The organism is Acinetobacter sp. ANC 3781 (assembly GCF_004331285.1).
GTDB lineage: Bacteria > Pseudomonadota > Gammaproteobacteria > Pseudomonadales > Moraxellaceae > Acinetobacter.
Window position 1 is genome coordinate 168,849 of record NZ_SJOH01000003.1, and the last position, 48,015, is coordinate 216,863.

At 40.1% G+C, this 48,015-nt stretch carries 39 protein-coding genes and 2 pseudogenes (1 of these 41 cut by a window edge); 23 read left to right on the plus strand and 18 right to left on the minus strand.

The features are described 5' to 3' along the window. From fabZ to rimO, 11 genes are all read right to left on the minus strand, one after another. Nucleotides 1–210 carry the 5' portion of a 3-hydroxyacyl-ACP dehydratase FabZ gene (fabZ, locus tag E0H89_RS03800; RefSeq protein WP_171459127.1) on the minus strand. Its footprint begins 276 nt before the window's first position, so 210 of the gene's 486 nt are visible here — the first part of the coding sequence; it begins with the start codon at nucleotides 208–210; its stop codon lies off the left edge, out of view. Nucleotides 211–216: 6 nt separating this feature from the next. Then, nucleotides 217–1,284, minus strand: a complete 1,068-nt coding sequence (gene lpxD / locus E0H89_RS03805; RefSeq protein WP_131214582.1) for a UDP-3-O-(3-hydroxymyristoyl)glucosamine N-acyltransferase — start codon at nucleotides 1,282–1,284, stop codon at nucleotides 217–219. A 3-nt stretch (nucleotides 1,285–1,287) separates the two neighbouring features. Then, nucleotides 1,288–1,785, minus strand: coding sequence for an OmpH/Skp family outer membrane protein (locus E0H89_RS03810; protein ID WP_131214584.1), 498 nt, complete (start codon nucleotides 1,783–1,785; stop codon nucleotides 1,288–1,290). Between the two features lie 78 nt (nucleotides 1,786–1,863). Continuing rightward, the gene (bamA, locus tag E0H89_RS03815; RefSeq protein ID WP_131214586.1) at nucleotides 1,864–4,377 is read right to left on the minus strand and encodes an outer membrane protein assembly factor BamA; all 2,514 of its coding nucleotides are present in this window, start codon (nucleotides 4,375–4,377) and stop codon (nucleotides 1,864–1,866) included. Between the two features lie 41 nt (nucleotides 4,378–4,418). Further along, complete coding sequence (gene rseP / locus E0H89_RS03820; RefSeq protein WP_131214588.1) at nucleotides 4,419–5,774, minus strand: RIP metalloprotease RseP; 1,356 nt, start codon at nucleotides 5,772–5,774, stop codon at nucleotides 4,419–4,421. 3 nt (nucleotides 5,775–5,777) lie between these two features. Beyond that, nucleotides 5,778–6,974 carry a 1-deoxy-D-xylulose-5-phosphate reductoisomerase gene (ispC, locus tag E0H89_RS03825; RefSeq protein ID WP_131214590.1) on the minus strand — a complete coding sequence of 399 codons (1,197 nt, stop codon included), beginning with the start codon at nucleotides 6,972–6,974 and terminating at the stop codon, nucleotides 5,778–5,780. Next, a complete protein-coding gene (locus E0H89_RS03830) occupies nucleotides 6,975–7,799 on the minus strand; it encodes a phosphatidate cytidylyltransferase (protein ID WP_131214592.1) in 825 nt (274 codons plus the stop codon). Nucleotides 7,800–7,802: 3 nt separating this feature from the next. Continuing rightward, nucleotides 7,803–8,555 (minus strand): polyprenyl diphosphate synthase, encoded by a 753-nt coding sequence (uppS, locus tag E0H89_RS03835; protein WP_131214594.1) that lies wholly within the window; start codon nucleotides 8,553–8,555, stop codon nucleotides 7,803–7,805. Nucleotides 8,556–8,561: 6 nt separating this feature from the next. Continuing rightward, nucleotides 8,562–9,116 carry a ribosome recycling factor gene (gene frr / locus E0H89_RS03840; RefSeq protein ID WP_131214596.1) on the minus strand — a complete coding sequence of 185 codons (555 nt, stop codon included), beginning with the start codon at nucleotides 9,114–9,116 and terminating at the stop codon, nucleotides 8,562–8,564. Nucleotides 9,117–9,193: 77 nt separating this feature from the next. Continuing rightward, complete coding sequence (gene pyrH, locus E0H89_RS03845; RefSeq protein WP_131214598.1) at nucleotides 9,194–9,922, minus strand: UMP kinase; 729 nt, start codon at nucleotides 9,920–9,922, stop codon at nucleotides 9,194–9,196. Between the two features lie 57 nt (nucleotides 9,923–9,979). Next, nucleotides 9,980–11,323: a 30S ribosomal protein S12 methylthiotransferase RimO gene (rimO, locus tag E0H89_RS03850; protein ID WP_131214600.1), complete on the minus strand. Its 1,344-nt coding sequence runs from the start codon at nucleotides 11,321–11,323 to the stop codon at nucleotides 9,980–9,982. 360 nt (nucleotides 11,324–11,683) lie between these two features. Between rimO and glnL the strand changes: the two genes are divergently transcribed. Next, nucleotides 11,684–12,793 carry a nitrogen regulation protein NR(II) gene (glnL, locus tag E0H89_RS03855; RefSeq protein ID WP_131214602.1) on the plus strand — a complete coding sequence of 370 codons (1,110 nt, stop codon included), beginning with the start codon at nucleotides 11,684–11,686 and terminating at the stop codon, nucleotides 12,791–12,793. Then, nucleotides 12,780–14,261 (plus strand): nitrogen regulation protein NR(I), encoded by a 1,482-nt coding sequence (gene glnG, locus E0H89_RS03860; RefSeq protein WP_131214604.1) that lies wholly within the window; start codon nucleotides 12,780–12,782, stop codon nucleotides 14,259–14,261. The genes glnL and glnG overlap by 14 nt, the downstream gene beginning before the upstream one ends. Nucleotides 14,262–14,645: 384 nt before the next feature. Here glnG and E0H89_RS03865 read toward each other — a convergent pair whose 3' ends face one another. From E0H89_RS03865 to mnmG, 3 genes are all read right to left on the minus strand, one after another. Then, nucleotides 14,646–14,972 (minus strand): hypothetical protein, encoded by a 327-nt coding sequence (locus E0H89_RS03865; RefSeq protein WP_131214606.1) that lies wholly within the window; start codon nucleotides 14,970–14,972, stop codon nucleotides 14,646–14,648. 137 nt (nucleotides 14,973–15,109) lie between these two features. Further along, nucleotides 15,110–16,315 (minus strand): 3-(3-hydroxy-phenyl)propionate transporter MhpT, encoded by a 1,206-nt coding sequence (gene mhpT / locus E0H89_RS03870; RefSeq protein WP_131214608.1) that lies wholly within the window; start codon nucleotides 16,313–16,315, stop codon nucleotides 15,110–15,112. Nucleotides 16,316–16,626: 311 nt separating this feature from the next. Next, nucleotides 16,627–18,507 carry a tRNA uridine-5-carboxymethylaminomethyl(34) synthesis enzyme MnmG gene (mnmG, locus tag E0H89_RS03875; RefSeq protein WP_131214610.1) on the minus strand — a complete coding sequence of 627 codons (1,881 nt, stop codon included), beginning with the start codon at nucleotides 18,505–18,507 and terminating at the stop codon, nucleotides 16,627–16,629. A gap of 257 nt (nucleotides 18,508–18,764) precedes the next feature. On the opposite strand from mnmG, the pseudogene E0H89_RS03880 reads away from it, so the two are divergent. The 8 genes and pseudogenes from E0H89_RS03880 to purD form a co-directional block, all read left to right on the plus strand. After that, nucleotides 18,765–19,112: pseudogene (locus tag E0H89_RS03880) on the plus strand (hypothetical protein); the annotation flags it as partial. A gap of 297 nt (nucleotides 19,113–19,409) precedes the next feature. After that, a complete protein-coding gene (locus tag E0H89_RS03885; protein ID WP_131214614.1) occupies nucleotides 19,410–20,300 on the plus strand; it encodes a bile acid:sodium symporter family protein in 891 nt (296 codons plus the stop codon). Nucleotides 20,301–20,553: 253 nt separating this feature from the next. Next, complete coding sequence (locus E0H89_RS03890; RefSeq protein WP_131214616.1) at nucleotides 20,554–21,429, plus strand: bile acid:sodium symporter family protein; 876 nt, start codon at nucleotides 20,554–20,556, stop codon at nucleotides 21,427–21,429. Nucleotides 21,430–21,562: 133 nt separating this feature from the next. Then, nucleotides 21,563–22,468 (plus strand): 50S ribosomal protein L11 methyltransferase, encoded by a 906-nt coding sequence (prmA, locus tag E0H89_RS03895; protein WP_131214618.1) that lies wholly within the window; start codon nucleotides 21,563–21,565, stop codon nucleotides 22,466–22,468. A 15-nt stretch (nucleotides 22,469–22,483) separates the two neighbouring features. After that, nucleotides 22,484–23,356 (plus strand): DUF3426 domain-containing protein, encoded by an 873-nt coding sequence (locus tag E0H89_RS03900; RefSeq protein WP_131214620.1) that lies wholly within the window; start codon nucleotides 22,484–22,486, stop codon nucleotides 23,354–23,356. A gap of 390 nt (nucleotides 23,357–23,746) precedes the next feature. After that, nucleotides 23,747–24,016 carry a DNA-binding transcriptional regulator Fis gene (fis, locus tag E0H89_RS03905; protein ID WP_001086304.1) on the plus strand — a complete coding sequence of 90 codons (270 nt, stop codon included), beginning with the start codon at nucleotides 23,747–23,749 and terminating at the stop codon, nucleotides 24,014–24,016. A 94-nt stretch (nucleotides 24,017–24,110) separates the two neighbouring features. Then, entirely contained in the window at nucleotides 24,111–25,685 is a 1,575-nt protein-coding gene (gene purH, locus E0H89_RS03910) for a bifunctional phosphoribosylaminoimidazolecarboxamide formyltransferase/IMP cyclohydrolase (RefSeq protein WP_131214622.1), read from the plus strand. A 131-nt stretch (nucleotides 25,686–25,816) separates the two neighbouring features. Next, entirely contained in the window at nucleotides 25,817–27,100 is a 1,284-nt protein-coding gene (purD, locus tag E0H89_RS03915; RefSeq protein WP_131214624.1) for a phosphoribosylamine--glycine ligase, read from the plus strand. Nucleotides 27,101–27,511: 411 nt separating this feature from the next. Here purD and E0H89_RS16650 read toward each other — a convergent pair whose 3' ends face one another. Further along, nucleotides 27,512–27,856, minus strand: coding sequence for a hypothetical protein (locus tag E0H89_RS16650; protein WP_250697828.1), 345 nt, complete (start codon nucleotides 27,854–27,856; stop codon nucleotides 27,512–27,514). A 34-nt stretch (nucleotides 27,857–27,890) separates the two neighbouring features. Between E0H89_RS16650 and E0H89_RS16655 the strand changes: the two are divergent. The 13 genes and pseudogenes from E0H89_RS16655 to E0H89_RS03985 all read left to right on the plus strand — a co-directional run. Then, nucleotides 27,891–28,028 (plus strand): annotated as a pseudogene (locus E0H89_RS16655) (GNAT family N-acetyltransferase); the annotation flags it as partial. Nucleotides 28,029–28,512: 484 nt separating this feature from the next. Then, nucleotides 28,513–29,382 (plus strand): MetQ/NlpA family ABC transporter substrate-binding protein, encoded by an 870-nt coding sequence (locus E0H89_RS03930; RefSeq protein WP_131214626.1) that lies wholly within the window; start codon nucleotides 28,513–28,515, stop codon nucleotides 29,380–29,382. A gap of 73 nt (nucleotides 29,383–29,455) precedes the next feature. Then, nucleotides 29,456–30,481: a methionine ABC transporter ATP-binding protein gene (locus E0H89_RS03935; RefSeq protein ID WP_131214628.1), complete on the plus strand. Its 1,026-nt coding sequence runs from the start codon at nucleotides 29,456–29,458 to the stop codon at nucleotides 30,479–30,481. Then, nucleotides 30,478–31,173: a methionine ABC transporter permease gene (locus tag E0H89_RS03940; protein WP_131214630.1), complete on the plus strand. Its 696-nt coding sequence runs from the start codon at nucleotides 30,478–30,480 to the stop codon at nucleotides 31,171–31,173. The genes E0H89_RS03935 and E0H89_RS03940 overlap by 4 nt, the downstream gene beginning before the upstream one ends. Before the next feature lie 228 nt (nucleotides 31,174–31,401). After that, entirely contained in the window at nucleotides 31,402–34,965 is a 3,564-nt protein-coding gene (dnaE, locus tag E0H89_RS03945) for a DNA polymerase III subunit alpha (RefSeq protein WP_131214632.1), read from the plus strand. A 33-nt stretch (nucleotides 34,966–34,998) separates the two neighbouring features. Further along, nucleotides 34,999–35,856 (plus strand): RNA methyltransferase, encoded by an 858-nt coding sequence (locus tag E0H89_RS03950; RefSeq protein ID WP_131214635.1) that lies wholly within the window; start codon nucleotides 34,999–35,001, stop codon nucleotides 35,854–35,856. After that, nucleotides 35,849–36,655 (plus strand): serine O-acetyltransferase, encoded by an 807-nt coding sequence (cysE, locus tag E0H89_RS03955; protein ID WP_131214637.1) that lies wholly within the window; start codon nucleotides 35,849–35,851, stop codon nucleotides 36,653–36,655. Before E0H89_RS03950 ends, cysE begins: the two co-directional genes overlap by 8 nt. Nucleotides 36,656–36,886: 231 nt before the next feature. Continuing rightward, nucleotides 36,887–37,801, plus strand: coding sequence for an ABUW_2363 family tetratricopeptide repeat lipoprotein (locus tag E0H89_RS03960; RefSeq protein WP_131214639.1), 915 nt, complete (start codon nucleotides 36,887–36,889; stop codon nucleotides 37,799–37,801). 124 nt (nucleotides 37,802–37,925) lie between these two features. Beyond that, the gene (locus E0H89_RS03965) at nucleotides 37,926–39,935 is read left to right on the plus strand and encodes an esterase/lipase family protein (RefSeq protein WP_131214641.1); all 2,010 of its coding nucleotides are present in this window, start codon (nucleotides 37,926–37,928) and stop codon (nucleotides 39,933–39,935) included. Nucleotides 39,936–40,370: 435 nt separating this feature from the next. Further along, nucleotides 40,371–43,022 carry a DNA mismatch repair protein MutS gene (mutS, locus tag E0H89_RS03970; protein WP_131214643.1) on the plus strand — a complete coding sequence of 884 codons (2,652 nt, stop codon included), beginning with the start codon at nucleotides 40,371–40,373 and terminating at the stop codon, nucleotides 43,020–43,022. Nucleotides 43,023–43,228: 206 nt separating this feature from the next. Beyond that, a complete protein-coding gene (gene fdxA / locus E0H89_RS03975; RefSeq protein WP_053580096.1) occupies nucleotides 43,229–43,552 on the plus strand; it encodes a ferredoxin FdxA in 324 nt (107 codons plus the stop codon). Nucleotides 43,553–43,696: 144 nt separating this feature from the next. Next, nucleotides 43,697–44,419, plus strand: a complete 723-nt coding sequence (locus E0H89_RS03980; RefSeq protein WP_131214645.1) for a D-Ala-D-Ala carboxypeptidase family metallohydrolase — start codon at nucleotides 43,697–43,699, stop codon at nucleotides 44,417–44,419. Between the two features lie 132 nt (nucleotides 44,420–44,551). Further along, nucleotides 44,552–45,217, plus strand: coding sequence for an O-methyltransferase (locus E0H89_RS03985; protein WP_131214647.1), 666 nt, complete (start codon nucleotides 44,552–44,554; stop codon nucleotides 45,215–45,217). Between the two features lie 143 nt (nucleotides 45,218–45,360). On the opposite strand, the gene E0H89_RS03990 is transcribed toward E0H89_RS03985, so the two are convergent. From E0H89_RS03990 to E0H89_RS04000, 3 genes are all read right to left on the minus strand, one after another. After that, nucleotides 45,361–46,203, minus strand: a complete 843-nt coding sequence (locus tag E0H89_RS03990; protein WP_131214649.1) for a universal stress protein — start codon at nucleotides 46,201–46,203, stop codon at nucleotides 45,361–45,363. Between the two features lie 141 nt (nucleotides 46,204–46,344). After that, nucleotides 46,345–46,962, minus strand: a complete 618-nt coding sequence (locus E0H89_RS03995; protein ID WP_131214651.1) for a DapH/DapD/GlmU-related protein — start codon at nucleotides 46,960–46,962, stop codon at nucleotides 46,345–46,347. Further along, the gene (locus E0H89_RS04000; protein WP_131214654.1) at nucleotides 46,955–47,554 is read right to left on the minus strand and encodes an IMPACT family protein; all 600 of its coding nucleotides are present in this window, start codon (nucleotides 47,552–47,554) and stop codon (nucleotides 46,955–46,957) included. The genes E0H89_RS03995 and E0H89_RS04000 overlap by 8 nt, the downstream gene beginning before the upstream one ends. Nucleotides 47,555–48,015: the final 461 nt, after the last annotated feature.

The following is a 48,015-nucleotide window of genomic DNA, read 5'->3' on the forward strand; positions in this document are numbered from 1 at the left end:
ACCTGGCATAATTGGGTAGCCCGGGAAGTGTCCTTGTAAAAACTCTTCGTTAATTGAAACATTTTTATAACCAACGATACCATTATCAGTCACATCTACAATTCGATCGACCAATAAAAATGGATAGCGGTGAGGTAAATATTCACGAATTTGTTGAATGTGCATTGGCAATTCAGGCTTCGTAAATGCAGGATTATTCGACTCAGTCATCATATTCTATTTACGCTTAAAAGTTGATTCAAGGGACTCGATTTGAGCCTGTATATGATCAAGCCGTTTCACTAATTGGGTCAATGGCACATCTGCTAATTGTTTAAAGCGTACAGCCGCACGTTTCCAGTGTAAACTTTCTAACATAGGTGTCCCTGAAGAATAACTTCCTGCCTCAGAAATACTTTTTGTGACCATTGACATGCCAGTAATTGTCACATTATCCGTAATATTAATATGACCAACTACTCCTACTGCACCCGCAAATACACAGTTTTTGCCAATTTTGGTACTACCTGCAATACCACATTTTGCTGCAAGCGCTGTATTGGCACCAATCTTGACATTATGGGCAATTTGCACAAGGTTATCAATAATCACACCATCTTCTAAAATTGTGTCATCCAATGCACCACGGTCAATACTGCAATTTGATCCAATACGTACATCATTCCCAATTTTAACTGAGCCTAACTGTGCAATACGATGCCATTTACCTTGATAAGGTGCAAAGCCAAAGCCTTCTCCACCAATCACACTGTTGGCATGAATACGTACTCGATTACCTACTTTGGTTTCACCGGTTAAAGTGACGTGTGAATCAATAAAACATTGTTTTCCGATTTCTACATCATCATCGATTTTAACGTGGGATTGAATGATGGTTTCATCCCCCACGACACAATGTTCACCGATCACCACATAATGTCCAATATAGGCACTATCAGATACGATGGCAGAAGGATGGATTTGAGCGGTGCTTTCTATCCCTTGTTGAGTATGTTTTTTCTCAAAAACATGGGTCAGGATGGCAAAAGCCAGATAAGGATTATCAACGATGATAAAATTATTATGCGTATCTAATTGTGATTTTAAAGCTGAGGTAACAATAAGTGCACCCGCTGCTGAAGCACGTGCATGATCTAAATATTTTTCAGCATTAACAAACGCAATATGTTTGGCTTGAGCGACATCTAAGCTTGCCAACCCTTCTAACAGTAAATCAGATTGACCGACATACTCGCCTTGTACCAGGCGAGCAAGATCTTCTAAGCGAAATTGTCTAGGATTCATTGATTACTTAATAATATTGACCTTTTGAATCATTTTATCAGTTAAATCATATTTAGGGTCATAGGCAAGTGCTGAATTTTTATTTAAAACAATATCCAGGTTATTTTCTTTACGCAATTGTTCAGCAGCTTGCTTCACACGCGCATCAAAAACAGTGCGAATTTGCTGAATCGAGCTTTGCACACTACCTTGAACGGATTGTTGTAATTGATTCAACTCTTGAAATTTGGCCTGATACTGTGCTGAAAGCTTTTGCTTTTCAGCATCTGTAAATTTGGTGTTGGACTGTGCCCGTTGCTGTAATGTTTCAAGCTCTTTAGACAACTGTTCAATTTTAGTAGTCTGCGGCTGAATTTTTTGCTGTACAGCTGTATTTTGCTGTTTTAAATAGCTACTATTTTCTACCAGACGCTCTAAATCAATCACCCCATAACCTGCAGCCTGCGTCAAAGACGCGATGCTTGCCAAGGCGATGCCTATCGCCATCGTCATTTTTTTCATTATTTTCTCTTTAAGCTTGTGGTTGTGCCAATTCACCCGAGAATGTATTAACACAACCTGAATTATTCTTACGTTATCTTAGAAAGTACGACCGATTTCAAACTGGATATTTTTAGTATTGTCACCCGTCTTATCATTTAATGGATATGCATAACTGAGTGAAAGTGGCCCAATCATGGTAATCCAAGTAAAGCCAGCGCCTACGCTATAACGCATGTTATTTGCATCAAACCCAAAATTGTCTTCACAATATTGTTTAGCACTTACACCTGGATCAGTTACAGTACCATTTAAATACAAGTTTCCGCTAGGAACCTTACATTGGGTATCAAATACCTGTGCTCCTTCAGCAAAAATAACTGGTCGAACCTGACGCGTCCAATCCCCTTTGAACGGTAATGGTAATGCCAGTTCTGCTCCAAACTGTACCAGCGCATTACCCCCTACTTCTTCTGGATCATAGTCTTTAGTTCGCGACTCATTATAGGTTACGCCCGGGTATTTCGGACCCAAGGTACTGTTGTCATAACCACGTACCGAACCAAAACCACCTGCATAGAAGTTTTTATAGAATGGTAGATCATTACCGTATCCTAATTTACCATAGCCACGAAGTACAAAGTCATATGGCAACGGCAAGAATGCTTGCGCATCATAGGTCAGTTTTTGATATTCAACATCACTGCCTGGTAATGCAATTTCACCATTCACACGATGTGACATCCCTGACGTCGGGAAAACAGGACGGTTTAAAGTATTATAAGACCAACCTAAATTTAAATTATAGGTTAAAAAATCACCATTAAATTCATTATCAAATGGAACTTCTGCTCCCGCTGGGCAAGTAGGTATACCTGTTGTTGGATCTGGAACTAGAGTAACACCACACCTTGTACCTGAACCCGTAGCTTTACCACCATTCGCTAATAAATAATCTCGAACATAAGTTGAAACATATGGACCTGTGGTGACGTCAGTTTGGTCAATATTTAGACCTGCACTGATGCTTTGGTTCTCATCAATTGGATATCCAAAACTGATACCACCACCAAAACTGTCCGTCACATAGTTGTTGACGTTATAGTCGTCATTCAACTTGGTTTTACGGTAGTACATGTTATAACCGCGACGCACACCATCAATGGTGAAGTACGGATCAGTTACACTTAAATTATAATAATCTTGTGTTTCTGAACGGGACAAATCAATCGAAACACTATTACCAGTACCCAAGAAATTCGTTTGACTTAGACCTGCCTGGAAGGTCACACCCCCACTTTGCGAGAAACCGACTGCCAAAGTACTTGTTCCAGAATGTTGCTCTTCCACATTAATATTTAAATCAACTTGATCTGGCACATTAGGAATACGGGCAGGTTTAATATCTACCGTTTTGAAGAAACCAGTACGTTCCAAACGGACTTTAGACAAGTCAATTTTTTCATTGCTTGCTAATGCGCCTTCCATTTGACGCATTTCACGACGCAATACTTCATCTGCAGTTTTAGTATTACCGGTGAAGTTGATACGACGTACCGTTACCTGTTGACCTGGATTAATATAGTAATTCAAGTTAACCAGTTTGGTTTCTTCATTAATTTCAGGAACCATGTTCACTTCGGCATAGTAATAACCTGCATTACCATACTTACGAAGTAGAAGCTGTTTAACCGCATTTACTTTTTCTTGAGAGTAAGTTTCGCCATCTTTGTAAATTTGTAGAGCTTTCAATTCTTCTGGTTTATAAAGTGCATCACCCAAGAACTTGGTTTCACCAAATTTAAATTGCTCACCTTCCTCCACAGAGACTTCAACAAAGATATTCTTTTTATCTTCACTCAAGTTCAAACTTGAATTGGTAATATTAAAATTGATATAACCTTTGTTTAAATACAATGCACGTAAAGCTTCCAGACTTGCTGCCATTTTCTCACGTGCATAGCGATCGTTACGCGTAACAATCGAACTCCAACTACTTTCTTTGACTGCAAAAGCTTGCTTGATTTCACTTTCTTTAAACACAGTATTGCCAATAATATTGATATCAACAACTTTAGCTGCTTTACCTTCGACAAAATCAATCGTTAAATCAACACGGTTATTCGGTCTAGCCACCGTTTTAACACTTACATCTGCGTCATAACGACCTTGCTGCATATATTGTTGTTCAAGCTCGGTTTCAATGGTTTGCAGTGCAGATTTTTTTAAAACCTCACCTTCTGCAATACCCATTTTTTTTAGCCCTTCTTCAAGTGCTTCTTTAGGAATAAGCTTATTTCCTTTAAACTCAACCTTAGAAATCAATGGACGTTCAACCACTGTAAAAATCAGCGTATCAGCTTCTTTTGAGGCTTTGATATCATCAAACAAGCCAGTGGCATACAAAGCACGAATTGAATTTGCAATAGTCGTATTATCAACACGATCGCCAGCATTGACAGGTAACATCCCATAGACATTTGTTGGCGTTAAACGAACAAGCCCGTCAATTTTGATATCGCGGACAATGAATTCATCTGCTGCATATACTTGTTGTACTGCTGCCATTGCACTAATGAGCGCCAAAGGCATAAATAAATGTGTGTGCTGCATGCCAGTCTTTTCCGATGTTAATTTATTTCGAATCTACGTTGTTATAAACGCATGAAGTCATTGAATAATGCAAGGAGCATCATGCTACCGAGCAGTACCATACCAATTTTTAAACCAACCAATTGTATTTGTTCAGAAACAGGTTTACCACGAATCAGCTCAATAAAATAGTAAACTAAATGTCCACCATCCAGCATCGGAATCGGTAATAAATTTAAAATACCTAAGCTTACACTCATTAAAGCCATAAAAGAGATAAAGGTCTGCCAACCCATTTCCGCACTTTGTCCTGCCACTTTAGCAATGGTAATTGGACCAGATAAATTATCCAGACCAATTAAACCACGAAACATTTTGATGATTGAGTTCAAAATCATACCTGAAATTTGACCCGTTTTATCAACTGCCATTATAAATGCTTCAGTCGGACTATATTGAATCATTTGTTTATAGTCTGCAGGAATATTTATTTTCCCGGGGATATTCTGTACGCCAAGCACACCTGAAACATTACCCATGTTGTCACGTTTGCCTTGTGGCATCACTTCTAAATGTATCAAATGATTTTGACGTAAAATATCTATTTTTAACAATTTTTCTGGTGAAGCCTGAACAACTTGAACCACATCGAACCAGTCATTCATTTTTACCCCATCAATTGCAATAATTTTATCGCCTTCTTTCATCCCTTGGCGGATCGCTGCACCATCTTCACTCAGCTTACTCACAACAGGTGCGATATAGGGACGATAGGGTAAAAAGCCCAAACTATCTAAAGCAGATTGATTCTGATTTTTTAAGAAATCTTGAATGGGTAACTGGAAGGTTTTAACTTGCCCGTCACGATCAGCCTGAATCTGGATTGAACCTGTTTCACCGACCCGATCAACCAAGGCAAAATTTAGCTTTTCCCAAGTAGTAGTTTGCGTACCGTCTACTGTAGTAATTTTGTCACCAACTTGCATTTGAACAGTTGCAGCCGGTGTATTCGGCAACACTTTACCTACGCGAGTATTGAGCTGTTCTTGTGACGGGATAAATAAAATCCAGAATAAAACCACGGCAAAGGCTAAATTAATCAGTGGACCTGCAGCAACAATCGCAATCCGCTTCCAGGGATGCTGACGGTTAAATGCTCGGGGTAAATCCTGTTCAGCAACATTGCCTTCACGCTCATCCAACATTTTTACATAGCCACCTAATGGCAATGCAGAAAGCTGATATTGAATACCAGACTTCTTAGACGTCCATTTCAGCAATGTTGGTCCAAAACCAATCGAATAAACTAAAACTTTTACACCGAGTTTACGTGCGACAATATAATGCCCAAACTCATGAATCGCAATAAGCGGTCCAAGTAAAAGAATGGCTGCCACGACAATAAACAAGGCACTCATGATTTAGTTTCCTTTATTGATGACAATTTGCTGTGCTACAGAACGAGCAACTTGGTCAGCTTGTAAAATAAGGTCAATAGATTCTGCAATCCCGCTTTCAACTTGATTCAAAGTCTGCTCAACCACTTGAGGAATTTCAGTAAAGCCAATTTTATTTTTCAAAAAGGCAGCTACGGCAATCTCATTGGCAGCATTTAAAATTGCGGGTGCCAAACCGCCACTTTGCATTGCTTGTCGCGCTAGTTTCAATGCTGGAAACCGAGTGGTATCAGGTTCTTGAAAATCCAAATGTTGATTCATAAACAGATCAAGTGCAGGTACATGGGTTTGAATACGATCTGGCCATGCCAGCGCATGTGCAATTGGCGTACACATATCCGGATTGCCCATTTGTGCCAAAGTCGAACCATCCACATACTGAACCATAGAATGGATAATACTCTGCGGATGAACCACCACTGTTACAAACTGTTCTGAAATTGCAAACAGATGGCAAGCTTCAATAAGTTCCAGGCCTTTATTCATTAAGGTTGCAGAATCTACAGAGATTTTTTGCCCCATCGACCAATTTGGATGCTTACACGCTTGTGCAGGGGTCACCCTTTGTAATTGTTCAAAACTATGGTTTAAAAATGGACCACCAGAGGCAGTGAGCAAAATACGTGACACACCTTGTTTGGGTTGTCCATTTCGTTCTGTTTGGAAATAATTCTGAGGCAGGCACTGGAAAATGGCATTATGTTCAGAATCGACAGGAAGCAATTCTGCGTGATAATCATGTGCAGCTTGCATCATGAGTTCACCCGACATCACTAGCGCTTCTTTATTGGCCAACAAAACACGCTTACCGGCTTTCACTGCAGCCAGTGTAGGCAACAAACCTGCAGCACCAACAATCGCTGCCATCACTACATCGACATCTGTATGTTCAGCAACGGCAATTAACCCAGCTTCACCGGACAAAATTTCAATGTTCTTTAGATTTTGATTTTGAAAATACTGTTTGAGTTCATCTACTTTATTGGATGGAACAACCACGATCTTTGGTCGATATTGTTTGCATATTTCCACAAGTTCCAAAATTCGACTATGCGCCGTAACTGCAAATACAGAATACTTTTCAGAATGCTGTTGCAGAATCTTTAAGGTACTTTGACCAATGGAACCCGTTACACCTAATATACAAACAGATTGTGACATCTATAAATCTACACCAATAAGTTTTAAAACATACATGCCTGCAGCAAAAATTGGAGCAGCAGCAAGCAATGAATCAATACGATCAAGCACCCCACCATGACCTGGCAAAATACGACCCGAGTCTTTAATTCCTGCACGACGTTTGATCATAGACTCGAACAAATCGCCCAATACAGAACTAAATACAGTTATTATAGATAAAATTAAAAATAAAATATGCTGAGCTAAGGTTAAATCCAAATAAACGACTTCGACCATCACCACAATAATCATTGCAGTGAAAATACCGCCATATAACCCTTCAACCGATTTATTTGGACTGACATCAGGTGCCAGTTTTTTCTTACCCAACTTACGTCCGACAAAATAAGCTCCACTATCTGCGCCCCATACCAGTAAAAACAGGTACATGAGCCACCATGGCGAGCTATGCCAAACCGAAAAAATTGCGGTAACCGCCGCAGAAATTAAAATAAAACCGATTACATTTAAGCTTGGGTTATACCACCCATCATAACTCGGATACGATTTAACCCAAAAGATGCTTAAAATCCATGAAAAAATGGACGCTGCCCAAAGTAATAGAGCGATATCATTAAAATATAATGCCAAAGTTGCTAATGCTGCTGTCGCTAATCCATAACCCCAAGCAATCGATTTCACCAGGTTTTTATTTTTTCTTGGCATAAGCTTAAACCACTCATACCCTGCGACCCCTGCTGCAACAATCATCAGCACAAACATTGGATACTGAGACTGTGTAGCAAACATACAACTAAGTACGACTGCTACCAATACCAATGCGGTTATAATCCGCTCTAACATTTATTAATTCTCAATTTTCTCTTGTTGGATTTGCTCTGAAGTTTTACCAAAACGACGTTCACGACCAGCAAAAACTGCCAATGCATCATCGAATTCTTCAACAGTAAATTCAGGCCATAAGGTTTGGGTAAAATACAGTTCAGCATAAGCAGCTTGCCAAAGTAAAAAGTTTGACAAACGGTAATCACCACCCGTACGGATTAATAAATCCACTGCGGGCAAATCTGCCATACTGACATATTGTCCAAACAGCTCAACATTTATATCTTCAACTGCGATTTTTTTTGCAACAGCATCTGCTGCAATTTGTTTTGCAGTCTGGGCCATATCCCACATACCGCCATAACTAATCGCGATGGTCAAGGCCATGCTGTCGAACTTAGCAGTCCTTTGTTCAGCTTGCAACATTAAGTCACGTAAATGCGCAGGCAAACGAGAACGATCACCAATAAAACGTAAAGCAATATTGAATTTTTCCATTCGAGGTAACTGCTCTTGGATTGTTTCTTCCAACAATGCCATGAGTAAATCAACCTCAAACTGGGGACGATTCCAATTTTCGCTAGAGAATGCAAAAACAGTTAACGCCTGTATTTTATTTTTTCTACAGTGCTCCACAATCGGATCCAGGACATTTTTTCCCTCACGGTGTCCAGCACCCTTTTGCATTTGCATTTTTTTTGCAAAACGATTGTTGCCATCCATAATGATGGCAACATGTTTTGGAAGAGGCAAACTGTCTTCTGATACGGTCATTAAATCTTAGACCTTCATTAATTCAGCTTCTTTCGCAGCGAGGCGTTTATCCACTTCAGCAACGAATTTATCGGTAATTTTCTGAATATCATCAGACGCACGACGATCATCATCTTCAGAAATTTCTTTTTCTTTCAATAATGCCTTAATGTCGCCCAATACATCACGACGAATGTTACGGATCGCAACTTTGGCATTTTCCGCTTCAGTACGCGCAACCTTCTGCATGTCACGACGTGTTTCTTCAGTCAATGCAGCCATCGGTACACGAATGGCATCAGCGGTAATCGGGTTTAAACCCAAACCTGCTTCACGAATGGCTTTATCAATTGCTGAAACCATTGTACGTTCAAATGGTTGTATAACAAGTGTACGAGAATCTTCAAGACCAACGTTTGCCACTTGGTTTAAAGGCACGTCAGAGCCATAGTAAGGAACCATCACACCATTCAAGATAGATGGATGTGCGCGGCCAGTACGAACTTTAGCAAAACCATGTTCTAAAGACTCTAAAGTCTTGTTCATACGGTCTTCACTGTCTTTTTTAAGATCGTTAATCATATGATCTTCCTTACTTAATTCTAAGAGATGTAATTATTGAATAGGATATAGTATAAAGAGCTTTCAGGCCCACGTCATTAATTGGTAACGTGAGTCCCTTCTTTTTCGCCCATAACCACTGAAAGCAATGAACCCGATTTATTCATGTCGAATACTTGAAGTGGCACATTGTGGTCACGGCATAAACAGATTGCCGTCAAATCCATAATGCCCAACTTTTCGTCTAAAACCTGATCAAAGGTAAGGGTTTCATATTTTACTGCATCGTCATATTTGCTTGGATCTTTATTATATACGCCATCTACTTTAGTGGCTTTCAAGATTAAGTGGGCTTCAATTTCAATACCACGCAAGCAAGCGGCTGTATCTGTAGTAAAGAACGGGTTACCCGTACCTGCAACAAATACGCATACTTCGCCTTGAGTTAAATGACGAATCGCATCACGGCTTGAATATGCTTCAACTACTGCACCAATAGGTAAAGCAGACATTAAACGGGTTTTGATGTTACGACGTACCAATGCATCACGTAATGCTAAACCGTTCATCACAGTCGCAAGCATCCCCATTTGGTCACCAGTTACACGGCCAACCAAGCCATCTTTTTGCAGTTGGCTACCGCGGTACAAGTTACCACCACCAACCACGATACCGACTTGCACACCCAAACCGACCAAATGAGCAATTGCTAAAGACATTTGATCAAGCACTTGTGCATCAATCCCCATGTCTTTGTTTCCAGCAAGTGCCTCACCAGAAAGTTTGAGTAAAATACGTGCGTAACGGGGCTTTTTTGAATCCAACATCAGGAAATCTCCGAATCTTCCAATATCTAAATTTTTTCGTATATTTCAACTACAGATTTAAGCTGATTTAATCTGAATTAACTTTGCGTATAAGTCATATTCATCTGCATCGGTAATTTCGACTTCAAGCAAATCACCAGCTTTAATTTGGCTTTTATCAATATCTTCAACAAAAACATTGCCGTCAATTTCAGGCGCATCTGCATAAGAACGTGCCACAGCAACCGGAAATTCATCTTCCAGATCATCAACCAGTACAGTCATGGTTTGACCAATGCGTTTTTGCAGTTTGGCTGCTGAAATTTCTTGCTGTACTTGCATGAAACGTTCGTAACGGTCTTGCTTGATTTCTTCAGGTAAATGATCCGGAAGATCATTTGCTGTCGCACCTTCTACAGGTGAATAGGTAAAGCAACCTACGCGATCAAGCTGGGCTTCTTTGAGCCATTCAAGCAGAATCTGAAAATCTTCTTCAGTTTCACCCGGGAAACCCACCACGAATGTTGAACGAATTACCAGTTCAGGACATTTTTCACGCCATAATTTTAGACGCTCTAATGTATTCTCACTATGCGCTGGTCGCTTCATCAATTTTAAGATACGCGGACTGGCATGCTGAAAAGGAATGTCTAGATATGGCAGGATTTTACCTTGCGCCATCAAGTCAATCACAGCATCTACATGTGGATATGGATAAACGTAATGTAGACGCACCCAAATACCGAGTTGACCTAAAGCTTCACACATGTCGAAGAATTTGGTTTTGACCGGCTGACCGTTCCAGAAATCCAGTTTGTATTTGGTATCTAAACCATAAGCAGATGTGTCCTGAGAAATCACCAGAACTTCTTTCACACCGGCTTTTTTTAAGGCTTGTGCTTCAGTCAACACTGAACCAACAGGACGTGAAACCAGATCACCACGCATGCTTGGGATAATACAGAATGTACAACGATGGTTGCAGCCTTCCGATATTTTCAAATAGGCATAATGTTTAGGGGTCAAACGAATTCCTTGTTCAGGAACAAGGTCAATATATGGGTTATGCTTCGGTGGTTCAGGTACGTACTGATGTACGGCCTCCATCACTTCTTGATATGCCGCCGCACCAGTCACTTTGAGGACATTCGGGTGCATTTTACGAATTTTTTCTTCATCTTTACCCAAACAGCCAGTCACAATGACACGACCATTTGAGCTCATAGCTTCACCAATGGCATCTAACGATTCTTGTACTGCAGATTCAATAAAACCACAGGTATTAACAACAACCAAATCAGCACCATCATAATCTGATGCTACATCATAACCTTCAGTCTTTAACTGAGTTAAAATTCGTTCGGAATCTACCAATGCCTTAGGACAACCTAAAGAAACAAAACCGACTTTGGGGGATCTCATGAATCTGCACTCCACTATAATGCGCGTATTGTATGTCTTTTCCGATTATAAAAATAGGTAGAAAGCCGACTCTTTGCATAACGCACCAAAATACGTCCAAATTTTTACCAAATATTTTAAGCGCACCATTTTGGTTCACTAATATTTTTATTTCCTTTAATATGCTATTTAAATTCTGTAATCAAACAACAAAAAGCACACTTTTATAGCGTCAGAATTTTTATTTTCACCCATGCTCAAAGTTGGCGTGCATTTTGCTTTATTTCGACAACATTTAACGCGTTGAATGTCCCATAACAGGGAGGAATAACAAGAGGTGCAGATGCCATTGCGCTATTTTAATACAGGATGCTTTCGCTAATGGATCAACCCGTCGGGATCGACTATCGCCTTTTAGTGGATAACTTAACCACTGCCATTTTACTGGTTGATAGGCAGCTGAATATTTTTTATTTAAATTCTTCTTGTGAATCTTTGTTTGACATTAGTTTGCTACGTGCTTCAGGTCAACCTGTCTTAAATTTACTGCATATGCCGAATGATGAATTCAATACTGAAGAAGCCTTGTTAAATACCTTTGTCACAGGACAGCACTATACTCGCCGGGAAGCCACTATTAGTGTGAACTTTAAAGATATTCATGTGGATTATACGGTTTCACAAATAAATGCCCAAAAACCGTATCACCCTCTTCTACTGATAGAATTGAATCCAATTGACCGGATGTTAAAAATCTCCAAAGAAGAAAACCTGATTCAACAGCACCAGGTTGCCCGCCAACTGATTCGTGGTGTGGCACACGAAATTAAAAATCCCTTAGGCGGCATTCGTGGTGCAACCCAACTGTTGGCACGTAGTTTAAATGATCCTCAATATTCAGAATTTACCGACATCATTATTAGTGAAGTGGATCGCTTACGTAATCTGGCGGATACCATGCTCGGTTCACGTCAATTACCAAGTTATGAATTGGTCAATGTACATGAGCCACTTGAACGTGTCCGTTCGCTGATTACCAATCAAACCAAAAAGAAAATCAAAATCATCCGGGACTATGATTTGTCTTTACCCGATGTCATGGCAGACCGCGATCAAATGATTCAGGTCATGCTCAACATTAGCGTAAATGCAGTACAAGCCATGATGGAAAATAAAGAATTCTTTGTTGACCATCAACCTGAACTTATCTTGCGAACACGGATTCAACGCCTCGTTACTATTAATGGTGTTTTAAAGCGTTCTGCTGTTCGTATTGACATTGAAGACAATGGTCCGGGTGTGCCGGAAGAAATTTTAGAATCGGTGTTTTATCCATTGGTCACAGGACGTGCCAAAGGCACAGGCCTTGGTTTGAGCATTGCACAAAATATTATGCACCAACATAGCGGAATGATTGAATGCCAGTCAGTTCCAGGAAAAACAGTTTTTAGCTTATATTTACCTTGGGAGTTTAACCATGTCGCGAAATAAAATATGGGTAATTGATGATGATCGCGCCATGCGCTGGGTACTGGAAAAAACATTTAAAGAAGAAGGTTTTGATGTTACCAGTTTTGAAGAAGCGCAATCTGCGCTCGATCAACTGAGTATAGACACACCTGATGTAATTTTGACCGATATCCGTATGCCGGGAATAGATGGTCTAACCTTTTTAGGCAAAGTCAAAACCAGCCACCCTGATCTACCCGTCATTATTATGACCGCACATTCAGATCTGGAATCTGCGGTTTCAAGCTATCAAACCGGTGCTTTTGAATATTTGCCAAAACCTTTTGATATTGATGAAGCTTTGGCATTGGTCAATCGTGCAATTTTGCATATTGCCAAGTTGCAACAACAAGAATCTGCAAAAACAGCACCGCCTATTCAAACGACCGAGATCATTGGTGAATCACCTGCAATGCAGGAAGTTTTCCGCGCGATTGGCCGTTTGTCACAGTCGCACATTACTGTACTGATTAACGGTGAATCGGGAACGGGTAAAGAACTTGTTGCGCATGCCCTGCATCGCCATTCGCCACGTAGCAGCAAGCCTTTTATTGCCTTAAATATGGCCGCTATTCCTAAGGACCTGATTGAAACTGAACTTTTCGGTCATGAGAAAGGTGCTTTTACCGGTGCCAACTCGCAACGCCAAGGTCGTTTTGAACAGGCCAATGGCGGCACGCTCTTTCTAGACGAAATTGGTGATATGCCATTTGAAACCCAAACCCGTTTACTGCGTGTTTTGGCAGATGGTGAATTCTATCGTGTCGGTGGACATATCCCGGTTAAAGTAGATGTGCGGATTGTAGCAGCCACGCATCAGGACTTGGAGAAACTGGTACAAGATGGTCGTTTCCGTGAAGATTTATATCACCGCCTGAACGTGATTCGTATTCATATTCCAAAACTGGCGCATCGCAGTGAAGATATTCCAATGTTGGCGCAGCATTTCTTGGCACGTGCAGGTAAGGAGTTAGGCGTAAACCCTAAAATCTTACGTCCAGAAACCCAAGAGTATATGCAGCAATTACCTTGGCAAGGCAACGTCCGTCAGCTAGAAAACACCTGTCGCTGGTTAACGGTGATGATCACAGGTCGTGAGGTTTATCCGGAAGACTTACCGTCTGAGTTAAAACAAATTCCAATTCAACGCTCTGGTGATGAAGCGCAACCCCATGGTTCTTTTGATCGTGTTTCGCTGCATCATTGGGATGAATTACTGGCGCAATGGGCGATCCAAAAACTTAAAAACGGCGAAATGAAGATTCTCGACATTGCTACACCCATGTTCGAGCGTACTTTAATTACTGCCGCTTTACAGCAAACCCGTGGTCGTAAACGTCATGCTGCTGAATTGCTCGGCTGGGGACGCAATACGCTGACTCGTAAGCTGAAAGAATTAGGAATGGACACCGCAGATGAGGATGTTGAAGAAGAAGTTATCGAAAACTAATTTTTCTACTCATCTAAAAATAAAGCTATTTCGGGATAATGTCAGTCAGTTAAAAAATTGATTGGCATTTTCTTTTTTATAATTCTGTATGTTCATTCGATACACGGAAACATTATTCGCAACCTGCGTGGTGTTTGTAAATTATTGTTTTTGCATTAAAGTAGTAAAATGCAAAAAGTGAACAGGTTTTGCGAATGACAAAATGTTTTTGGTTCTTTTGGCAAATGAGAAACACGGTTTCGCAAGGAACCAACGAGCTCCAAAAATTTAATTAAAAAAGATAAAACTCCGTCGTAAATAACCAAAAAGTTAAAGAATTTATTTTAAAATTTCTTAACTGTCTCGCATTACTCCTTCGAGAGCTTTTTATTCAGTTCTATTTATTTATGCAGTAAAACCTACATAGCGAGAATACCCTGCTATGCCCAAATCGGATTTAAGAATCAAATAATTGGGATAAGTTGATTGCGTGATTTCGGCAAACATATTTACCTGATCATCATGCGCATGCAGATCATCCACCGAACGCGGCATGCTTTGCTCAAATTCATCGGTCATATATTCAAAGCCGATATCCATGGCAATAAATAAGGTATGCTCACAAGGCTGCACATACTGTTCTTCAGCCCAATTAATGACATCTTGTTGACAATATGGACACTGAATGTTGTCCGTTGCTTGAACAGATAAGGGAATAAGTTGATAAGCCATATATAAGACATCAAGTTGCTATACATACATTTTAGCAAAAAAACTAAAGTTCTTTATTTTTTCAATCAAGATTTGCAATAAAAAAGGGAATCATTAGATTCCCTTTTTAAAGTCATGTTTTTTTAAAGATCAGAAATCTATTTATGCGCAGATTTATAACGCGATAATGCAGTTACTGCCACAGCAGAGATTACCACTGCTGGCAAACTCGCCATTAAAATACCCGTGGTTCCTAAACCGAGTGCCAAGATTTTCCCGGTAAGTAATGGTCCAGTCATTGCACCCAAACGACCCAGAGAAATCGCACTGCCCACACCAGTCACTTTACCAGTACCTGAATAGAAGATTGGTGAAATGCCATAAAGAATCGACTGCCCACCTGTTGAGAAGATCCCGCCCATCACACCTGCCAGAACCAACATTGAAATAGAGGTGGTCGTGAATAATAGACTCAGGGCAACAAATAAACCGCTATAGATAATCACTGCCATCTGCCAAAGTTTTAAGCGATCAAGCAAGTAACCCAAAGCCAAAGTTCCAATCACCGCGCCCACTTGGAATACCAACATCACCATGAATGCTTGTTGTTTTTGCAAACCTTGCTCCATGAGCAAGTTGGGTAACCAGCTAATCAAAATATAATTAATCATGAGGGTAAAGAAAAAACCTACCCAAAGTGGAAAGGTGTTTTTATATTGTTGGTCTTTAAACAATACTTGCGCCATTCCAGGAACCGCCTCTGTAGACACTTGCGCTACAGCTACAGGTTTTGGCTTATCTTTAAGAATAATGGCCATAAATGGAATAAGCGCTAACGGCGTTAAACCACCAATCAAGAACAAAGTTTGCCACTGAATCTCGGGCAATAAAATTGCCAGCCCCGCTACAAAAATTGCGCCAACGGGTAAACCACAATACATCAAGCTATTTAACTTGCCGCGATTGGCTTCCGTTGCTTCATCACCCACCACTGAAATCATGGTCGGCATTGCCGCACCCAAGCCAAGTCCTGTAAAGAAGCGCGCTGCATATAAGATTTCGATGCTTGGTGCAATTGCAGTCAGCGACATGAAAACACCAAAAATACCAATAGATAACATCAGGACTTTCTTTTGTCCCAAATAATCCGCAATACGCCCACCAAAGAATGCCCCAAACAGCATTCCAAATACGCCTAAACTAAAGACATACCCCATCTGAACCTGATCTAAACCGAAGGTTGCTGCAATTCCTTTCGCTGCAATACCCGGTGCTTGAAGATCGAAACCTTCAAAAAATGCGACCCAAAAACACAAAAATATCGTTAAGATTTTTTGTAGTTTCCCTGTGTGTGTTTGTGCCATGATTGATCTCCATCAATAGTATACAAATCGTTTTTACAATAACGACTCATCTCACCATTCTCTGTGCAATCGCTCGCTAGAAATAGCACTACAATAGTCGGATTTCATGGCATAAAAATATAAAAGACCCATCAAATTAGACTTAAAAGATTAAACAAATAGACAATTTAAATCTTAGTTTTATTTATTATTATTTATTTTCAATGTTTTATATTTATAGTAGTTATTTATGATTAAACTATACTCAAAATTGATTCATGAAAATTAAGCATTAAAAAACCCGCAAAATGCGGGTTTTTTAAATCGGCAAATTATGCAGATTTCTTAGCTTGTAGATTCTTACGAATCGTAATCATGACGAGCTGTACTGCAGCAGGTGTAACACCTGGAATACGGCTGGCTTGTGCCAAAGTCTCAGGACGCACATCTTTCAATTTCAATGTGATTTCACGAGACAAACCAGAAACGATATCATAGTCAAAATCAGCAGGAATACGCGTTTCTTCCAGACGTTTCATCTGAGCAACATCTTCATGCTGACGGTTGATATAACCGGCATATTTCACCGCAATTTCAATTTGCTCACCCACAAATGGAGTAACTTCAGAATTTGTTAATTCTGCAATTTGAGCAAAACTGATATTTGGACGTTTAAGTAAATCAATTGCACTACACTCTTTACTTAAATCCGCACCTGTCATCTCAACGAATTTTTTACCCATTGGATTATTTGGTGCAGCCCATAAGTGCTGTAAACGACCTGTTTCTTTCTCAACGGCTTCCATTTTTTCACAGTAAGCTGCCCAACGCGTATCATCAACCAAGCCCATTTCGCGACCGATTGCAGTTAGACGCTGATCTGCATTGTCTTCACGCAACATCAAACGATATTCGGCACGTGAGGTAAACATACGATACGGTTCTTTAGTCCCGAGTGTAATCAAGTCATCTACAAGCACCCCCATATACGCTTCATCACGTTTTGGTGTCCATTGTTCTTGATCCCAAGCACGGCGTGCTGCGTTTAAGCCTGCAAGCAAACCTTGCGCACCGGCTTCTTCATAACCAGTGGTCCCGTTAATTTGGCCAGCAAAGTACAAATTATTGATTGCTTTGGTTTCAAGTGAGAATTTCAATGCTTGTGGATTGAAATAATCGTATTCGATTGCATAACCCGGACGAAGAATGTGCGCATTCTCCATACCACGAATTGAACGTACCAATTCAAACTGTACGTCAAAGGGTAAAGATGTTGAAATACCATTTGGATAAAGCTCATGCGTATCCAGACCTTCTGGTTCCAGGAATATTTGGTGAGAATTTTTATCGGCAAATTTATGGATTTTATCTTCAATTGATGGGCAATAACGCGGACCTACACCTTCAATTTTACCGGTGTACATCGGTGAACGGTCGAGTCCGCCACGGATGATTTCGTGCGTACGTTCGTTGGTATGCGTGATATAGCAGTTCACCTGTTCCGGGTGCATAGATGCATCGCCCATGAATGACATGGTTGGAGACGGAAAATCACCCGGTTGTGGCGTCATCACAGAGAAATCTACTGAACGCGCATCAATACGTGGCGGTGTACCTGTTTTTAAGCGACCGACTGGTAAATTCAATTCACGTAAACGCGCAGCCAATGAAATTGATGGTGGATCACCCGCACGACCACCGCTAGATTTTTCAAGTCCGACATGGATTACACCACCCAGGAAGGTTCCCGTAGTCAACACAACAGTTTTCGCATCAAAGCGAATCCCCATTTGAGTCACTACACCTTTAACTGTATCGCCTTCAACAATTAAATCATCAGCTGATTGCTGGAAAATATCTAAGTTAGCCTGATTTTCCAGAGTTTCACGAATCGCTGCTTTAAAACGAACACGGTCTGCTTGCGCACGTGTTGCACGTACTGCAGCACCTTTACGTGAATTTAAGATACGGAATTGAATACCACCTTTGTCGGCAGCCAATGCCATTGCGCCGCCCAAGGCATCAATTTCACGAACTAAATGCGACTTACCAATACCACCGATGGCAGGATTACAGCTCATCTGCCCTAAAGTCTCAATGTTATGAGTTAAGAGCAAAGTCTGGCGACCCATACGCGCTGCAGCAAGTGCTGCTTCGGTACCTGCGTGACCGCCACCGATAACAATGACATCGTAAACTTTAGGATAATGCATAATGGTTTGAGAGATAAAAAAGAATGACGGAGTATTATATCAAAACTTGGAAAGATAAGTTGACAAAATGAGTCGATTTTATCAATGAAGACTTGACTGGACATACATTTGCAAAAAAGTTGAAATGTAATCATGCTTTGCAGAGTTACTATAGAAATAAAACACTTAGTGGGCAAAAATTTACGTGATTGGCATTGTTTTATTTTGGTTATTTTTTAAGCTTGATGTTGGATACATTACAAACAAAGGTATAAAAGATGAATAAGAATTTCCTCCTCTCATCCATTCTATGTGGTTTATGTCTTACACCGTTTGCAGCCTCTGCCAATGATAAAGTTGAAAAGGTTTATAATGCGCAGAAATATCAACAGGTTTGTAAAGGTAAAACTCAAGGCGCTCAAGTCAGCTTTGCTTATCGAGGTGTGATCTGGAATGGTACCTGTGAACCTCAATTCTTCCCTTCTGCAAAAAATGCTTCTGTTAATGGAGATGAAGCAGAATTAACCACTGCTTGTAGTGGAGATATGAATGCTAAAATGGCAATGGTGAATGGTACAGAAATCAAAGGAAAATGCGCTTTAGGTTTTGTACCACCTCGACCTTCAATGCAGTCTCAACCTAATATGCAACGTCAAATGCAGTCCTCACCTGAAATGCAACGTCAAATGTATTCTCAGCCTGGAATGCAACCACAAATGCATTCTCAACCTGAAATGCAAACTCAACCACAAATGCAACCTTAACCTAAACTTCTGTCTCAATAATTTATATAAGACACTAATTTTATTAAAATTATCAACGGGTAAAAGAATTACTTTTACCCGTTTTGCATATTGATTATTTAAAAAACTCGTTTAAACTCCAAGTATATTAAGGATAAAAAATAGAAAAAAGGATATTGCATGGATTCGGGGTTATTTGCTTTTTTTTTACCCGTAGCGCTTGCCATTATGATGACAGGATTAGGGCTAGAACTTACAGTTAAAGATTTTCTTCGTATACAACGCCACCCTAAAGTTATTTTTTTAGCTTTATTTACACAACTGATTATTCTGGTTCTTGTGGCGTTTTTAATCTGTATCTTATTAAAACTTCCCCCATTGTTAGCTGTAGGCTTGATGCTACTGGCTGCTTCACCAGGTGGACCAACTGCAAACTTAATCAGCTATCTTTTTAAAGGGGATGTCGCACTCAATATCACTCTCACCGCAATCAACTCTCTGATTTGTACTTTCACCTTGCCGTTTATCGTCAATCTGTCGATTCATTATTTTCTAGGTGATCATCCAAAAATTGGTATGCCAACGGAAAAAATCACACAGGTATTTTTAATTGTTTTTATTCCGGTTTGCTTGGGAATGTTTATTCGCTCAACCCTACCGCATATTGCATTACGGCTCAACAAGCCCATGCGCTTATTTTCCGTGCTGTTTTTACTCTCTATTTTCTTTTTTGCACTTTATAGAGAACGCTTCAATCTGGGTGAGTATTTTATTGATATCGGCTTGGCAACTGCACTTTTTTGTTTTATCAGTCTATTAATAGGTTATCTATTGCCCCATCTTGCCGGAATCTCTGACAAACAGGCACGCGCCTGTACCTTTGAAATAGGTATTCACAATACTTCTTTTGCCATGACGATTGCCCTGTCCGTTTTATCCAATACCACGATTGCGCTTCCTGCAGGAATCTATTCTATTTTCATGTACATTTTTGCATTTTCTTTTGGCTACATTTTAACAAGACGCCCACTTCTGCTTAAAGAGGGAAATTCAAAAGCACTCAATGATTAGCAAGTACCTGATTCATAGCTGCCAGATGAATCAGGTATAAAAAATAATGATTCTAGCGCTTAACTGCTTTCATTCTAATTAGAAAGACGAAAATAAATTAAGGCCATTATAGCTGTACTGATCGGAGGTTAATTCCGACTTATTCCAAATATTGGGTTGATCAGCTATACCATTATCATTCAATGTATAAAAATCAATACAACAACACGTAGCCTAAATCAAAAAAGCATCACTTAAAGAAAGGAAATTTCGAATGGATTCAGGAATTATCACCATTTTATTACCTCTAGCACTTGCCATCATTATGATTGGTTTAGGAATGGAGCTCACCCCGAAAGATTTCTCTCGCGTAACCAAGGAGCCTAAGGCTGTCTTAATTGCCCTGTTTTGCCAATTGGTTATTTTAGTCAGCATTGCCTTTATTATTTGCAAAGTCTTAGCGCTGCCTCCTCTTCTTGCTGTCGGCTTAATGCTACTTGCAGCCTCACCCGGAGGAAGTACAGCCAATTTATTTAGCTATCTTTTTAAAGGTGATATAGCATTAAATATTACTTTAACTGCGATCAATTCAGTCATTGCTGCTTTCACTCTACCTTTTATTGTTAACTTTTCAATTCAGCATTTTATGAATGATGGACAACAAATCAGCTTGCAGTTCAGTAAAATATTGCAAGTATTTGCCATTATCATTATCCCTGTCTGTATCGGCATGCTGATTCGGCACTATGCCCCAAACTTCACTGAAAAACTGAATAAACCCCTGCGTATTTTTGCGGTGAGTTTTCTGATCCTGATTATTATTGGTGCAGTCGCAAAAGAACGTCATCAAATTTTAGAATATTTGGCACAAGTGGGTTTGGCAACTGTTTTATTCTGTCTATGTAGTTTGATTATTGGTTATTTTGTACCGCGCTTGCTGGGTATTAATAGTGCTCAAGCACGTGCTTGCGCTTTTGAGATTGGTATTCATAACAGTACCCTTGCCATGACCATTGCACTTACTGTCATGGCAAGTTCCACCATTGCTATGCCTGCGGCCGTATATTCAATTTTCATGTATGTTTTTGCCGCTGTTTTTGGCATGTTACTTAATAAGTTTGCACCCCAGCCACAAGTAGTAACAAGTTAATAAATATGCTGAAGATAAAGGGATTTCAACTTACGTTCTTTTATTTTCAGCATAGTTTTTATCAATATGTAGTTGTTCAAGCCCGAGTTCCGTTACAATACTATTTTTAAAAACACAAATTTAGGTTATCTCCGTGAAGTGGTTACAAATTCATATTACCGTTGATCAAGCTCAAGTCGATTTTACTGAAACCCTGCTCAACTCTTTAGGCGCTGTAAGCGTAACTTTGGATGATGCTGAAAATCAGGACTTACTTGAACCACTTCCAGGTGAAACTCCACTTTGGAATAAAGTCATTGTAACCGGTATATACGCCCAAGAAGAAGGCGAAGAAATTGACGTTAATGCTTTAACGACATTTATTACTGCACAAATGCCTGAAGCACCGTTACGCCATGAATTTCTTGAAGACCAAGAATGGGAACGTACTTGGATGGATGCCTATGAGCCCATTCAAATTGGTGAGAAATACTGGATTGTTCCAGAATGGATGGAAGCACCAGAAGCAGACGCTGTAAACATTAAGCTTGACCCAGGTCTAGCCTTCGGCACGGGCAACCATGCAAGTACATTCTTGTGCTTGCAATGGCTCGGTAAAACAGATCTAAAAGATAAAGTTGTCATCGACTATGGTTGTGGTTCAGGCATTTTAGGGGTTGCTGCACTGTTATTAGGTGCCAAAAAAGTATATGCCACAGATATTGATCCTCAGGCAGTGCTTGCAACCCAACAAAATGCTGAATTGAATGGGGTATTAGAGAATTTATTTGTGGGTCTACCTGATGAATTTAATGAAGAGTTTAAAGATCAAAAAGCGGATGTATTTGTCGCAAATATTCTTGCCGGCCCGCTTATGACACTTGCGCCTGAATTCGCAACTTTAATTAAATCTGAGGGAGAGTTCGCACTTGCTGGCATATTAGAAGAGCAAGTTGCTGATGTTTCTAGTGTTTATTCTGAGTTTTTTGCTATACTCCAAATCGAAAAACGTGATGAACATTGGTGCCGAATTTCGGGAAAACGCCAAAATATCCATTAAAATTTTGAATAGACCATGAGCGAAAAACAAACCTACTGCCCCAACTGTTTTACCAAGTACAAGGTCTCCGTGGCTCAACTGACAGTTGCTCGAGGCATGGTTTGTTGTGCAAAATGCTCGACAAATTTTAATGCGTTAACACATCTTGTAGTAGAAAAAGATCAACCTTCTTCTACTACAACAGCCTCTGCTTTCAATCTTGATAATAAAAATTCTCAATCACATCAAATCACGGCTGAGACTTTCATGGCAAGTCAGCACACAGAACCGCATTTATTAGATATTTTTGATCGCAAAGTAGAAAACTCCAATATTGATTTAAAAACCTATCTCAACAATTTAAATTATTTCAGCACAGATCCGATTGGCACCTACCCCGCACTTAATTGGTCTGAAAAATCAGAACCAGAACAAAAAATAAGTAGCTGGAACTACATGGTATGGGGCGCTGTAAATTTATGCCTGCTGGGTTTACTTATTTTTCAATTTTTTTGGTTTAACCCGAAAATTTTAAATAACAGCCCTGTCTTTAGTGCTTTGTTAAATACTGCATGTCAGGCATTTAATTGTTCACTCATGGAACAAAATTATCGACTCATATCAACCAATAAAGTTAAAGTAAAACAAATTTCCAATCAAAAGACGCAATTTACCGGTGAGCTCATCAATTACCATTCTAAAAGTTTGGCTCTACCGATCATCAAGGTAGATTTAAAAGATAAGGGAGAAATTATTTCTTCTTATTCTTTACAACCTTCTGAATATTTAATTGCTAGTCTTAAAGGATTACAACGAATTCCACAAAATAGTCCTTTTAAATTTAAGTTTAGCCTTCCTATTGAACGTAAAAGCTTTGATACCTATAGTTTAGAAATAATTAGACCTTAATATTGAAAAAAACTATTAAAAAAAACAAAAAAATGTAAAAAAAATGCAGTTTTCTTGCTCACTTTTTCTTAGACAATGCTATCATACGCGCCACGAAAGCTTTGTGCTGCAAACTCCTCAGTATTTTCACAACAATTAAAGTTTAGCTTATATGCGCTTTATTCTAATAATGCGTATTGAGTAGATTTTTTGTTTTGATTTTGGCCGGTAACAAATATTAAACTATTGTTACGCTTATTTTTTAACCAAAAACTGTCGAGTTGTGGCAAGCTAAATGTACAAGTTTTAGAACTTCCGTTTTAGGATCTAAAACGGTGTTCATTTAATTTTATATACCACTTTTATATATCTCTTTACCCAAGTGATATTTGATTTTTCGGATTAATTCGCATGAATAGCAAATCTCCTATTTTTACTGCACAATCTGATGTCGCTCTTCGTATTCACGTAGATCGCGCAGTTCGCCACTATTTTGCACAATTACAAGGCGAGCAACCTTCTCAGGTATATGACATGGTGCTGGCAGAAATGGAGAAACCTCTTCTATCTGTAGTTCTAGAATATACACGTGGAAATCAGACACGTGCTGCCGAGATTCTCGGACTCAACCGTGGTACTTTACGTAAAAAGTTAAAAGCTCACGGTTTAATGAGTGAATAAATGATAAAATGCTCACGGTTACCGTGGGCATTTTTTTTATCTTATGTTTTGCCCGCTGTTTTAATCTAGACCTTTAATATTGTTGACGAAAATCATGACTATTAAACGCGCATTAATCTCTGTATCTGATAAATCAGGGATCGTTGAATTTGCTAAAAACCTTGTAGCTCTTGGGGTGGAAATTTTATCTACTGGCGGTACATATAAGTTGCTTAAAGACAACAATATTGCTGTAGTAGAAGTTTCAGAGCACACTGGGTTCCCGGAAATGATGGATGGTCGTGTTAAAACACTACATCCTAAAATTCATGGGGGTATCTTAGCTCGCCGTGGTCTAGATGAAGCTGTGATGGCTGAACACAACATTGATGCTATTGATTTAGTGGTTGTGAACCTTTATCCATTTGCTGCAACTGTTGCAAAACCTAACTGTTCACTTGCTGATGCAATCGAAAATATCGACATCGGTGGCCCTACCATGGTTCGTGCTGCTGCGAAAAATCATGCCTCTGTAAGTATTGTGGTCAATGCTTTTGATTACGACACTGTGATTGCTGAAATGAAAGCAAACGGTGCGTTATCTCTTGAAACTCGTTTCGACTTAGCCGTTAAAGCATTTGAACATACTGCACAATACGATGGCATGATCGCTTCTTATCTCGGGGCTCGCGTAGGTAAGGAAGAAGGTCAAGCAGACAAATTTGCACGTACCTTCAATACACAATTGAATAAAGCACAAGATTTACGTTACGGTGAAAACCCGCATCAATCTGCTGCATTCTATGTAGAAGACACAGCAACTGAAGCCTCTGTTTCAACTGCAAAACAGTTACAAGGTAAAGAACTTTCTTATAACAACATCGCAGATACAGATGCAGCGCTTGAATGTGTGAAATCTTTCGCTAAACCTGCTTGTGTAATCGTTAAACATGCGAACCCATGTGGTGTTGCTGTTTCTCTTGACGGTATTCAAGCGGCTTATGATCTTGCTTATGCAACAGATCCTGAATCTGCTTTCGGTGGCATCATTGCATTCAACCGTGAGTTAGACGTAGTAACTGCACAAGCCATTGTTGATCGTCAATTCGTTGAAGTGATCATTGCACCAAGTATTGCTGATGGCGTACTTGAAGTGACTGGCGCGAAGAAAAACGTCCGTGTACTTGTATGTGGCGAGCTTCCAGCTATTGATGCACGTCAATCGCAACTTGATTACAAACGTGTGAATGGCGGTTTATTGGTTCAAGACCAAGACTTGGGCATGATCACTAAAGATGATCTTAAAGTTGTAACCAAAGTTGCGCCGACTGAAGCTGAAATCGACGATATGATTTTTGCCTGGAAAGTTGCGAAATACGTCAAATCGAATGCAATTGTTTATGCCAAAGGTCGTCAAACTATTGGTGTAGGCGCAGGTCAAATGAGCCGCGTAAACTCTGCTCGTATTGCTGCAATCAAAGCTGAACATGCTGGCTTGGTGGTTGAAGGTGCAGTTATGGCATCGGATGCATTCTTCCCATTCCGTGATGGTATTGATAACGCTGCGAAAGCAGGTATCAAATGCATCATTCAACCGGGCGGTTCTATGCGTGATGAAGAAACCATTGCAGCGGCTGATGAAGCTGGTATTGCGATGGTATTCACGGGCATGCGTCATTTCCGTCACTAAGTTGGCGAATTGATCATGACTTATTTACAGTCATACGTGCTACATAAAATAGATTCTTAAATCTTTCATAGAGTCCTCCTCCCCTTTGGGTTGAGGACTTTATGTTATTTCGATTCATGGAGTATGAACCGATGAATATTTTAGTTTTGGGTAATGGTGGTCGTGAACACGCACTTGCATGGAAAATCGCGCAAGACGATAAAGTAGCGAAAGTCTTTGTTGCTCCGGGCAATGCCGGCACAGCAACAGAAAACAAATGCGAAAATGTTGCACTCAACATTTTAGACAATGCTGCAATCATTACTTTTGCTCAAGAAAATGCAGTTGATTTAGTCATTGTTGGTCCAGAAGCACCGCTTGTAAACGGTGTAGTGGATGCTTGCCGTGCAGCTGATGTAAAAGTTTGGGGTCCAACTCAATTTGCGGCACAGCTTGAAGGCTCTAAAGCTTTCGCAAAACACTTCCTTAAACGCCATAACATTCCAACCGCATTTTATGATGTGTTCACAGAAGTAGATGCTGCCAAAGCATTTGTTGAAAAAAATGGTGCACCAATCGTCATCAAGGCAGATGGTCTTGCTGCAGGTAAAGGCGTCATCGTTGCCATGACCAATCAAGAAGCATTCGACGCCATTGATGATATGTTGGCAGGTAACAAATTTGGTGATGCAGGTTCTCGTGTTGTAATCGAAGAATTCCTTGCCGGTGAAGAAGCATCATTCATTTGTATGATTGATGGCGACAACATCCTGCCAATGGCGACCTCACAAGATCACAAACGTATCTTTGAAGGCGACCAAGGTCCAAACACTGGCGGTATGGGTGCCTACTCTCCTGCTCCTGTTGTGACTGCTGACGTTTTCGAAAAAGCAATGAATGAAGTAATGCGTCCGACTGTTGAAGGTATGAAAAAAGACGGTCACGTATACACAGGTTTCTTATACGCTGGCTTGATGATTGATGAACAAGGTCAACCGAAAGTGATCGAGTTCAACTGCCGTTTTGGTGACCCTGAAACTCAACCGATCATGATGCGTCTAAAATCATCCCTAGTAGATTTGGTTCAAGCAGGCCTCGAAGGTAATCTTCCTGCGGAAGCAGAATGGGATGAGCGTAAAACTGTTGGTATTGTGCTGGCATCTAAAGGCTATCCAGAAACATCTAGCAATGGTGATGTAATTTCAGGCCTCGACACTGAAATGACAGATGCGAAAGTATTCCACGCAGGTACGAAAGCCAATGGAAATGGCGACATTGTGACTGCTGGTGGTCGTGTACTTTGTGTGACTGCCCTAGGTAATACCATCGGTGAAGCACAAGCCAAAGCATTAGAACTTTGTGAAAAAGTGACTTTTGATGGTGTTCAATATCGTAAAGATATTGGCTATCGTGCGATTGCGCGTGAAAATGCTTAATCTTAATTTGAATTAAGTAAAAACCCCGCTGCGTGCGGGGTTTTTCTTACTTTGCAATAAGATAATTATTAGCTATTTGCTCAAATTTTTCTTTGTGTTTAAGAAGTTCATGGTAATAGTCATACAAAATAGGAATTTATCGTTATATGTTTGAACATCTACTTCAATTTTTTTATTTTTTTAATCTAAGGCATATATGATTTTGTCATGCAACTTATTCAAAGTTTTATATAGATCATTAAACTCATTAGATTCACCTTTATCTAAAACCCTCAATGCAACTTTGTGAAATTTCCCTAAATTTTTAACAAAAATTGTATACTCATCCATAATAAATTTATGTAAGTCTAAAGGTATGTTTTTTTCATTGTAAGGATAAAAATAACTCTTGGTTTCATTTATATAAATTAATCAATATATTTGACCTATTGACCTAGATACTTCATCTAAATATTCCAATGTATTAATCATTAAATCCCTTTTAACCATGAAATTGTTTTGCTCTTTCCATGCATTTAACAAAACAAAAGCAGATAATGGTGCAAAAAGTCCCGCTGACCAACCAAACATGGTTGCTATTGCTGTCCCCTTATCAACTGCTAATGGATAGATTAAAAAATAGGTTATAATTAACATGATAAAAATAATAGCTAGATAACTTATTATTAAGTCTTTTATGATCTTTTCCTTCATTTTTGCACTTATTATGATTTGAATTAAATTGATGATATCTTTAATCAAATTTAAATCAATCATTTAGACAATCTAGGATATATAGAATTTAAAAAAGATGATCAAAATATCAACCCCTCGGCTCATCCTCCGCCAATGGCAAGACTCATACACTGCTCCATTTATCAAAATGTGTGCACACGATAAAGTCATGCGCTATTTCCCAAATGAAGTTATCTCCAATGCAACCCGCTTCCATCAATGAATCACATATATCCATTTTTATGATTTAGATTGGATAAAATCTTATAAAGCTCACTATTTAAACATATTCATTAAAATCATAATTTCAATAAAATTAATCTATTGTTTTATGGATTAATTTATAAAAAATTTAAACTTTCTTATGCAAAATAAAGCTAAGTATAAGATTTATAATCACTATTACGCATATAGATTTATTGCTATGATGAGGCAAATTTTGATTGGATAAAAACGCAATCTTATTAATGAATACAATGATTTAAAAAACTATCATCATTTTAAATTATTATTCGACAGATTGCTGATTGCATAGCGTAATTTGTAAATTATATAGTGCTGCACATCTATCAGAGAAAAGTTTGGACATGATGACTGTCATCATGCCTTCGTTCTATACTGATTTCGATTCGACTTAGTCTCTTTAATAAATGATTCGTAAATTTAAAGCCAAAATTAAATTTACTTGGGATGAATACATGAAAAAGCTCCTTGGACTTGTTTTAGGCCTAACCGTTGGCTTGACAGGCTGCTCTAAACCAGAAGCACCTGCAACTGACGCGGCAAAAAATGATACCGCAAAAGAACAAACTGTAGTTATGGCATCGACGGGTTCAGATGCAGATATCTGGCGTTTTATTGCTACATTACCTGAAACCAAGCAAGCAGGTATTAAGCTTGAAGTGAAAAACTTCACTGATTATGTTGCCATGAATACTGCGGTAGCTAATAAAGAAGTCGATATCAATGCATTCCAGTCATATGCTTATTTGGTAGCATTCAATGCATCGAATAAAGACAAGATTGCACCCGTGTCTACCACTTACCTTGAGCCAATGGGTATTTACTCGAGCAAAGTAAAAAAAGTTGAAGAATTTGCCAATGGTGCAACCATTGCCATTCCAAACGATGCAGCAAATGAAGCACGTGCCCTGCTACTTCTTCAATCTGCAGGTCTGTTAAAACTTAAAGCTGACTTTAATCCTGCAACAGGCACTCCAAACGACATTACTGAAAATGCTAAAAAAATCGTGATTAAACCGATTCAAATGGCAACCGCTGTTCGCGTGAAAGATGAAGTAGATGCAATTGTTTTAGGCAATACGCTAGCGCTTGAAGGTGGCTTGAACGTACTGAAAGATTCGATCTACTATGAGCCAGTAGACCAAAGCACCAAGTTAAATGTAAATATTTTAGCGACTGCTGAATCACGTAAAGATGATCCTCTACTACAGAAAGTAGGTGCGTTGTATCATACTGAAGCTGTGAACAAATATGTTCAAGAACACTTTGGTGGCACTAAGGTTGATGTAAATAAACCAATTAGTTATTTAACTGAAACGAAATAGTAATATAATCATCTAAACCAAACAGGCAAAGACATTTTGCCTGTTTTTTATTTTCTGCCTAGTTTCTGACGATATGATTGAATTTAAAAACATTTCAAAGCACTATCAGCTCAAAGGTCAAACTATACGTGCCTTGGACCAAATTAATTTGGAAATTCCAGCAGGCAGTATTTTTGGCATTATTGGTTATAGTGGCGCGGGTAAAAGCACCTTAATTCGTTTGATTAATTTATTGGAACGACCGAATGAAGGTCAGGTAATTATTAATCAAAAAGATTTTACTGCTTTGGATGCACGCTCATTACGTCAAGAACGTGCAAATATCGGTATGATCTTTCAGCACTTCAATTTATTGCAAACCAAAACTGTCGCGGCAAATATTGAAATGCCACTGAAACTTTTGGGTGTAAGCAAGGTTGAACGTGAAAAGCGCTTAAACGAATTACTTGAGTTTATTGATCTCAAGCATAAAAAAGATGCTTTCCCCGATGAGCTTTCGGGCGGGCAGAAACAACGGGTCGGTATTGCCCGCGCACTTGCCAATCATCCCAAAATTTTACTCTGCGATGAAGCGACTTCTGCACTTGATCCACAAACCACCAAATCTGTTTTGGCTTTGCTCAAGAAGATTAATCAAGAACAGAACATCACCATTGTCATGGTGACCCATGAAATGGATGTCATTGAAACGGTGTGTGATTATGTCGCGGTGATGGAACAAGGTAAAGTGATTGAAACCGGTTCTACTCTGGAAATTTTTAGTCAGCCGCAGCATCCAACCACTAAAAACTTTATTCAAACGGTGCTTCAGCAACAGTTACCGGTCAATATTTTAAACAATCTCGAAAATCAGAATCATAACAGTATTTATTGCCTGCAATTTTTAGGCAAATCTGCTCAAGAAACTGTGGTACAAGCGGTAATTAAGAAATTTGATATTAGCTTAAATATCTTATTCGCCAATATGACTGAAATTAATGGCACCGTGATTGGACAGATGTTTATCCAATTGTTGGGTAATCCGGAAATCATTCAGCAAGCAATTGAATTTTTAGAACAAAATGGCGTGAAAGTTGAACATTCAGGAGCTCAAGTATGAGAGAATTAATCGTACAATGGCTCACTGAACTGACTGCACCGTTTTGGCAAAGTTCCCTGTCGATTGACCAGTTCGTTACGGCATTGCAAGAAACCTTTCACATGGTGTTCTTCGCCATGCTGTTCGGCGGAATTTGGGGCTTTATTCAGGGAATTGTATTATTGGTCACCCGACCTGAAGGGATCCTTCCCAATCGTGCGGTTTATCATATTTTAAACCCGATTGTAAATGCCCTCCGCTCGCTACCTTTCATCATCCTACTGATTGCGGTTATTCCATTAACTAAATTTTTAGTCGGTACTTCAATCGGCACCTGGGCAGCGATTGTTCCACTGACCATCTATATTGGTCCATATATGGGTCGCCTGATTGAAACCTCATTGCTTGAAGTGAATGAAGGGATCGTGGAATCTGCTCAAGCGATGGGTGCCACCCCATTACAGATTATTTTTAAGTTTATTTTGCCTGAATCACGCAGTTCACTGATTTTGAATTTAACCACTGCGACCATCAGTTTAATTGGCGCAACCGCAATGGCGGGTGCAGTCGGTGCCGGTGGTATTGGTGATTTGGCGATTTCATATGGCTATCAACGCTTTGATACCAGTGTGGTCATTTTAACCGTGATTGTGCTTCTACTCTTGGTGCAAATTGTTCAGACTGTGGGTGAATGGCTCGCCAAACTCAGATAAGTTAAGATAAATATTGATCAGGTCAAATCTTCAAAACCCTCAGTTAGAGGGTTTTTATTTGGCAAAAATATTCTGATTAAAAATAATGCAATTTTATATTTCATCAATAAAAACATCGGCTATAACCAATATTATGAGCAAAAACCTACTTGAAATTTGGTAAATATTAAGCCATTCCCACATTCAGAGCATGCTAAAATAGCCGTCAGTTTTTGCAGGGACTCATTTATGCACTTTGTTCATCTTGGTATACATACAGAATTTTCAATTACGGAATCGATCGTACGTATACCTGATCTTATTAAAGCTGCAGTGAATGATGAAATGCCAGCTTTGGCATTAACAGATCTGTCCAACTTGCATGCCGCAGTTAAATTTTATAAAAAATGCCTGGATAAGGGCATCAAACCGATTATGGGGAGTGTCATTCGCCTGAATGATGCAGACCACAAAGTAACGCTGCTTTCCATGACCAATAAAGGTTGGCGTAGTCTGACCGAAATCGTTTCGCGTGGTTTTATTGAGGGTCAGCAGCTTGATATTCCGTGCGTAAAAAAAGAATGGATACTTGAGCAGAGTCAAGACATCATTGTGCTGTTAGGCATGCACAGTGATGTAGGCAAAATGCTCAACTCATCGAATCCGCAAAAAGCTGAAGCATTATTGGAAGAATGGATTGAAAAATTTGGCAATCGAGTTTATTTAGCCCTCACCCGTACCGACCGTCCCGATGAAGAAAGTTTTATTGCAGGTGCGGTTAAGCTGGCCCAAAAATACAATATTGGGGTTGTGGCCCATAATGATGTGCATTTTATTGCAGCAACCGACTTCGAAGCACATGAAGCACGTGTCTGTATTGCCGATGGCTATGTGCTGGGTGATAACCGCCGTCCACGTTCTTACACACCTGAACAATATTTTAAAACTGCCGAGGAAATGACTGAACTGTTTTCAGACATTCCTACAGCGATTGAAAACACCTATCACATTGCCAAACGCTGTAATGTCAGCTTGCGTTTAGGCTTTAATGATCTTCCCGACTTCCCCATTCCCGAAGGTCATACCATTGATACCTTCTTTGAGCATATTTCTAAAGAAGGCTTGGAAGAACGCTTAAACTTTCTTTATCCCGTTGAAAAACGTGATGAAGACTGGCCTGAAATTCGCAAGGTTTATGATGAACGTCTAGCCTACGAAATTGGGACGATCCTAAACATGGGATTCCCTGGCTACTTCCTGATCGTGATGGACTTCATTCAGTGGTCGAAAAATAATGGCGTACCGGTAGGTCCGGGACGTGGTTCAGGTGCGGGTTCACTGGTGGCCTACAGTCTGAAAATTACCGATCTCGACCCCCTGCGCTATGACCTGCTGTTCGAACGCTTCTTGAACCCCGAACGTGTCTCAATGCCCGACTTTGACATCGACTTCTGTATTGCAGGTCGTGACCGGGTGATTGACTATGTGGCCCGTCATTACGGACGAGATGCAGTATCACAGATTGCCACTTTCGGCACCATGGCGGCAAAAGGTGCCATCCGAGATGTTGCGCGTGTACTGGGTAAATCTTATGGACTTGCAGACCGTATCTCCAAGTTAATCCCGACCAAGCCCTTAGGTGTAGACCTTCGTGCTGCCATCGACATGGAACCGCAGCTTAAAGATATCGTCACCAATCCATCCAATCCAGACAATGATGATGCGGCTGAAATCTGGGAAATGGCCCTCAAACTTGAAGGTATTACCCGTAATACCGGTAAACATGCCGGTGGTGTGGTGATTGCACCGGGTAAAATTACCGACTATTCAGCCGTCATGTGCGATGCAGATGGCACCAACCGCGTCGCCCAATTCGACAAAGACGATGTTGAATCAGCTGGTTTGGTCAAATTCGACTTCTTGGGTCTGCGTAACCTGACCGTAATTGAAGATGCGATTCAAAATATTAATAAACGCGTTGGACCGGAAAAAACCGTGGATATTGCGCATATTCCGCTAGACGATGCCAAAGCCTATTCGATATTCGCAAATGCCAATACCACAGCGATCTTCCAGTTTGAATCCGTCGGCATGAAAAAAATGCTGAAAGAGGCGCGTCCAAGCAAGTTCGAAGAAATTATCGCTTTCGTATCCTTGTACCGTCCGGGTCCAATGGATCTTATTCCTGACTTTATCCACCGTATGCATGGCGGTGAGTTTGAATATCTGCATCCCCTATTGGAAGGCGTGCTTGAGCCGACTTACGGGATCATGGTGTATCAGGAACAGGTTATGCAAGCTGCACAGTACTGTGCCGGTTATACCCTCGGTGGCGCGGATATGTTGCGTCGAGCCATGGGTAAAAAGAAACCTGAAGAAATGGTTAAGCAGCGTCAAATCTTTATTGAAGGTGCTGCAAAAAAAGACATTGATGAAGCCACAGCCAACCATATTTTTGACTATATGGAGAAGTTTGCAGGTTACGGTTTTAACAAATCACATGCGGCAGCTTACGCCTTAATTGCTTACCAAACAGCATGGTTAAAAGCCTATTATCCGTCTGAATTTATGGCAGCAGTACTCACTTCGGAAATGCAGAATACCGACAGTATTGTATTTTTGATTGATGACTGCCGAATTAATGGCTTAGAAGTGTTTCCACCTTCTATTAATATGTCTTTTTACCAGTTCCATGCCAGTGATGAAAAAACCATTGTTTACGGTCTAGGTGCCATTAAAGGCGTGGGTGAAGCAGCTATGCAATCGGTGATTGACTCACGTTTGCAGGATGGTCCTTACAAAGATTTATTCGATTTTTGCCACCGTATTGATTTGAAAAAAATCAATAAACGGACTTTGGAAGCCCTCATCCGTTCAGGTGCTCTAGACTGTTTGGGCATTGATCGTGCCAGTATTATGGCGCAGTTGCCTGAAGCGGTTCAAGCGGCTGAACAGGCACGCTCTAATCGCGAAACCGGAATTATGGATTTATTTGGTGAAGTTGAAGAAGTTCAACGCAAACCGTCTAAACCAGTAAAACCATGGTCAGATGAAGTTCGCCTTAAAGGCGAAAAAGACACGCTTGGCTTGTATCTCACCGGACATCCGATTGATGTTTATCGTCCAGAGTTAAAATCCTTTATTCCTGTACGAATTAATGAATTAACCCCGACCCGTCGCGGTATCACCACGGTATTTGCCGGACTGGTTGTGGATGTTGCCAACTTCCCGAACCGTATGATGGTGACTCTGGATGATGGTACGGCACGTATTGAAGTTTCTGCCAATCATGAACGCTTCCAGCGCTTTAAAGATGTCATTCAAGCTGACCGTGTGGTGGTGATTGAAGGCGAAATCTATGAGCGTGAAGGTTATGACCGTCCGATGGGACGTTTAACCAAGGCGTTCAGCCTGAATGAGATTCGTCAGAAACGTGCCAATAGCATTCAGATTAAACTGAATAGTGAACATCTGACCAAAACCCTGAGTCAGGATTTACAAAAGATTCTGATTCCATATTGTAATGTCGATATGTGTAATCACATTCCAATGCAATTACAGATTGATTATCCCTACGCTTCTGCGGAAGTTCATTTGGGACTGAATTGGAAAGTTGCGCCACAGGATGAACTGCTGGCGAAATTACGCGATTATTTTGGTAAAGATGTCATTCACATTGAATATCAAGTGAAATCCAAAGCTGCCAAGGCCGCGCATCATAGTAAGCCGGCATTCATTGCACCACCTCCTGCAAATGTCAGCATGGATGATGCGATGGATCTATATCAGGCTGAAGCTAATCAATATTCTTAATTTTTAAATATTTAAATTCAAATCGGACACATTATGAGTCAAGTTGACAATGCTGCTGTTTCAGCACATCTCTCCCATGTGCGTATTGTCATGGTCAATACCACATTACCCGCGAATATCGGTAGTGCTTTACGCGCTATGAAAACCATGGGCTTATGCAAACTGGTACTGGTTGAACCTAAAACCTATCCGCATCCGGACATCAATGCCCTAGCTGCAGGCGCTGTCGATTTAATTGAACAGATTGAAATTGTGCCTACATTAGAAGACGCAATTAAAGATTGTCATCTGGTTTTTGGTACCAGCGCCCGTAGCCGTACCATTCCGTGGCCTTTGCTAGATGCCCGTCCTGCTGCGGAAAAATCACTGAATGCTGTGGTCAAAGATCAACAGGAAATAGCGATTGTATTTGGTCGTGAAGACCGTGGCCTGACCAATGAGGAATTGGCGATGGCCAATTATCACGTCACCATTCCAGTCAATAACGATTATGGCGTATTGAACGTTGCCCAAGCCATTCAGGTGATTTGCTATGAAATGCGCATGGCGGCCATGGCATTGACCGAACAAAAAGAAAATCCTGAAGCGACGATGCATGTGACCGATGAAATTGACATGCAGTGGGATGAGCCATTGGTGACGCATGAACAAATGGAACAGTTCTACCCGCATATTGAAAAAATGTTGGCAGAAATTGAATTTATGGATCCAAAAAATCCACGTTTATTGCCTTTACGCTTGCGTCGTCTCTTTGGACGTATACAATTAGACCGTATGGAATATCATTTACTTCGTGGAATATTCACGCGCGTACAAGCGATGAATAGTGGTAAATGGAAAAAATCTACTGACAAAATAACAGATTCTTCAGAGGATCAACCTAATGCTTAAACAGCTCAGAGAAGACATAAAGGCTGTATTCGCGCGCGATCCTGCAGCTCGAAACACCTTAGAAGTTCTAACCACTTATCCAGGCATTCATGCACTGATTATGCATCGTATTGCCCATGAACTTTGGCAAAAAGAGTGTAAAGGCTCTGCTCGCCTGCTGTCTTCTTTTAGCCGTTTTGCCACAGGTATTGAAATTCACCCGGGTGCAAAAATTGGTCGCCGTTTCTTTATCGACCATGGCATGGGTGTGGTGATTGGTGAAACTGCTGAAATTGGTGATGATGTCACGCTTTATCACGGCGTGACCCTGGGCGGTACCACCTGGAATAAAGGTAAACGTCATCCCACCCTGGAAGATGGTGTGGTGGTGGGTGCCGGTGCAAAAATTCTTGGACCCTTTACCGTGGGTAAAAACTCTAAAGTCGGTTCCAATGCAGTCGTGACCAAAGAAGTTCCGCCGGATACCACAGCCGTTGGCAATCCAGCGCGCTTTATCACCAAAGACAAACCCAAAGATGATGAAGAAGCACGTCGCCGTGATTATGCAGAAAGCATTGGCTTCCAACCTTATGCTGCAACACAAGATCAGTCAGATCCGATTTTAGACGGTATGCGGGTTTTGCTGGACCGAATTCAACATAATGAAAAACGCATGAATACCTTGTGTCAGCGTTTATCTTTACTCGATCCTTCATTTAAAAAGCAGCACGACGAACAGCCTTTTAGTGTTGAAGAACTTAAAATTATTGAAGATGTACGCCGTGAATGTGAAGCGCAAAGCAGTCAATCCAAAGCCTAAAGTACTTATCTAAAAGATTAACAAGCGCTAACTTGCATGTTGATGCCAGTTTTTTTAGACTGATGAGCATGCAAGTTCGGTTTGTTGGCACTTCATTTATGTTTGTGACGGCGCATACTTTTAGCTGATATGAGATGAAGCAGGAATTTAGTTATTTTATAAATGAGTGCTTCGTAACGATATAGCAGTAAACACTAATCAATTTTAAAATTAAATGAATGGATGACCTATATGACCCTTAAGCCTTTGGCATGCACATTAATTGCTGTATCTTTATTATCCGCGTGTAGTACGACCCCTAAAAAAGATGAAAAGCAAAATAGTCCGATTATTTTCACTGAACCTGATTTGACTGCACCATTCTATGCACTGAATCCATTTAACTATGATGCTCCGCCTCCTTTTGAAATCGCTTTAAAACAAGCTGCAGTACAGCCTGTAAATAAAGTGGAAGTGAATCTTCAAAGTGATCCTTCCAAGAAAGTAACGTTAGATGTAAACAAGCTGATTATTCCTACCGTTAACAGCAATGAGCGTAATTTAAAATTTGCCGTACTTGCAGGTGAAAATGAAATTGATATCACTGAAATTGATGATTTCTTACAACTGGTTGAAGGTAAAGCACGTCATTACCCACCTCGTTTTACTGAGCGTCAAGAACGTAAAGGGTTTGAAGCAAAATTAAGAGAATTGACTCAACAGCTCGATACATTAGCATCTAGAGACAATGCGTCTTTTGATGTGCTGATTCGCGCATTTAAAGCTAGCGTGATGGCGCGTAACTTGGACTTGGGTTCAGTCTACACCACTAAATCTTTAACCTATGCACAACGTATTTTAAAAATTAATAAAGAAGATGCGGAAGCAAACTTCTGGTTTGGTTTTGGTTTATCCGAAGGTGGTGGTCAGCGTGAAGCAATTCCTTATTTAGATAAGGCGATGAAAGCGGGTGTTCAAGAAGCCTATCTCTCTGCGGCAAATAACTACATTGCCATGGAACAAAAGAAAAATGCGATTCAAACTTTGAAAAATTACAAAGTAAAATATCCGCAAGAAGCTGAAGTGGCTGACCGTTTAATTGCTGAAATTGAAAAGCAAGGTCGCTGGAATGTATGGCAAATCCTTACTCCACCTAAAGCATCTTAATTTTAATTAATGATTTAAATAGGCCGTCCAGTACGGTCTATTTTTATTTGGGTGAATTGAAAATTAGAAGAATTGTCGTATGATGAATAAAAATTCAAACAAATCCTTATTGCAGACTATTATTATGCCAAAACAGATATACAAAGTTTTATTTGCTGCGCTAGTCAGTAGTTATTTGCTGACAGGATGTCAAATCGTAAGTGTTAAAAGCCAAGCCATCAACGTCACCATCGCCAATGAACGAGAAAGCATACTCACCCGCAACAAATTGAGTGAAGCGAGTTTAAACGTGCTTTCAATGACAGGTCGTGAAGCAAAAATCTGCTCTGACGAACCTGAACAATGTGTGCAGGAACTGCAACAAATTCCCCAAATTCAAGATGAACAATTATTATCTACTGCCAGCGAAGTCTACTTAGCCAAAGCCTTAACCTTTGAAAATTCAAGTGATTGTAAGAGTGGAATATTAACTAGCACCAAATCACAAGAAAAACAGCAGCTCCAGCAACTGACTTATGATAAATGTTTGGACCAACAACTTTACATGCTGGATAAAAGTATTCGATACAGTTATGCCTATATGTTTAAAACAAAACGCGGTCCCCAAGACCGTATTTTTGATAACAGACAGGTTCAAATTCGTGACTTTTACAACTTAGCTTTGGCTAAACTGGTTTCCGCTTATGCGCTGCGTCACAAACCTACAGAAGTTGAACACCAGATTAAAGTTGGAAAAAGCATCTACAGCATTAACTTTGATTATTACCCACAGCTTAAAGAACAAAAAATTGAGCAATTGCTTTCAAGTTATAATTTGAATTTTTCAGGTTTACGCTCCATTAACCGCCGTGATGGTTTTGGTTCAGAATTTGTCGTCGTTTTACCCCAAGTTAAAGATGATATTGGCGAAGGTAAAAATAAATATATTATCGACCCGATGAATTTTAGCTACAAAAATGGCATCAATCCGAATATCCATCAGGCCCGTTATTTGGCAGCCACCATTACCGCGCAACCAAAATCTGCGACCAATATTGAGGACATTTTAACTAAGTCAGAGTTTGAACTAAAAGCCTTTGATCCTTACAAATATGAAAAAGTAACCATGGCCGGTAAGACCTACCCGCTTGCAGGTAACTTTTCGACTCCCTATGGTTTATGGCTGGCACAAAATAATCTAGGCAAAGCTGCCTACTTAACCCTGATTGATCGTGATAATCATCTCACTATGCCTCATTTATACATGCTCGAGCCTTACAACCCGAAGAAAAAAGTGATTGTATTAGTGCATGGTTTGGCCAGCAGTCCTGAAGCATGGATTCGACTGACCAATGATATTATGGGAGATGCGGTACTGCGAGAAAACTTTCAGGTATGGCAAGTATTCTATTCAACCAATATGCCGATTATTGAAAGTCGCTTTCAAATCTATGCCCTTCTTAACCAGGCTTTTGCACAAGTTGATTCCACAGCACCAGCCAAAAAAGATGCCGTTCTGATTGGACATAGTATGGGCGGTATTATTGCCCGGTTATTGGTAAGTGATGCGGATGTGACTAAAAAGGCTTTAGCCATGATGAATAATCGCCAATTAAATAAATACCAAAAATTACCGATCATTTCTCAGCGCTTAGTAATTAAAGATATTCCTAATTTCAGTCGTGCGATATTTCTTGCCACCCCGCATAAAGGAACCGATTATGCAGATCGCTGGTTTACCAAGGCAGCACGTAAAATTATTCGTATACCGGGTGCATTCTTGTCTGCCATCACTGACAGCATACAAACCCAGGATCTTGACGTTAAAGAGCTCTTAACCCAGATTGATCATGGTCTTATTCAAAATGGTCCAAGTGACTTAAGCCATCAGTCAAAATTTATGGAACTGACCAAAGACATTAACCCGCGTAAAGGCCTCATGTTCCATTCTATTATGGGCAACATCACCGACAGTGATGATCTGAATATCATTAGCGATGATGTCGTTACTTATCAAAGTGCTCACTTAGATGGAGCTGTTTCTGAAAAGATTATTAAAGGCGGACATTCTATTCAAGAAACACCAGAAGCCATTTTAGAATTACGTCGAATATTGCGCCTCCATCTCATCCAGTTAGGTTTACATAAACCTTAAGGATAAAGATTTACTAATCTCAGGCGATAATGTGGATAAAGCATTGTCGACTGATTTTCTATTAAATTTAATGTGAAGATATTTGCTTAGACTATTTCCAAGCATCATTAAAATAGTTCAGATGTAGCTTACTGATCTTCATTACAGCTATATTCAACCACCCTTAGTATCCTCATAAAAAAATAAAAAAACTGTTTCCTCATTTTTACGTATTTGTTGCAAAGCATTTTTCTCTACTCATGCAAATTTGATAAGATAAGCCACTCGAATGAAGTTAAATTTTTTGATGGACATGACGGGCCAGAAAATCAAAAAATATAAGCTGAATGTCTTAGTACTGAACTGACTTATTCTTCATGCAAAAAATTGAAATTGGTGAGACAGCCAAGTTTTTAGTGATTTAGATTTATTCAAATATTTAAGGATTTTACCTCAATGAGTTACCCGGAAATCATGGCTGATCTTTCCACTTTAACGCCCATGATGCAGCAATACATGAGCGTCAAAATGCAGCATCCTCACTCACTCATGTTTTACCGTATGGGTGACTTTTATGAGTTGTTTTTTGATGATGCGCATAAAGCTGCCAAATTACTGGGGATTACTTTAACCCATCGTGGCAAGGCCAAGGGTGAACCTATTCCTATGGCAGGCGTCCCTTACCATGCAGCTGAAGGTTATTTGGCACGTTTGGTCAAGAAAGGCGAAACCGTTGTCATTTGTGAACAGCTCGGTGAAGGCGATAGCGCAGGCACTCGCGGTAAAGCCCCTATGGAACGCGGTGTAGTCCGAATTATTACGCCCGGTACACTAACCGATGATGCGCTACTTAACAGTCATCAATCTTCCAATCTGGTCGCGCTTTGCATTCAACAAAATCAAATTGGTATTGCGTTGCTGGATTTAAGCGCAGGTATTTTTAAGGTTCAACAGCTAGACTTCCAACACGAGCAACTCGCGATTGAGCTTTCCCGCTTAATGCCAAGCGAGATTCTGGTGGATGAAGATATTGTTGATCCCAATATTATTGAGCAAATCAAAAAGCAACTTGAGTGCCCGGTCACCAAGCGTCCAAATGTCGATTTCAACGTCAATAATGCGCAAAAAACCTTATGTGATCAGTTGGCCGTATCGACACTGTCAGGTTTTGGGATTGATCATTTACCGCTTGCCAAAGCTGCCGCAGCCGCACTGATTCACTATGCCAAAGAAACCCAAAAAACGGCTTTACCGCATATCCGTTCCATTCAACTGGAACAAAGCACTGACTTTATTGCTTTAGATCCAGTCACGCGTCGCAATTTAGAGTTAGTCGAGCCATTGTTTGATCACGGCACCTCATTGTTTCAACTGATCAATGACTGTCAAACGGCTATGGGTGGGCGTTTACTCAGCCGTACCTTAATGCAGCCACTACGTGATACCAAGTTACTTGACGCGCGCCTTGATGCAACTGCAGCGATGCTCAATGGCTATCATGAATCACCAATTCGCTTGGTGCTGAAAGAGATTAGTGATATTGAACGTGTGCTGAGCCGTATTGCTTTAGGCAGTGCACGTCCACGTGATTTAGTCCAACTGCGTCAAGCCTGTGCGCAAATTCCTTTATTGCGCCATGCCATTCAGCCGATGACTCAGGCGAAACAATCTAGCTTAATTCAGCAACTGGATCATGAACTGGGTGATTTTAAGGGGTTATACCAACGCCTGATGTCTGCCATTGTTGAACATCCGCCGGTATTACTACGTGATGGCAATGTTATTGCAGAAGGCTTTGACAGTGAACTGGATGAACTGCGTAAAATCCGTGATCATGCCGGTCAGTTCCTGATTGATCTGGAAACCCAAGAGCGTGAAAATACTGGGGTTTCAACCCTGAAAATCGGTTATAACCGTGTTAGTGGCTACTACATTGAACTGACCCGCGCGCAAGCTGAGCAGGCACCAGATCACTACATTCGTCGCCAGACCTTAAAAAATGCAGAGCGCTATATCACACCGGAACTCAAGTCTTTTGAAGATAAAGTACTGTCCAGTGAGTCGCGTGCACTGGCGCGTGAAAAAATGCTGTTTGAAATGCTGCTGGATGAATTACGTCAGGACATCGGTAATTTACAAATGATGAGCAGTGCGATTGCGCAGATTGATATGCTGGCTAACTTTGCTCATCAGGCGCGTTTACGCAACTGGTCGCGTCCAGAATTCAGCCCTGAAATTGGGGTTAAAATTATCGCCGGTCGCCACCCTGTAGTTGAAGCCTTAAGCAAAACAGCTTTTACGCCAAACGATACCACTCTAGATTTTAACCACCGTATGGCCATTGTGACGGGGCCAAATATGGGCGGTAAATCGACCTTTATGCGTCAAACCGCACTGATTACTCTATTAGCTTACTGTGGATGCTATATACCGGCGAAATCTGCAGTATTAGGTCCAATTGATCGGGTCTTTACCCGTATTGGTTCAGCGGATGATTTATCCACCGGCAAATCGACCTTTATGGTTGAGATGACTGAAACTTCACAAATTCTGCATCATGCCACCAACCAGTCTCTGGTATTAATGGATGAGGTAGGACGCGGTACCAGTACTTATGATGGCTTATCTTTAGCTTGGGCTTGTGTAATCGACCTAAGCAAACGGATTAAATGCCTGTGCTTATTTGCGACCCATTATTTTGAACTCACGGAACTCGGCAAAGAATCTGGCATCGATAACTACCATGTTACCGCCAAAGAATTAAATGGCAATTTAATTTTATTGCATAAAGTTCAGCATGGACCAGCCAGTCAAAGTCATGGTCTGCAAGTGGCGAAATTAGCCGGTATTCCTGCCAGCGTAATTAAAGAAGCCCAAAATCGCTTAAAGATTTTGGAAAAACAGCAACATCGACAACTCAATAAAGCGGTACAAAATGATTTATTCAGTGGGGCGGATGAGTCTTCCATTCAGGTGATTGAACGTGTTGTGGAAGTGGAAAAAGATGTGCCTGCGCTGAATCTGTTAAGAGCTTTAGATGTCGATAATCTTTCACCCCGTGAAGCACTACAACAAATTTATGCTTTGAAAGATGCGCTAGAGGCTTAATTTAAAAGCGTACTGAATAAGAAAAAGGCTTCTAAATAGGAGTCTTTTTCATTTATATCCCACTTTTAGGCAGATATTCAGTTTTTTATTAAAATTAACAGCCCTATATATAACAAATATCAATAAAAGCAATTGTTACTTACATGCATTTTTGCCTAAAATACAGCAAGAGTAATTAGAACCATATTTTTTAGGTAGCTGTCGCCATGACCTTTGTTGTCACTGAAAATTGTATTAAATGTAAATACCAAGACTGCGTAGAAGTTTGTCCAGTGGATTGTTTCTACGAAGGTCCAAATTTCCTCGTCATCAACCCTGATGAATGTATCGACTGCGCACTGTGCGAACCTGAATGTCCTGCGAATGCTATTTTCTCGGAAGATGAATTACCAGAAGGTCAAGAAGTCTTTATTGAACTGAATACTGAACTTTCACAAAAATGGCCAAATATTACTCAGATCGGTGATCAACCTGCCGACCGTGAAGAATGGAATGGTAAAACTGACAAGTTACAATACTTGGAAAAATAACAGTATTTTTAAACTAAAAAAAAGATCAGCAATTGCTGATCTTTTTTTATACCTAAAACACACATTTGATTGCAATATTTTCAAATTTTATCCCTTAATTTAGATTAAAATAGTACAGGTATCTATAAATATTTGATTTCTATAATGAAGCATTTTCTAAAGGGATTAATCGGGTTCGGTTTAATCCCGCTTGTCATGATTGGATGTACGACATCTCCTCAGAAACAAGGACGTACCACCACGACTCCCGATGGAAAACGGATCTTCATTCCACAAGAACGTATCATTATTGAACGCTCTGTTCCGCCTAAAACAGTTCCTTATGCTTATAATGCTTGGGTGGCTATAGGCGATAATTTGCGACGCGTACGCGAATATGAAGTGTTTCTTGAACGTAATGGCGTGGGCAATATCATTCCCAGTTTTGAACTGATGCGTACAGCACGTGATTGGCAAAAATGCGCCCGTTCTCAATACATGATTCCAAACCGTGAATTGTGGGACAACCAAATTTCAACTTTGCGTGTATTTAAATATCTGGTGGCAGCCAAAGTTCTCACAGACTTTGAAGTCACTTCAGTTTACCGTGATTTACCACTGAATCAGTGTGCCGGCGGGGCAAATTCATCTCGTCATTTATTTAACTCTGCGATCGATTTTCGTATTGGCCCTGCTTATCCTCAGGCTGAAGATTATGCTTACATCGAAAACTCCAAATTTAAATTATGCCAATTCTGGGCGCAACATGGTCAAAGCCTGAATATGGGACTTGGACTCTATGCTTCAGGTCAAATCCATATTGATACCCAAGGTTATCGTACTTGGGGACCTGATTTATCGCGTCATTCATCTATGTGTAATTACTAGGGGCTAGTTCAGATAAAAAGAGATCTTGATGATCTCTTTTTTATTGCCCTATTTTCAATAAACCTAAAGGATAAATTGCACTCTGAATGGAAAGGTTTAAAATGCTTGCATCGCAACAAAGGTGACGAAGCTATGCAAAAAATGTGGACAGAGATTGATGCTTACATCGATTCACATTTAATTCCAGAAGACCCTATTCTTCTACAAACTTTAAAAAACACCGAAGAAAAAGGTTTTCCAGATCACCTTGCAGTCGCTCCCAATCAGGGTATGCTACTGCAAATGCTCATTCAGATGAACAAGTGTAAGCGTGTACTCGAACTCGGTACTTTTGCAGCTTACAGCACCATATGGCTGGCTCGTGCACTGCCTGAAGATGGGTACATCTTAACCATTGAAGGTCGCGACACACATGCAGCTTTGGGTCAAGAAAATATCGACAATGCCAAACTTCCGCAAACGATAGACCTGAAAGTTGGACGGGCAGCTGATGTATTAAAATCCTTGCCTGCTGACTTCGAAGCTTTCGATTTCATCTTTATTGATGCCGATAAACAGAGTTACCCTGAATATTTAGAATTAAGCTTGGACTTGTCTCATTCAGGAACCATTATCGTGCTCGATAATGTCATTCGTGCTGGCGATATCATCAATCCTGAAAATCACAAACCGAGCATTGAAGGTATCCGAGAAATGTTTGTCGCTTTACAAAACCATCCTCGAATCCTGTCTTGTACTGCCTTACAAACAGTAGGCAGCAAGGGGCACGATGGCTTTGCACTGGCTATAGTGAAATAATTTGACACAAAGATCAAAAAACAATCGTACTGTTTTTTTATTTATTTATTAACAATTTACACAGACTGTCCATATAGTTATCCACAAGTTATGCGGATAACTATGACTGATTTTTAATCACACGTTATAAACAACAATTTTGCTTATTTTACCACCAGTAACGGCACAGTTGAATTTCGGAAAATAGTCGTTGCAACACTGCCCAAAAAGAACTGGTGAATTTTACTGTGACTAAATGCACCGAGTACAATCAGTCGTATCTCATGTTCACTCTGATATTCAAGTATATTTTCAGCAACATCACCATAACGATATTCCATGACCACATCTAGCCCAGCATTTCTTAAATATTGTGCAGGTTCATTTAATATTTCCGGATGGTCACCCACATAGAGTACATGGCACTGTAACAGTCTTAACAAATCACTTTGTGCAATTCTTTTCATTAGATTGACGCAGGTGGGTGAATATTCATAGGCGAAAATAAATCGCGTCGGTGGCTTAAAGTTCTCACCTACAGTCATTACTGTACAATTTATCCCGCGAATAAAGTTTTCAACATTACTGCCAATGGGTTTATTCCGCTCTGCAGAGCGCTCCCCGACTCGACCAATAATCGCAATGTCGTCATCTCTGAGCACATTAAAACTTTGCTCTAAAAAATCGCCTTTTTCTTGTAGATGTGAAGCAGTTAAACCATATTTTTGCTGAATCATTTCGCTAATATGATCGAGTAAATTATTACTATAATTCAGTGCCAATTCGCTTTGTTTTTGTTCAAGTTCAGCCAGCTCTTTGAGTAACATTGCATTACTTTCAAAGCCTATTACTCCACTTATTTCCCCCAAGTGATAACTGGCAGGGTAATAATCTAAAACCTGTAATAACACCAATTCACGCTGAGTCTGCTTCGCAACCCATGCTGCAGCTTCAGCAACCGCATTTACGCATGGAGAAGAATCAATACAAGCGATTACACGTTTCATTTTATTTTCGCCTCGCTTTTCGCCGTTGAAGGCTTTAAGTCTATTTGTTACTTTTAACTTAGCACATCTCTTTCCTACTGTGCATGCTTTTATGTAATCACAACTTACGATGATATCTATCTTAATTTTATTGAATTTTTTTTAATCTCGATATCGAATAAATCTGGCAGGATTGCCCGCAACGACCGCTTTGGGTTCTATATCTTTAGTCACCATGCTATTCATTCCCACCACCGCATGCGATCCAATGCTTATGCCATCCTTCACACCCACATGTGCACCTAGCCACACATCTTGCCCAACTTCTATACCTTGTGAACGCACTGGTTGTTGGTAAATCGGCTGCTCTAATTCCATACCATGGTCAAAAGCATACAAATGACAATATGCAGCGATGCGGACTTGATCATGTAGTTTGATCCCTCTGCGTCCACCATCAAGAATGCAGTGGTGGTTAATCGCTACTTCATTGCCTATTTCTAATGGTCCATGCAAAGTACAATCTGCTGCAATAAAGGTATTATCGCCAATCACAATTTTTCGCCCCGGCTCGGCAAAAATATGCGCCAAGGGTGAAATGAAACAGTTTTCACCAATCTCGACCGTTTCCATTTGCATTAAATAGGCCTGATATTCTTTTTGCCATGCTTCGGCCCAATCCCGATTTTTTGGTTTTAATGACCAATATAACCACGGCATATAATTCAAACGGTGCCTATGCTGTTCACGATATTTTAACAGTGGATCTTGTTCAGTCATCCTGTGGCTCTTCTACAATTTTGAGTTGTTCACGACCGCGCGTCACATCCTGAATTTTTAATGACAAGGGTTCAATTTGATGAATTTGTAGTAAAGCTTCGACCTGAACTCCCGTTGCGGTATAGTCTGCTTTAAATTCGACCTGCTGTTGATCAAGTTCATATTGAAAGATCGACCATTCATTAAACTGACAGACAAAACTGACTTTTTTCTTTTCAATCAGTTCAATTTTTTCGGTCAGTAATAAACATTGCCCTGCACAGCCACCATAAGCGCGAACCAAGCCGCCTGTTCCGAGTTTGATACCACCGTACCAGCGATTGACCAGAACCAGAATATTGGTTAATTCATTGCCTTCAATAGTGGCTAGAATCGGCCTTCCTGCAGTTCCAGATGGCTCTCCATCATCATTAAACCGGACATTGTATCCAATTTTCCATGCCCAACATTGATGTGTGGTACTAAGATCCTTATGAGTCTCCAAAAAATCCTTGACCGCCTGTTCATTTTCGACAGGTACAGCAATGGCTTGGAAGCGACTTTTTTTGATGTCTTCTTCAAATGAAACAAGTGAGGCAATCGTAAATGGCATAAATCTGACAATAAAAAAATCAATATAAAATTATAACGTGTTTTAAAACATCTGTAGCCAACTTGAATCAGCATTTGAGCTGCAACACCCTCCAACAGATCCAGTATGCTCCAGTATGCTCCAGTATGCTCCAGTATTAGGAGCAATGAGCGCTTAGAAAAATTTACGCGAGTTAAAGTATTAATCCAATCGCTTTATGATTGAGTGAGGTAAATATATTTCATTGTGTAACTAAACTGTAAGAATTCTTTCTTCCTCGGAAACAATGTCTGAAACTATAATGGTGAAAGCATAACGTGGGCTTAGTAAACATAATTGTTGAGCCAGTTATTTATTAACTTACTTTCTATATCGAATAAATAATTTTAATCCTATTGTTTTCTATTGAAGCAATAAATTTTTATAAATTAAATTTATATAAAAAAATTTAGTTACTTTGATTAATATAAATTAAACATACM

Coding starts and splice junctions, on each gene's coding strand:
- lpxD (WP_131214582.1), bottom strand. CDS start 1,284: ATGAATCCTAGACAATTTCGCTTAGAAGATCTTGCTCGCCTGGTACAA.
- E0H89_RS03810 (WP_131214584.1), bottom strand. CDS start 1,785: ATGAAAAAAATGACGATGGCGATAGGCATCGCCTTGGCAAGCATCGCG.
- bamA (WP_131214586.1), bottom strand. CDS start 4,377: ATGCAGCACACACATTTATTTATGCCTTTGGCGCTCATTAGTGCAATG.
- rseP (WP_131214588.1), bottom strand. CDS start 5,774: ATGAGTGCCTTGTTTATTGTCGTGGCAGCCATTCTTTTACTTGGACCG.
- ispC (WP_131214590.1), bottom strand. CDS start 6,974: ATGTCACAATCTGTTTGTATATTAGGTGTAACGGGTTCCATTGGTCAA.
- E0H89_RS03830 (WP_131214592.1), bottom strand. CDS start 7,799: ATGTTAGAGCGGATTATAACCGCATTGGTATTGGTAGCAGTCGTACTT.
- uppS (WP_131214594.1), bottom strand. CDS start 8,555: ATGACCGTATCAGAAGACAGTTTGCCTCTTCCAAAACATGTTGCCATC.
- frr (WP_131214596.1), bottom strand. CDS start 9,116: ATGATTAACGATCTTAAAAAAGACAGTGAAGACCGTATGAACAAGACT.
- pyrH (WP_131214598.1), bottom strand. CDS start 9,922: ATGTTGGATTCAAAAAAGCCCCGTTACGCACGTATTTTACTCAAACTT.
- rimO (WP_131214600.1), bottom strand. CDS start 11,323: ATGAGATCCCCCAAAGTCGGTTTTGTTTCTTTAGGTTGTCCTAAGGCA.
- glnL (WP_131214602.1), top strand. CDS start 11,684: ATGGATCAACCCGTCGGGATCGACTATCGCCTTTTAGTGGATAACTTA.
- glnG (WP_131214604.1), top strand. CDS start 12,780: ATGTCGCGAAATAAAATATGGGTAATTGATGATGATCGCGCCATGCGC.
- E0H89_RS03865 (WP_131214606.1), bottom strand. CDS start 14,972: ATGGCTTATCAACTTATTCCCTTATCTGTTCAAGCAACGGACAACATT.
- mhpT (WP_131214608.1), bottom strand. CDS start 16,315: ATGGCACAAACACACACAGGGAAACTACAAAAAATCTTAACGATATTT.
- mnmG (WP_131214610.1), bottom strand. CDS start 18,507: ATGCATTATCCTAAAGTTTACGATGTCATTGTTATCGGTGGCGGTCAC.
- E0H89_RS03885 (WP_131214614.1), top strand. CDS start 19,410: ATGGATTCGGGGTTATTTGCTTTTTTTTTACCCGTAGCGCTTGCCATT.
- E0H89_RS03890 (WP_131214616.1), top strand. CDS start 20,554: ATGGATTCAGGAATTATCACCATTTTATTACCTCTAGCACTTGCCATC.
- E0H89_RS03900 (WP_131214620.1), top strand. CDS start 22,484: ATGAGCGAAAAACAAACCTACTGCCCCAACTGTTTTACCAAGTACAAG.
- fis (WP_001086304.1), top strand. CDS start 23,747: ATGAATAGCAAATCTCCTATTTTTACTGCACAATCTGATGTCGCTCTT.
- purH (WP_131214622.1), top strand. CDS start 24,111: ATGACTATTAAACGCGCATTAATCTCTGTATCTGATAAATCAGGGATC.
- purD (WP_131214624.1), top strand. CDS start 25,817: ATGAATATTTTAGTTTTGGGTAATGGTGGTCGTGAACACGCACTTGCA.
- E0H89_RS16650 (WP_250697828.1), bottom strand. CDS start 27,856: ATGATTGATTTAAATTTGATTAAAGATATCATCAATTTAATTCAAATC.
- E0H89_RS03930 (WP_131214626.1), top strand. CDS start 28,513: ATGAAAAAGCTCCTTGGACTTGTTTTAGGCCTAACCGTTGGCTTGACA.
- E0H89_RS03935 (WP_131214628.1), top strand. CDS start 29,456: ATGATTGAATTTAAAAACATTTCAAAGCACTATCAGCTCAAAGGTCAA.
- E0H89_RS03940 (WP_131214630.1), top strand. CDS start 30,478: ATGAGAGAATTAATCGTACAATGGCTCACTGAACTGACTGCACCGTTT.
- dnaE (WP_131214632.1), top strand. CDS start 31,402: ATGCACTTTGTTCATCTTGGTATACATACAGAATTTTCAATTACGGAA.
- E0H89_RS03950 (WP_131214635.1), top strand. CDS start 34,999: ATGAGTCAAGTTGACAATGCTGCTGTTTCAGCACATCTCTCCCATGTG.
- cysE (WP_131214637.1), top strand. CDS start 35,849: ATGCTTAAACAGCTCAGAGAAGACATAAAGGCTGTATTCGCGCGCGAT.
- E0H89_RS03960 (WP_131214639.1), top strand. CDS start 36,887: ATGACCCTTAAGCCTTTGGCATGCACATTAATTGCTGTATCTTTATTA.
- E0H89_RS03965 (WP_131214641.1), top strand. CDS start 37,926: ATGCCAAAACAGATATACAAAGTTTTATTTGCTGCGCTAGTCAGTAGT.
- mutS (WP_131214643.1), top strand. CDS start 40,371: ATGAGTTACCCGGAAATCATGGCTGATCTTTCCACTTTAACGCCCATG.
- fdxA (WP_053580096.1), top strand. CDS start 43,229: ATGACCTTTGTTGTCACTGAAAATTGTATTAAATGTAAATACCAAGAC.
- E0H89_RS03980 (WP_131214645.1), top strand. CDS start 43,697: ATGAAGCATTTTCTAAAGGGATTAATCGGGTTCGGTTTAATCCCGCTT.
- E0H89_RS03985 (WP_131214647.1), top strand. CDS start 44,552: ATGCAAAAAATGTGGACAGAGATTGATGCTTACATCGATTCACATTTA.
- E0H89_RS03990 (WP_131214649.1), bottom strand. CDS start 46,203: ATGAAACGTGTAATCGCTTGTATTGATTCTTCTCCATGCGTAAATGCG.
- E0H89_RS03995 (WP_131214651.1), bottom strand. CDS start 46,962: ATGACTGAACAAGATCCACTGTTAAAATATCGTGAACAGCATAGGCAC.
- E0H89_RS04000 (WP_131214654.1), bottom strand. CDS start 47,554: ATGCCATTTACGATTGCCTCACTTGTTTCATTTGAAGAAGACATCAAA.